The sequence below is a fragment of the Candidatus Marivariicella framensis genome, from assembly GCF_982709265.1.
Genome location: NZ_CEXPNT010000009.1, coordinates 1 through 57,671, shown reverse-complemented (window position 1 = coordinate 57,671; position 57,671 = coordinate 1). Strand labels below are relative to the sequence as shown.

General features: G+C 30.1%; 60 protein-coding genes (1 of these 60 running past the window's edge). 31 read left to right on the top strand and 29 right to left on the bottom strand.

Features of this window, described 5'->3' with window-relative positions:
• Positions 1-364: the final stretch of a site-specific tyrosine recombinase XerD gene (xerD, locus tag AC34EU_RS04765; RefSeq protein ID WP_487533919.1), read on the top strand. It extends 536 nt beyond the left edge of the window; the window shows 364 of its 900 coding nt (coding positions 537-900); the start codon falls outside the window, past its left edge; its stop codon occupies positions 362-364.
• On the opposite strand, the gene AC34EU_RS04760 is transcribed toward xerD, so the two are convergent.
• From AC34EU_RS04760 to AC34EU_RS04690, 15 genes are all read right to left on the bottom strand, one after another.
• On the bottom strand, positions 361-1,059 hold the full coding sequence (locus tag AC34EU_RS04760; protein WP_489696086.1) for a response regulator transcription factor: 699 nt from the start codon (positions 1,057-1,059) through the stop codon (positions 361-363). The genes xerD and AC34EU_RS04760 overlap by 4 nt on opposite strands.
• Before the next feature lie 15 nt (positions 1,060-1,074).
• Positions 1,075-2,655 (bottom strand): sensor histidine kinase, encoded by a 1,581-nt coding sequence (locus AC34EU_RS04755; protein ID WP_487533921.1) that lies wholly within the window; start codon positions 2,653-2,655, stop codon positions 1,075-1,077.
• 62 nt (positions 2,656-2,717) lie between these two features.
• Positions 2,718-3,314, bottom strand: coding sequence for a dephospho-CoA kinase (gene coaE, locus AC34EU_RS04750; protein WP_487533922.1), 597 nt, complete (start codon positions 3,312-3,314; stop codon positions 2,718-2,720).
• On the bottom strand, positions 3,311-4,267 hold the full coding sequence (locus AC34EU_RS04745; RefSeq protein WP_487533923.1) for a CdaR family protein: 957 nt from the start codon (positions 4,265-4,267) through the stop codon (positions 3,311-3,313). The genes coaE and AC34EU_RS04745 overlap by 4 nt, the downstream gene beginning before the upstream one ends.
• 15 nt (positions 4,268-4,282) lie before the next feature.
• A complete protein-coding gene (locus AC34EU_RS04740) occupies positions 4,283-5,092 on the bottom strand; it encodes an enoyl-ACP reductase FabI (RefSeq protein ID WP_487533924.1) in 810 nt (269 codons plus the stop codon).
• 26 nt (positions 5,093-5,118) lie between these two features.
• A complete protein-coding gene (locus tag AC34EU_RS04735; protein WP_487533925.1) occupies positions 5,119-6,771 on the bottom strand; it encodes a DNA repair protein RecN in 1,653 nt (550 codons plus the stop codon).
• Between the two features lie 50 nt (positions 6,772-6,821).
• The gene (porD, locus tag AC34EU_RS04730; RefSeq protein ID WP_487533926.1) at positions 6,822-7,712 is read right to left on the bottom strand and encodes a type IX secretion system protein PorD; all 891 of its coding nucleotides are present in this window, start codon (positions 7,710-7,712) and stop codon (positions 6,822-6,824) included.
• Positions 7,705-8,913, bottom strand: coding sequence for a bifunctional phosphopantothenoylcysteine decarboxylase/phosphopantothenate--cysteine ligase CoaBC (gene coaBC / locus AC34EU_RS04725; protein ID WP_487533927.1), 1,209 nt, complete (start codon positions 8,911-8,913; stop codon positions 7,705-7,707). The genes porD and coaBC overlap by 8 nt, the downstream gene beginning before the upstream one ends.
• 1 nt (position 8,914) lies before the next feature.
• Entirely contained in the window at positions 8,915-9,244 is a 330-nt protein-coding gene (locus AC34EU_RS04720; protein ID WP_487533928.1) for a DNA-directed RNA polymerase subunit omega, read from the bottom strand.
• 4 nt (positions 9,245-9,248) lie between these two features.
• Positions 9,249-10,070 (bottom strand): outer membrane protein assembly factor BamD, encoded by an 822-nt coding sequence (locus AC34EU_RS04715; protein ID WP_487533929.1) that lies wholly within the window; start codon positions 10,068-10,070, stop codon positions 9,249-9,251.
• Between the two features lie 64 nt (positions 10,071-10,134).
• On the bottom strand, positions 10,135-11,010 hold the full coding sequence (gene dapA / locus AC34EU_RS04710) for a 4-hydroxy-tetrahydrodipicolinate synthase (RefSeq protein WP_487533930.1): 876 nt from the start codon (positions 11,008-11,010) through the stop codon (positions 10,135-10,137).
• A complete protein-coding gene (locus AC34EU_RS04705; protein WP_487533931.1) occupies positions 11,010-11,537 on the bottom strand; it encodes a DUF6913 domain-containing protein in 528 nt (175 codons plus the stop codon). The genes dapA and AC34EU_RS04705 overlap by 1 nt, the downstream gene beginning before the upstream one ends.
• The gene (gene ligA, locus AC34EU_RS04700) at positions 11,530-13,539 is read right to left on the bottom strand and encodes an NAD-dependent DNA ligase LigA (RefSeq protein WP_487533932.1); all 2,010 of its coding nucleotides are present in this window, start codon (positions 13,537-13,539) and stop codon (positions 11,530-11,532) included. The genes AC34EU_RS04705 and ligA overlap by 8 nt, the downstream gene beginning before the upstream one ends.
• Entirely contained in the window at positions 13,536-14,378 is an 843-nt protein-coding gene (prmC, locus tag AC34EU_RS04695) for a peptide chain release factor N(5)-glutamine methyltransferase (protein WP_487533933.1), read from the bottom strand. Before prmC ends, ligA begins: the two co-directional genes overlap by 4 nt.
• A complete protein-coding gene (locus tag AC34EU_RS04690; protein ID WP_489696085.1) occupies positions 14,375-14,854 on the bottom strand; it encodes a GNAT family N-acetyltransferase in 480 nt (159 codons plus the stop codon). Before AC34EU_RS04690 ends, prmC begins: the two co-directional genes overlap by 4 nt.
• A 55-nt stretch (positions 14,855-14,909) precedes the next feature.
• Here AC34EU_RS04690 and ribD point away from each other — a divergent pair, with 55 nt between their 5' ends.
• Complete coding sequence (gene ribD, locus AC34EU_RS04685) at positions 14,910-15,959, top strand: bifunctional diaminohydroxyphosphoribosylaminopyrimidine deaminase/5-amino-6-(5-phosphoribosylamino)uracil reductase RibD (RefSeq protein ID WP_487533935.1); 1,050 nt, start codon at positions 14,910-14,912, stop codon at positions 15,957-15,959.
• Here ribD and AC34EU_RS04680 read toward each other — a convergent pair.
• On the bottom strand, positions 15,938-16,336 hold the full coding sequence (locus AC34EU_RS04680) for an acyl-CoA thioesterase (RefSeq protein WP_487533936.1): 399 nt from the start codon (positions 16,334-16,336) through the stop codon (positions 15,938-15,940). The genes ribD and AC34EU_RS04680 overlap by 22 nt on opposite strands.
• A 190-nt stretch (positions 16,337-16,526) precedes the next feature.
• Between AC34EU_RS04680 and dnaA the strand changes: the two genes are divergently transcribed.
• From dnaA to AC34EU_RS04665, 3 genes are all read left to right on the top strand, one after another.
• Positions 16,527-17,954 (top strand): chromosomal replication initiator protein DnaA, encoded by a 1,428-nt coding sequence (dnaA, locus tag AC34EU_RS04675; RefSeq protein WP_487533937.1) that lies wholly within the window; start codon positions 16,527-16,529, stop codon positions 17,952-17,954.
• The gene (locus AC34EU_RS04670; protein WP_489696090.1) at positions 17,951-18,157 is read left to right on the top strand and encodes an arsenate reductase/protein-tyrosine-phosphatase family protein; all 207 of its coding nucleotides are present in this window, start codon (positions 17,951-17,953) and stop codon (positions 18,155-18,157) included. The genes dnaA and AC34EU_RS04670 overlap by 4 nt, the downstream gene beginning before the upstream one ends.
• 240 nt (positions 18,158-18,397) lie before the next feature.
• Positions 18,398-19,117: an SAM-dependent methyltransferase gene (locus AC34EU_RS04665; RefSeq protein ID WP_487533938.1), complete on the top strand. Its 720-nt coding sequence runs from the start codon at positions 18,398-18,400 to the stop codon at positions 19,115-19,117.
• Here the strand turns inward: AC34EU_RS04665 and mltG are convergent.
• Genes mltG through dapF form a run of 3 tightly spaced genes read right to left on the bottom strand, consistent with a single transcriptional unit; the run spans position 19,114 to position 21,403 of the window.
• Complete coding sequence (mltG, locus tag AC34EU_RS04660) at positions 19,114-20,163, bottom strand: endolytic transglycosylase MltG (RefSeq protein WP_489696084.1); 1,050 nt, start codon at positions 20,161-20,163, stop codon at positions 19,114-19,116. The genes AC34EU_RS04665 and mltG overlap by 4 nt on opposite strands.
• Positions 20,160-20,624: a GNAT family N-acetyltransferase gene (locus AC34EU_RS04655; protein ID WP_487533940.1), complete on the bottom strand. Its 465-nt coding sequence runs from the start codon at positions 20,622-20,624 to the stop codon at positions 20,160-20,162. Before AC34EU_RS04655 ends, mltG begins: the two co-directional genes overlap by 4 nt.
• Positions 20,625-20,626: 2 nt before the next feature.
• Positions 20,627-21,403, bottom strand: coding sequence for a diaminopimelate epimerase (gene dapF, locus AC34EU_RS04650; RefSeq protein WP_487533941.1), 777 nt, complete (start codon positions 21,401-21,403; stop codon positions 20,627-20,629).
• A gap of 88 nt (positions 21,404-21,491) precedes the next feature.
• Between dapF and AC34EU_RS04645 the strand changes: the two genes are divergently transcribed.
• From AC34EU_RS04645 to AC34EU_RS04590, 12 genes are all read left to right on the top strand, one after another.
• Positions 21,492-22,862 (top strand): trypsin-like peptidase domain-containing protein, encoded by a 1,371-nt coding sequence (locus tag AC34EU_RS04645; RefSeq protein ID WP_487533942.1) that lies wholly within the window; start codon positions 21,492-21,494, stop codon positions 22,860-22,862.
• Between the two features lie 64 nt (positions 22,863-22,926).
• On the top strand, positions 22,927-23,604 hold the full coding sequence (gene trmD, locus AC34EU_RS04640; protein ID WP_487533943.1) for a tRNA (guanosine(37)-N1)-methyltransferase TrmD: 678 nt from the start codon (positions 22,927-22,929) through the stop codon (positions 23,602-23,604).
• Positions 23,605-23,714: 110 nt separating this feature from the next.
• Positions 23,715-24,065, top strand: a complete 351-nt coding sequence (rplS, locus tag AC34EU_RS04635) for a 50S ribosomal protein L19 (RefSeq protein ID WP_487533944.1) — start codon at positions 23,715-23,717, stop codon at positions 24,063-24,065.
• Positions 24,066-24,178: 113 nt separating this feature from the next.
• Entirely contained in the window at positions 24,179-25,405 is a 1,227-nt protein-coding gene (locus tag AC34EU_RS04630) for an NADP-dependent isocitrate dehydrogenase (RefSeq protein WP_489696083.1), read from the top strand.
• 72 nt (positions 25,406-25,477) lie between these two features.
• On the top strand, positions 25,478-26,296 hold the full coding sequence (gene murQ / locus AC34EU_RS04625) for an N-acetylmuramic acid 6-phosphate etherase (protein WP_487533946.1): 819 nt from the start codon (positions 25,478-25,480) through the stop codon (positions 26,294-26,296).
• Positions 26,289-26,525 (top strand): DUF6095 family protein, encoded by a 237-nt coding sequence (locus AC34EU_RS04620; protein ID WP_487533947.1) that lies wholly within the window; start codon positions 26,289-26,291, stop codon positions 26,523-26,525. The genes murQ and AC34EU_RS04620 overlap by 8 nt, the downstream gene beginning before the upstream one ends.
• 58 nt (positions 26,526-26,583) lie before the next feature.
• On the top strand, positions 26,584-28,530 hold the full coding sequence (gene thrS / locus AC34EU_RS04615) for a threonine--tRNA ligase (protein WP_487533948.1): 1,947 nt from the start codon (positions 26,584-26,586) through the stop codon (positions 28,528-28,530).
• A gap of 59 nt (positions 28,531-28,589) precedes the next feature.
• Positions 28,590-29,102, top strand: a complete 513-nt coding sequence (infC, locus tag AC34EU_RS04610) for a translation initiation factor IF-3 (RefSeq protein ID WP_489666839.1) — start codon at positions 28,590-28,592, stop codon at positions 29,100-29,102.
• 24 nt (positions 29,103-29,126) lie between these two features.
• On the top strand, positions 29,127-29,324 hold the full coding sequence (rpmI, locus tag AC34EU_RS04605; protein ID WP_487533949.1) for a 50S ribosomal protein L35: 198 nt from the start codon (positions 29,127-29,129) through the stop codon (positions 29,322-29,324).
• Positions 29,325-29,411: 87 nt separating this feature from the next.
• Positions 29,412-29,756, top strand: a complete 345-nt coding sequence (gene rplT / locus AC34EU_RS04600; protein ID WP_487533950.1) for a 50S ribosomal protein L20 — start codon at positions 29,412-29,414, stop codon at positions 29,754-29,756.
• A gap of 62 nt (positions 29,757-29,818) precedes the next feature.
• The gene (gene arsC / locus AC34EU_RS04595; RefSeq protein WP_489696082.1) at positions 29,819-30,169 is read left to right on the top strand and encodes an arsenate reductase (glutaredoxin); all 351 of its coding nucleotides are present in this window, start codon (positions 29,819-29,821) and stop codon (positions 30,167-30,169) included.
• A 66-nt stretch (positions 30,170-30,235) separates the two neighbouring features.
• Positions 30,236-32,737 (top strand): TonB-dependent receptor, encoded by a 2,502-nt coding sequence (locus tag AC34EU_RS04590; protein WP_489696081.1) that lies wholly within the window; start codon positions 30,236-30,238, stop codon positions 32,735-32,737.
• Positions 32,738-32,742: 5 nt separating this feature from the next.
• Here AC34EU_RS04590 and AC34EU_RS04585 read toward each other — a convergent pair whose 3' ends face one another.
• Positions 32,743-32,922 (bottom strand): hypothetical protein, encoded by a 180-nt coding sequence (locus AC34EU_RS04585; protein ID WP_487533953.1) that lies wholly within the window; start codon positions 32,920-32,922, stop codon positions 32,743-32,745.
• Positions 32,923-33,019: 97 nt separating this feature from the next.
• On the opposite strand from AC34EU_RS04585, the gene fumC reads away from it, so the two are divergent.
• Positions 33,020-34,414 (top strand): class II fumarate hydratase, encoded by a 1,395-nt coding sequence (gene fumC / locus AC34EU_RS04580; protein WP_487533954.1) that lies wholly within the window; start codon positions 33,020-33,022, stop codon positions 34,412-34,414.
• The gene (locus tag AC34EU_RS04575; protein ID WP_487533955.1) at positions 34,407-34,877 is read left to right on the top strand and encodes a GNAT family N-acetyltransferase; all 471 of its coding nucleotides are present in this window, start codon (positions 34,407-34,409) and stop codon (positions 34,875-34,877) included. Before fumC ends, AC34EU_RS04575 begins: the two co-directional genes overlap by 8 nt.
• Here the strand turns inward: AC34EU_RS04575 and ettA are convergent.
• The 5 genes from ettA to dnaK form a co-directional block, all read right to left on the bottom strand.
• Positions 34,874-36,568 (bottom strand): energy-dependent translational throttle protein EttA, encoded by a 1,695-nt coding sequence (ettA, locus tag AC34EU_RS04570; protein WP_489696080.1) that lies wholly within the window; start codon positions 36,566-36,568, stop codon positions 34,874-34,876. The genes AC34EU_RS04575 and ettA overlap by 4 nt on opposite strands.
• A gap of 2 nt (positions 36,569-36,570) precedes the next feature.
• Positions 36,571-36,750 (bottom strand): CAL67264 family membrane protein, encoded by a 180-nt coding sequence (locus AC34EU_RS04565; RefSeq protein WP_487533957.1) that lies wholly within the window; start codon positions 36,748-36,750, stop codon positions 36,571-36,573.
• 28 nt (positions 36,751-36,778) lie between these two features.
• Positions 36,779-37,696, bottom strand: coding sequence for a CPBP family intramembrane glutamic endopeptidase (locus tag AC34EU_RS04560; protein ID WP_487533958.1), 918 nt, complete (start codon positions 37,694-37,696; stop codon positions 36,779-36,781).
• Positions 37,697-37,808: 112 nt separating this feature from the next.
• A complete protein-coding gene (locus AC34EU_RS04555; RefSeq protein ID WP_487533959.1) occupies positions 37,809-38,222 on the bottom strand; it encodes a hotdog fold thioesterase in 414 nt (137 codons plus the stop codon).
• 48 nt (positions 38,223-38,270) lie between these two features.
• Positions 38,271-40,193: a molecular chaperone DnaK gene (dnaK, locus tag AC34EU_RS04550; RefSeq protein WP_487533960.1), complete on the bottom strand. Its 1,923-nt coding sequence runs from the start codon at positions 40,191-40,193 to the stop codon at positions 38,271-38,273.
• A 142-nt stretch (positions 40,194-40,335) separates the two neighbouring features.
• On the opposite strand from dnaK, the gene panB reads away from it, so the two are divergent.
• Both panB and AC34EU_RS04540 read left to right on the top strand, forming a co-directional pair.
• Complete coding sequence (gene panB, locus AC34EU_RS04545; RefSeq protein WP_487533961.1) at positions 40,336-41,154, top strand: 3-methyl-2-oxobutanoate hydroxymethyltransferase; 819 nt, start codon at positions 40,336-40,338, stop codon at positions 41,152-41,154.
• Positions 41,155-41,157: 3 nt separating this feature from the next.
• Positions 41,158-41,844, top strand: a complete 687-nt coding sequence (locus AC34EU_RS04540; protein ID WP_487533962.1) for an RluA family pseudouridine synthase — start codon at positions 41,158-41,160, stop codon at positions 41,842-41,844.
• Here AC34EU_RS04540 and AC34EU_RS04535 read toward each other — a convergent pair.
• Entirely contained in the window at positions 41,807-43,378 is a 1,572-nt protein-coding gene (locus AC34EU_RS04535; RefSeq protein WP_487533963.1) for a hypothetical protein, read from the bottom strand. The genes AC34EU_RS04540 and AC34EU_RS04535 overlap by 38 nt on opposite strands.
• A gap of 143 nt (positions 43,379-43,521) precedes the next feature.
• Here AC34EU_RS04535 and AC34EU_RS04530 point away from each other — a divergent pair, with 143 nt between their 5' ends.
• Genes AC34EU_RS04530 through leuB form a run of 5 tightly spaced genes read left to right on the top strand, consistent with a single transcriptional unit; the run spans position 43,522 to position 49,287 of the window.
• Entirely contained in the window at positions 43,522-44,676 is a 1,155-nt protein-coding gene (locus AC34EU_RS04530; protein WP_487533964.1) for a 2-isopropylmalate synthase, read from the top strand.
• A 3-nt stretch (positions 44,677-44,679) separates the two neighbouring features.
• On the top strand, positions 44,680-46,074 hold the full coding sequence (gene leuC, locus AC34EU_RS04525) for a 3-isopropylmalate dehydratase large subunit (RefSeq protein WP_487533965.1): 1,395 nt from the start codon (positions 44,680-44,682) through the stop codon (positions 46,072-46,074).
• Positions 46,075-46,076: 2 nt separating this feature from the next.
• Positions 46,077-46,673 (top strand): 3-isopropylmalate dehydratase small subunit, encoded by a 597-nt coding sequence (gene leuD, locus AC34EU_RS04520; protein ID WP_487533966.1) that lies wholly within the window; start codon positions 46,077-46,079, stop codon positions 46,671-46,673.
• Between the two features lie 42 nt (positions 46,674-46,715).
• Positions 46,716-48,215, top strand: a complete 1,500-nt coding sequence (locus AC34EU_RS04515; protein WP_487533978.1) for an alpha-isopropylmalate synthase regulatory domain-containing protein — start codon at positions 46,716-46,718, stop codon at positions 48,213-48,215.
• 4 nt (positions 48,216-48,219) lie between these two features.
• On the top strand, positions 48,220-49,287 hold the full coding sequence (gene leuB, locus AC34EU_RS04510) for a 3-isopropylmalate dehydrogenase (protein WP_487533967.1): 1,068 nt from the start codon (positions 48,220-48,222) through the stop codon (positions 49,285-49,287).
• A gap of 5 nt (positions 49,288-49,292) precedes the next feature.
• Here the strand turns inward: leuB and AC34EU_RS04505 are convergent, their stop codons facing one another.
• The 3 genes from AC34EU_RS04505 to AC34EU_RS04495 all read right to left on the bottom strand — a co-directional run bounded on the left by AC34EU_RS04505 (position 49,293) and on the right by AC34EU_RS04495 (position 52,821).
• The gene (locus AC34EU_RS04505; RefSeq protein WP_487533968.1) at positions 49,293-49,640 is read right to left on the bottom strand and encodes a tRNA-binding protein; all 348 of its coding nucleotides are present in this window, start codon (positions 49,638-49,640) and stop codon (positions 49,293-49,295) included.
• A gap of 8 nt (positions 49,641-49,648) precedes the next feature.
• Positions 49,649-50,581, bottom strand: coding sequence for a peptidylprolyl isomerase (locus AC34EU_RS04500; RefSeq protein WP_487533969.1), 933 nt, complete (start codon positions 50,579-50,581; stop codon positions 49,649-49,651).
• 65 nt (positions 50,582-50,646) lie between these two features.
• The gene (locus AC34EU_RS04495) at positions 50,647-52,821 is read right to left on the bottom strand and encodes a RecQ family ATP-dependent DNA helicase (RefSeq protein ID WP_487533970.1); all 2,175 of its coding nucleotides are present in this window, start codon (positions 52,819-52,821) and stop codon (positions 50,647-50,649) included.
• 87 nt (positions 52,822-52,908) lie between these two features.
• Between AC34EU_RS04495 and AC34EU_RS04490 the strand changes: the two genes are divergently transcribed.
• The 5 genes from AC34EU_RS04490 to glmS all read left to right on the top strand — a co-directional run.
• Positions 52,909-53,874, top strand: coding sequence for a KpsF/GutQ family sugar-phosphate isomerase (locus tag AC34EU_RS04490; RefSeq protein WP_487533971.1), 966 nt, complete (start codon positions 52,909-52,911; stop codon positions 53,872-53,874).
• A complete protein-coding gene (gene tatC, locus AC34EU_RS04485) occupies positions 53,874-54,683 on the top strand; it encodes a twin-arginine translocase subunit TatC (protein ID WP_487533972.1) in 810 nt (269 codons plus the stop codon). Before AC34EU_RS04490 ends, tatC begins: the two co-directional genes overlap by 1 nt.
• A gap of 4 nt (positions 54,684-54,687) precedes the next feature.
• Positions 54,688-55,428 (top strand): LPS export ABC transporter ATP-binding protein, encoded by a 741-nt coding sequence (gene lptB / locus AC34EU_RS04480; protein WP_487533973.1) that lies wholly within the window; start codon positions 54,688-54,690, stop codon positions 55,426-55,428.
• Complete coding sequence (locus AC34EU_RS04475; protein WP_487533974.1) at positions 55,428-55,832, top strand: GNAT family N-acetyltransferase; 405 nt, start codon at positions 55,428-55,430, stop codon at positions 55,830-55,832. Before lptB ends, AC34EU_RS04475 begins: the two co-directional genes overlap by 1 nt.
• A gap of 1 nt (position 55,833) precedes the next feature.
• Positions 55,834-57,671 (top strand): glutamine--fructose-6-phosphate transaminase (isomerizing) (gene glmS / locus AC34EU_RS04470; protein ID WP_489666824.1); only part of this gene is annotated, 1,838 nt, incomplete at its 3' end.

The following is a 57,671-nucleotide window of genomic DNA, read 5'->3' as shown; positions in this document are numbered from 1 at the left end:
GCCCCTGGGAGAATATGCGAAAAGATGTATTGAGGTTTATTTAAAAAAACACAGGTCTATTGGGAAAATTCACCCATTACATTCTGATGTTTTGTTCTTGAATAGGAATGGAAAACAACTAACAAGAGCCATGATTTTTACTTTAATTAAAAAATACGGTAAGCAAGCTCAAATTAATAAAACTATTAGCCCTCACACTTTAAGACACTCTTTTGCAACTCACTTGCTTGAAAATGGAGCAGATTTAAGAACTATACAAGTTATGATGGGACATGAAAGTATAACAACAACTGAAATTTATACACATATGGATACTAAATATTTAAAATCAGTGATGAAAAATTTCCATCCTAGAAAAAATTAATCTTTAACTAACAAACGAAAACCTTCACCATGAATATTAACAATTTCAATTTTAGAGTCACTTCTTAAATATTTTCTAAGTTTTGCTATATAAACATCCATACTTCTTGAAGTAAAATAGTTGTCATCTCTCCAAATTTTATTTAAAGCAACTTCTCTGGGCATTAAATCATTTAAGTATAGAACTAAGAGTCTTAGTAATTGATTTTCTTTAGGCGATAATTTAATATTATTATGATCTTTGAAAGATAATAATCTAAGTTTTGAATTAAAATGAAAATCGCTTATTGTAAATTGAAATTCTTCCGAATTAGGGGTGTCTACAACTTTTTGTCTATTTAAAATTGCTTTGATTTTTGCTAAGAGGACATCAGAATCAAAAGGTTTTGACAAATAATCGTCTCCGCCTACTTTAAAGCCTTTTAAAACATCCTCTTTAAGAGTTTTAGCCGTTAAGAATATTATAGGGACCTGGCTACTTTTCTCTCTTATCTCTTTAGCTAAAGTAAACCCATCTTTATATGGCATCATAACGTCAAGAATACATAAGTCAAAATTATCTTTTTTAAATTTCTCAAAACCTTCAATTCCGTTTTTAGCAAGTGAAATTTTATAGCTATTCAAAGAAAGGTAATCTCTTAAAACACTTCCAAAGTTTGGGTCATCCTCAACAATTAAAATTTTTTTGTTTTCCATTTTTTGTTTTTTATTTTAAATCAAGGGAATAGATATTTCAAATGTTGTACCAATCCCTTTTTTACTTTTAAGATTTATTTGCCCTTGATGAACCTGAATGATTTTTTTGACATAAGTTAAACCAAGTCCATGACCTTTGATGTCATGAATGTTTCCCGTTTGGACTCTATAAAACTTTTGAAAAATTAATTTTTGTGAATTTAAATCCATCCCTATTCCGTTATCCTTAATAGTTATCATTATTATTTTTTTATCAATAAAGCTATTTATTTTAATCAATGGAGAATTTGTTGAATATTTAATGGCATTATCTAGAATATTAACAAATACATTAGTTAAATGATTAATGTTTCCATAAATAATGTTCAAATCAGAATTTAAATTAATATCAATTTTACCATTTCTACTTTTTATTATAAGAGAAACATGACTAATAGCATTTCTTATAACTTCATTAATGTTAATTTCTTTTTTTTCAATTTGAAGGGTTCCTCTTTCTAATTGAGAAATTCTTAAAACATCTTCGACTTGTTTTAACATTCTATTATTTTCTTCTTTAATCATTTTTGTGTATTCCTGAATTTTTTTTGGCTTATTTATTGTTTTTACATTTAATATTGAATCAATTGCTAAACCTATTGTTGCTATTGGAGTTTTGAATTCATGAGACATATTATTAATGAAATCAGTTTTCATTACAGCAATTTTCTTTTGTTGTATTATTTGATACAATGCACTAAATGAAACTAAAACAATAAATAAAGTTAGTATTATAGACAGTCCTGCTACTCCAATTAAAGATGAAAGAACAAAATTTTCTTTTTTGGGGAAAAATACAACTAACTCATAAGGACTTTTACCTATGTCATCAACTAATATTGGAGTTGCATAACGAGGACCTTTATCTTCTTCCGAATAGCTATTTAATTTAACTCTAGTAGCCAATTTATTATTATAAACGCCAAACTCAAAAGGAGTTTTTATATTTTTATCATTGAGACCTTTATTTAACAAAAGTAAAATCTCTTGAGTGCTAACTCTTTTATGTATAGGTAAGTTTGCCATGTATTGCATAAATATAGATCTGTATTTTGCAACTTCAAAAGGGTTTCTTCTTTCAACTGATTTTAATTTTGAAACCGAAGTTATCATGTTATTTTCGCGACCAAAGACGTCGTTACTTATTATAGCTGTTGTATTTACATTTTTGTAATCAGATAAATTAGCTAGTTGCGCAAATCTAGGATCAAGACTCGAACCATCAATATTATAATCTTCTTGTAAGATTCCATATGCAAAAAAAGTTGACAAGCTAGTTGTGTTTTCTTCAGGAAGGAACAAAAAAACATCTGTAAAATTTGAATCATCTGGTTTACCAACAGAATCAATTAAGCGTTCATAAGCCAAAATATAATCATTAAGCTCTCTATTTTGAACTTCAAGAGATACAGACTCAAGCACTTGATTGACGGCTAAAGAGAATGCCTCCTCCTTGTTGTTCCAGGATGTTTTAATCCAATAAGCTTGAACTGCAATTACTCCAATTATTGAGAGCAACATCAGTGAAACTAAAACTATAAAGTAATCTTTCTTCAAATTAATTCAGATATTATTTACAAAAGTCACTAAAAAAATAGAAATTATATCCTAATGTATTGTTAATCTAAAATATTAAATTGATTTTTTATTTCAATTAACAACTTTTCAAGTAATAAAACTGTTTTACTCCATTCTATATTTGGAATTATTTTATTTGCTAATAAAGATTTTTTTTCATCAGACCATTGATTAGAAATTCTTAATTTAACTTGATCTATATTAATTAAATCTCTTTTAACAACTCTTTCAATCCTTATTTTAACTGGTGCTGTTATTAAAATAGTATAATCACATGAAAGATGGCTCTCTGATTCAAATAAAATAGCAGACTCTTTAAATATTATTGAAGATTTATTATTATTTGTGTATTTAATAAAATCATTAGCAACAACTGGATGAATAATTGAATTTAATAATTTGAGATTCTCTGGATTATTAAAAACTTTATTTGATAAAGCTTTGGAGTCTAATTTGTCAAAACAATATATTTCATCACCAAAACATTTTTTTATTTCACTTTTAAGCTTTAAATCTGTATTAACTAAAACTTTAGCTTGTTTATCTGAATTATAACAAGGAATGCCTTTGTTATGAAAAAAAGTTAAAACCTTAGATTTTCCACTTCCTATCCCACCCGTTAAGCCAATAATTTTCATTTTTTAATGAGGTAAGAGATTGTCTTGGGAATCCAGCGAACATTTCTAGAAAACTCAGGAGTATTAATTAGATCAATCGGAACGCTTTCAAACTTTCCGCTCTCAGTTGATAAATAATCAAAAACTAGTTCAAAATTTTCTTTTTTAACTTTTTCAATTAAATCAATTGGAAAAGAAGCTGTAAGTTTTACTTTTTCAGGAAATAATTTAATTTCTATACTATCAGGTACATTAATTAAATTTATAAAAATTTCAAAATCTTTTTCTGTAAATCTTTTGATTGATTCTTGAAAAAGAACTTTATTAGGTCTTATTTTAACAAGTGAATCTTTGTTTTCAAGAGATACAATCGTTTTTATGTTATTTGATATGTTTTCTTTTTTAATAAGGATAGTGCTTATGAAATTTAGATTATTAATAATTGATTCTGGACCTGAAACATAAACAGAATCTGGCTCGACTCTAGCATCATTCATATTATTATATCCTAAAGAATAAATGAAATCTGTATTAACACTAACCTTTACTTTTTTGTTTGTAAGTTTAGAATAATTGAAAAATAATCGATCATTTTCAAAACTAAGAAAGCTTCCTGATATTTGATCATCAAGTGATCTTCTTTGAGATGTTAAATCTAGTATTCCTTTTGATTCTTTAAAATTTGCAAGTGAAATGTCAACTTTTATTTTTTTTGGAATTAATCTGTAAAGAAGTAATTGAAACCCCGAAGTGTTTATATAACCTTCGATGATCTTATAACTTGACTCAACAACTATTAAATCTGGAGTATTAACATATTTAACATCAAAAAAAACAAGTGCAGAATAATTTTTAGAAAACTTCGTGATACCCCAAAACAAAAAAGAGATTAAAATAAAAATTAAGAACACCTTGGTTTTTTGTTTTCTAGCTAAAGGGTTTGATAAACTATTTTTAAAAATATTAAGGTCCATTAAATAACATTTTAATCAATCAAGAGAGTCTATAATGTCTTGACTTACTCCCACATTTGAAAAACCTCCATCATGAAATAAATTTTGTAATGTGACTTTCTTAGAGTAATCAGAAAACATCATTACAGTGTATTTAGCACAATCCTCAGCAGATGCATTACCTAATGGTGACATCTTCTCAGCATATTTCAAAAACCCTTCTAACCCCTTCACGCCTTCTCCTGCTTTAGTTAATGTTGGTGATTGAGAAATAGTATTTACTCTAACTTTTTTTTCCTTTCCAAAAAAATATCCAAAACTACGGGCTATAGATTCTAAATATGCTTTATTATCAGCCATATCATTATAATTCGGAAAAGTTCTCTGAGCAGCTATATAAGTCAATGCTATAATACTTCCCCATTCATTCATTGCATTCATTTTAAATAAGGTTTGCATAAGTTTATGAAAGGATACTGCTGATATATCCCAACCTTTAGTCATCCAGTCGTGATTTAAATCAGTGTAATGTTTGCCTTTTCTTACATTAACAGACATTCCAATTGAGTGAAGAACAAAGTCTATTTTTCCCCCAAAATGACTAATTGATTTTTTAATTAAATTTTCAAGATCCGATATAGAAGTTGCGTCAGCTGATATTAAGGGAGCATTTATTTTTTCAGCAAGCTCATTTACAGTTCCCATTCTAAGAGCAACAGGAGCGTTTGTTAGCACAATTTCACCACCTGCCTCTATAATAGCTTCAGCAGTCTTCCATGCAATTGAATTTTGATCTAAAGCACCAAAAACAATTCCTTTCTTTCCTTCTAAAATTTTATAAGACATATTAAAATTATTTATCTAAAGATAGATTAATCTAGTAACTCCCGGGCATGTTCTTGCGCACTGATTGTCATTTTCTTTCCGGAAAGCATTAAAGCAATTTCATCTTCCCTTTCCATTCTGTTTAACTCTTTTAGATTAGTAATAGTCTCAGATTTAATAGTTTGTTTAAAAACTTTAATATGATTCTTACCTCTAGCCGCTACTTGAGGTATATGAGTAATTGTAAAAACTTGAGTTGATTTAGACATATCCTTCATTAACATTCCAATTTCATTAGCAACAGAGCCTGATACGCCAGCATCTATCTCGTCAAAAATTATTGTAGGAAGATTGTGAAACTTAGAAGTCAAGTATTTAATTGAAAGCATAATTCTTGACAGTTCTCCTCCTGATGCAGTTTTTTTTAATGGCTTGTGATTTGACCCCATATTAGAAGAAAATAAAAGTTCTAATTTTTCTTTTCCAAATTCATTGAATTCATTAACCTCGATTAAATTCAATTTAAAACTAGCATTTTTCATTCCTAGCTTTAAAACAAGGGATTTTAATTCATTCTCAATCTTAGGAATTGCCTTAATCCTATTACTATGAATTTTTTTGGAAAAAATTAACAACGATTCTTTTTTAAGATCAATTAGTTTTTTTATTTCATTGATTTTTTTTGATAATGAATTTGAATCAAAAAATACTGTGGCTAAACTGTTTTTTATCACGATTAAGTCCTCTATTGTTGAAACATTATGTTTTTTTAAAATTAAATATAAGTTGTCTAGTTCTAAGTTCTTTTCATTTAATAATTCCGGGTTAGGCTCTAAAGAAGTCAAGTGACTTTCAAAGTCATTTAAAATATCTCTTAACTCTGTATACAAAGAGTCAATCCTATAATTATAATCTTTGAATTTTAGCGAAAACTTTTCAATTGATTTAATGTTATGTAAAATATCAGATAACCTACTTAGTATACCATCTTCATCTGAATTAATTGATTCAACAGATGAAGAGAGTTTGTTCTCTATTAAATTAATATTACTTAATTCAGCTACTTCTGCTTCTATTCTACTTAAAGTATTAGTTTCTAAATTTAAAGTTTCTAACTCGTTAAACAAAAACTTTTGATAATCTAATTCTTTTGAACCAACTTCTTTACTATTCAAGAGCTTTTTGAATAATGTAATTAATGAATTGTATTCTAGAAACTGAATTCTAAAATTCTTCATATTATGAATATTATTAGATAATGAGTCTAGAAATTTAAACTGAAAATAATTTGAAAAAAGTGTCTGGGTTTCATTTTGAGAATGAATATCAATTAAACTAGTGCTAATTTTATTTAATACATCAAGGTTAACTGGAGTATCATTTATAAAAGCTCTTGATTTTCCAGATGGAATTAATTCTCTTCTTAAAATAGTTTCTTTATCATAGTCTATATTTTCAGAATCAAAAAAATCTTTCAAATTATAAAGGGAAATATCAAATGAAGCTTCAATAATACATTTTTTTGCAGAGTTTTTTAAACAACTTAGATCTGCACGCTTCCCTAAAACTAAAGACAAAGCACCTAGGATTATAGATTTACCTGCACCTGTTTCGCCTGTAACTGAGGTCATTCCACTTGAAAATGAAACCTTCAAAGTGTCGATTATTGCAAAGTTTGATATAAAAAGTTTTTTTAACAAAACAAAAAATTATACTTTAAATATATGTTAGATAATGAGTAAATTAAAATTTAGCTCTTTATTTCCTTCCATTTATTATTAAAAAAAGGTGCAACCCTTCTCAATAATTGCTTTGTAGCATCTAACTCAATCTTAATGCCATCAGAAAAAATATTAACTATTTCTTGAGATTTAGCATCGAAAAACAATTGAATTAAAAAGGAATTAGGACGACGTTTATTTAATTCACTTAAATTTGATAGGCTATTAGCAATATTAGTTTTAGCTGTAAATTGATCTGAAGTCATTAAGTCAAGTCCTTTTCTATGATATTGATAATTGGTAGTCCTAAATTCTTTAAAAGCATTGGAAAGAATTGAATCAACTAACCAGTATCTGTTTTTTCTATTACCTGTAGAAATCCAACCATCATTTTTACTTTGTTGAGCCAAATTTGATATTTTTTGAGCATATGAATAAAACAGTTGACCTCCCTGGAGCTTAAAAGTGTCTGAATCTAAACCAATAATCATGTACGCATAAAAACTTAAAATAGAAATTAAATTTGAATCATATTTATTTGAATTATAAAATAGAGGTTGAAACTCTTGATATGAAAAACTTATATCAATGTCTTGAAAATTTAAAATCGGACTATTGTAATTAGAAGCATAAATTGGTCTTTGAGATTGAACCTGAAGGGTGCCTTCAAAATTATTGTCGCTATACCTTGTAAGGTTTAAAATTAAACTACAATTAATTCTCTCTTCTGAATTCCATTTCTGAGACGTCCATACTTGGGAATTCATAAACTCCTGAATTGATTTTTGGAGAGTGGAAAATACTTGTTGGTTAGTTTGGTTAACTAAATCAGAATTAACAACTACTTCACATCTAAGCTCTTGAGTAAAAACACTAACTGAAAAAATAGATAAAACACAAAAAGAAAAAAATCTATTCATTTATATTAATAATTTCATTAAATATGTCAGCTGCCACATCTGATTTGCTTTTTAATTTGAAGGGTTTTGAAGTACCATTTTTTTTAATAAAGGTTATTTTATTTGTATCAAACCCAAAACCTGTTGCTTTATCATTTAAAGAATTTAAAATAATTGCATCAAGATTTTTAGTTTTTAACTTCTCACGAGCATTATTTATTTCATCATTAGACTCTAACGCAAATCCAACTAAGAGTTGATCTTTCTTTATTCTGCCCATTTCAAACAATATGTCTTTTGTTGGAATTAAATTAATCTTACTTAATTTGTCTTCTTTTTTAATTTTTGATGATAATTTGTTTTTTGGAGTAAAATCAGCTACTGCAGCAGCAGCTATTACAATTGTGGATTCTTCAAAATTAGAAATAGCTTGTTCAAACATTTCAGAGGCAGTAACAACCTTGATTAAGTCACCTTCAAAACTTTCTAGATCAAGGCTATTTGGGCCCATTATTAATTTAACCTTTCCTCCTAACCTAATAGCTTCTTTGGCTAACTCGTAACCCATTTTTCCAGATGAGTAATTTCCAATATAACGAACTGGGTCAATAGGTTCAAAAGTTGGACCGGCTGTAATAAGAATTTTTTTTCCTGATAATGGTTTTGATCCATTGAAATAAGAAATCACATTCTTTAATAGCTGTTCAGGTTCTATCATTCTCCCCTTACCGTGCAAGCCACTTGCTAAAAACCCTTCACCAACAGGAAGAATGATATTTCCGTATGAAGATAATTTTTTAATATTTTTTTTTGTTGCTGGATGGTTATACATGTCTAAATCCATAGCCGGCGCAATTAAAACAGGACAAGATGCAGATAAATATGTGGCAATAAGTAAATTGTTACATTTAGCATTTGCCATAGAAGACAAACTGTTTGAGGTTGCGGGTGCAATAAGAAAAATGTCTGCCCAATTACCTAGTTCGACATGATTATTCCATTGAGGATTATCATGTTCTTCATTAGTGAAATTTGATAAAACAGGGTTTTGAGAGAGAACTTGAAGTGTTAAAGGTGAAACAAAGTCTTTTGCTGAACTCGTTAAAATTACACGAATATCTGCACCAGCTTTTTTTAAAAGTCTAACTAAAATAGGTATTTTATATGCTGCTATACCTCCCGTAACCCCTAAAAGGATTTTTTTGGATTCTAGCGACAACATACTAAACTGACGGTTCGTCTGTATTACGATAATAAATATTATCATTTAACCATTCCTCAACAGCAATAGCATGAGGCTTAGGCAGTCTTTCGTAAAAACGAGAAACTTCAATCTGCTCTTTATTTTCAAAAATCTCCTCTAAACTATCATTATGGGTAGCAAACTCCTCTAATTTTTCATGTAATTCTTTTTTAATATCAAGGTTTATTTGAGATGATCTTTTTGCAATAATTGATAAAGCTTCGTAGATGTTTTCAGTAACTGATTCAATTGATTCTCTATTATAGGTCTTTGAAGTTAATGCTGCTTTAGAATTTCTATATTTAGTCATAATTTTATTTAGTTGTTTTATTTTGAATTGACTTCAAAATATCATTTATATTATTGTGTTTTTGATTTAAATCTTCTTCATAAATTGTCTCAGGGTAGTAACGAAAGATATTGTCATAAAGAACTATCAAATCATTTAAACGCTCTTCTTGTTTGTTTATAACGCTGTTAATTGCTATTTCATATGTAGCTAAAAACTCATAATACATAGCACCTTCTCTATATGATGTTCCAGGATATTCCGCAATGAAATTGTCTAGTGATCTAATTGCAGACTTGTAGTCTCTAATTGTATAATATTGTTTTGAAACTTCAAAGTCTTTTTTCTCTAATTTAGTTTGAAGTTCTACTACTAAAACATTCGCCTCACTTAAGTACTCTGATTTAGGAAACTTATTAATAAATATTTGGAATTTCTCAAGTGCTGTTTTAGTATCATCTTGATCTAAACTATATTCAGGAGACAAATGATAATAGGATTTTGCTTCTAAAAAAAGTGCCTGTTGTATTCTCCCACTTTTTGGATATGATTTTGTAAAGTCTTCAAACTTGTATGCAGACAGCAAATAACTCTTAGTTTGAAAATAAGAATCTGCAAGAAAGAAAATTACTCTTTCTGCTTGAGGCTTACCTCTGTATTTCGGTTCAATTTGATCAAGAAGTCGATTAGCTCTTCTATACTCACCCTCATTATAATATTTTTCGGCAGCACGGTACTTTTCAGTAATATCTTCACTATTTAATATTTTCTGATAATCATTACAACCAAAAAAAGTAAATACTGAAATTAGAAAACTATATTTTATATGTTTTTTTAGACTAATCATTATGCGAAATTAACAAAACTCTAGTTATAAAAGAATAAAAAGAAAATCTAATATATGTTTAATTTTAGGTTAAAGAATTTAATTGAAACTTAATTGCTTCAAGTAAGTTAAATGATACTGGCACGAGAGGAAGCCTTAAATTATTCTCACAAACACCTAATTCACTCATTAAAGCCTTAATTCCAGATGGACTTCCCTCCTCAAAAATTAAACTCATAAGCATTCTTAATTCATTATGCTTTTGTAAGGCATATCTTGTTTCGTTATTGAGGGCATGCTTAACCACTTCATTTATTTTAGATGGGAAAGCATTGCCTATAACCGAAACAACTCCTACGGCGCCTTTTAAGATAGAATCAACAGCTGTAATATCATCTCCAGAAACAATTTGAAAATTATTTGGAGAAAAATGCAATAATTCATCAATTTGATTATTGCTACTGTTAGCTTCTTTAATTCCAATAATATTATTATGCTTTTTTAATAATTGAAATACAGTGCTTGGTTTTATGTTTGAACCTGTTCTTGAAGGAACATTATAAATTACTACTGGAATTGAACATTTGGTTGATATTTGACTAAAATGCTCAAATAACCCAATTTGACTTGGTGAATTATAGTAGGGACATACAGATAAAACCGATTGAAAGCTTGAAAGTTTGAATTTGTTTAATTTATGAGATATGGACAACGTATCATTTCCTCCAACTCCAATTACCAGAGGAAGTCTATTATTATTTATTCTAACTGTAAATTCAGAGATTTCAATTTGTTCTAAAATAGATAAAGTAGAAATCTCAGATGTCGTCCCGAGAATAACTAAATAATCAACATTAGATGAAATAAGTTTATTTAGATGTTTTTCAAGAGCAAAAAAATCAATACATCCCTTTTTATCAAAAGGTGTAATAACAGCAACACCATGACCTTGTAAATTCATTATTTAGATATTATTTTTAAATATTTAGACAGCTCAACACTAAATACTTTAACATTTTGTGGGCTAAAATCAAAAACTATGTCATTTAATTCATTATCAACAGGAGTAAAGCCAATTGAAAAATCATGTTTTACCTTAAGACTTAATAATTTCATAATAACATTATCTTTTTGATAAACATTAATTAACACGTCATATTTTCGATCAAAAAACAAATTATAATCTTTGTTAATTTTACCTATAAAATTAATATCATTATCATCAATTCTTATATGGCTTGAACAATCATGAAGAATGAATGATTTATACCATAAAAAACTTATGTTTTGATCAGAAGTTGAAAAAACATCAGTTAAAAAATTGAAATCATTTATCTTCATGTTCAAACTTGAATCAATAATAACAGCAATTGAAAATGGTTTATTGAAAAGTTTAATAAACTTTTTTTTAGGTTTACTTTTTAATACTCTTTTGTAAACTAAATTAAGAATAAAATTTTTTGTATAATTTTTAACTAAATTAATCATTAATCATTTGGATAAATTGTGTTTCATTTATAATTGGAATATTGAGAATTTGAGCTTTTTGTAATTTGGAAGGCCCCATGTTTTTTCCAGCAATAATATAACTTGTTTTATTAGAAATACTAGAAACAATTTGTCCGTCATTTTCAATTACAAACTGCTTTAGTTGATCACGAGTAAAATCTTTAAAAACTCCAGAAACTATAAACTTATATCCGTTAAGTTTTTTTGAATTAAGTTTTTGTTTTTTAGAACTTGAATTAAACTGAAGCCCAGAATTTCTTAACCTCTTGATAAGATTTAATTTTTTATCACTTTTAAAATAATTAATTATGCTTTCTGCAATTCTCTCACCTATTTCATCAATTAAAATCAACTCATCAAAAGAGGAGTTCTTTAATTCATCAATACTATTTATTGAGGTTGTTATTTTTTTCGCAACAGTGTTTCCGACAAAACGAATGCCTAGACCAAACAAAACTTTATTAAATGGTTGTTTTTTTGATTTTTCTAACCCTTTCAAAATATTAGAGGTAGCTTTCTCAGCCATCCTATCAAGAGGAAGAAGATCTCGCTCAGTCAAATCATACAAATCTGCAATTGATTTAATTAACCCTGACTCAAACAATAACAGAATTGTTTCTCCCCCAAGCCCCTCAACATCCATTGCATTTCTAGAAATAAAATGCTGAATAGAACCAATGATTTGTTGTTTACAACTATCTGAGTTTAAACAATAATGATTTGCCTCTCCGTCTTCTCTAACTAGAGGCGTTTTACAATCTGGACAATTTTTAATAAAGGAAATTTTTGAAGATTCTTTAACTCTTCGACCCTTATCAACTCCAATAATTTTTGGAATAATTTCTCCACCTTTTTCAACTTTCACAAAATCACCTATCCTAATGTTTAACTTTTCAATTTGATCGGCATTATGCAAAGAAGCACGTTTAACAATTGTTCCGGATATTAGAATTGGCTCTAGCTCTGCAACTGGTGTAACTGATCCTGTCCTTCCAACTTGATAACTAACTCCATTAAGTCTAGTTGTAATTTGTTCAGCTTTAAACTTGTAAGCTATAGCCCATCTTGGATATTTAGAAGTATAACCCAACTGATTTTGAAGATCAATATCATTAACTTTTATAACTACACCGTCTATTTCGTAAGGTAATTCATGACGGACTTTATTCCATTTTTCTAGAAAAACAAAAATAGAATCTAAATCATCAGCGAGTGTTGCTTCTTCTGAAACATTAAAACCCCATAATCTAGCTTTTGAAAGAGATTGAAACTGTGAAGAAAATTCATTTTGTTTTGATATTACACTATATAAAAAGCAAATTAATTTTCTTTTTGCAACAACTCTACTGTCCTGAATTTTTAATGATCCTGAAGCAGTATTTCTTGGATTCATAAAAGAAGGTAAACCTTGTAATTCTCGAAGTTTATTCAATTCTTTAAATACTTTTTTAGGCATTAGTATTTCGCCTCTAATTTCAAAAAATTTAGGATAATCTCCATTTAAAACTAGTGGTATTGTGTTGATGGTTCTTACATTATTAATTATGTCATCTCCTTGAACTCCATCTCCTCTTGTCAAGGCTTGAATTAAAATTCCATTTTGATATGTTAAACTAATAGAAGCGCCATCATATTTTAATTCACAGGCATAATTTAACGGAATATCATCTCCTAATATTTTTTTAACCTTAGTTATCCAACTTTTCACTTCTTCTCTGGAGTAAGTGTTGTCGAGTGAATACATAGGATAACTATGTTTTTTTGTGTCGAAACTTTTTGAAACACTTCCACCTACTCTTTTGGTTGGCGAATTTGGATCATCAAGTTCCGGGTAGAGATTTTCAAGAAATTCTAGTCTTTTTAATTTTTGATCAAAATCAAAATCAGATATAACTGGACTGTCTTTTATATAATAAAGATAATTATCATGATGAATTTCTTCTCTAAGGGTAAATATTTGGTTTTTAATCTCTTTGTTCATTTTTTTTCTGAACTTAACATTCTTTTTTTTTTGAAAAAATCGTTTCTAACTTCAATGTTTGAGAAATTTGAATTTGACAATAAACTTTCAATATCATTAATATAGTTTGGATTTATTTCAAAAAAAAGTTTTCCACCCTTTCTTAGGCTTTTTTTTGCAAAATCAATACAATACCTATAATAACAAACCGGGTCATTAATTGGAGTGAAAAGAGCAAGATGCGGCTCGTGACTTAGAACTCTGGGTTGCATATTTTTTTTTTCATCAGGGTAAATATAAGGAGGGTTAGATACAATAATATCAATAGATGAATTTTCTGATTTAATTTTTTTTAAATCCTCAACTATCCAATTAATATCTAAATTTAATTTTTTAGCATTTTTTACAGCAATTAAAATTGCTTTCTTTGATATATCTAATCCTGTAATATTTAAAGTTGGATTGTGTTTTTTTAAACCCAAAGCAATGCATCCACTTCCAGTACATAAATCAAAAATGTTTTGTCCATTTTTACAAGATTTCAAAATCCAATTAACCAACTCCTCAGTTTCGGGTCTTGGTATTAAAACATTTGGATCAACATAAACTTCAAAATCTAAAAATGGCGAGTTTCCAATAACATATTGTAAAGGACAGTCATCCTGAATCAATAATAAGGCATTGTTTAATTTCATCTCTTGTTTAGAAGATAAATCCATTTGTGGATTCAGTCCAACCACGGTTGATTCTAATTTAAAAAAAGAGTTTAAAAGCTTTTTGTAAATGAAATCAATTTCATTTAATTCTAACTTAGAGCTAAGAGCTTCTCTATAAAGGTTTCGAAATTGAATTATATTCATTTAAAGTGTTTTATCATCCATGTATCACAGTTTACATGACCTGTTTTACCTATTGGCTTAGCAATGTATTTAAATCCTTTTTTAAGATAAAGTTTTTGTGCAGCTTTCATAAAACTCATGGTTTCAATATAACATGAATTAAAATCATTTTCCTTAGCATGATATAAACACTTATCAATTATCATTTCACCCCAACCTTTACCTCTTGCATTATTTAAAAAATACATTTTCTGTAATTCACATACTGAATAATTAAAGTGACTCAAAGGGTTTATTCCAGCACCTCCAAGTATTTTTCCATTATCTTCAATAATAAAATATTTTGATCTAGACCCACTAAAGGAATCACTCAGGAAATTTAATTCTGGATCACTGAATGCAGTTCCAGTTTTAGGAGCTTTCATTTCAGTAATTACATCTCTTATTATCAGGGCTATTTGAATATTATCTTGATGATTAATTTCTCGAATTGTCATTCAATCAAATTTTAATTTAATTTTATGACGTCAAAATTACACAAACAACAACAAAATGCTATCGAACGAAGAGTTATTAATGAAAAGATGCATATATCTAGCAAAAAAAGGCTTGGGGAGCACGTCTCCCAATCCAATGGTTGGAGCAGTTATTGTTTGTGATAATAAAATCATAGGAGAAGGATTTCATAAAAATTTTGGTGAAAATCATGCTGAAGTTGAGGCTATTAATAGTGTAAAAAATAAAAAACTACTAGAAAAATCTACATTATATGTAAATCTTGAGCCATGCAACCACTATGGAAAAACTCCGCCTTGTAGTGAACTAATAATTAAAAAAAAGATTCCAAGTGTAATCATTGGAACCAGCGATCCAAATCCAAAAGTTTCTGGCTTGGGAATTCAAAAATTAAAAAACAATAATATAAATGTCAAAGTAGGAGTATTAGAAGATGAATGCGACAAACTAAATAAAAGATTTTTTTGTTATCATAAAAATAAAAGGCCATATATAATTTTAAAATGGGCACAGTCAGAAGATGGCTTCATTTCTCCAGTTAATCAAAAAAAAGGTGAAATATTTTGGATTACATCAACTGAATCAAGACAAATCACTCATAAGTGGCGATCTGAAGAAGATACAATAGCGGTAGGGATAAATACAATTTATAAAGACAATCCAGAATTAACTACTCGATATTGGAATGGTAAATCTCCAACTCCAATAATAATAGATCCAAATAACAGAATTAAACCTAATTCAAAAGTCCTAAAAAAACATAATAAAATATATCACTTTATTGATAAAAAAATCAAAATAAATAATAAACACAGCATACATATAAACTTTAAAAAAAGTATTCATGAACTTTTAAATAATCTTCACGAAAACAAAGTCAACTCAATATTAGTTGAAGGAGGGAGAAAAACAATTCAAAAATTTATTGATTATAATTTCTGGGATGAAGCAAGATGTTTTGTCGGGAAAAAGAAAATTTTTGACGGAATCAAAGCTCCTGAAATAAAAAATAAAGAGTGGATCAAAAAAACTATTTCTACTGACTTACTATATAGTGTAATAAATTATTCTCCAAACAAATTATAAAGAAAACTTGGACATCTAACTGGCTTTTGAGTTTTTGAATTTAAGAAGGCTAGTCTTGTTGTGCCTTTACATATCAATTCTTTATTTTGATTATAAACAATATAGTTAAAATCTAATGAAGCTTTAGGGATTTGGCTTAGTTGTATTTGAATAACTAATAGGTCATCAAAAAAAGAAGGTTTAATATGTATTAGCGAAGATGAAACAACGGGCATTACGATACCATCAGCTTCCATCTTTTTATAAGAAATTCCCAAATCCCTTAGCCAAGAAATTCTTGCCTTTTCAAAAAATCTTAAATAATTGGAATGATGCATAAATCCCATTTGATCAGTATCAGAATAATCAACACGAAAAGGTTTGGACAAATATTTCATTTATTTAACAAAAATCATATATTATGTTTGTTTTTAAGGTTAAATTATAAAAGCTATAATGTCTATAAAAAAATTTTAATAGTCAATAGTAAATTGTGTTTTTTTTTAAAAAAATTTAAACAATATTTGTCTTAGCTGATTTGTTAGTTAAAAAAATAATAATTATAATATTTATATATTAATTCAATAGATGGATTCTATTAAAAATGAAGTTTGGAGTAAATGTTTGTCTTTCATAAAAGATAACATCCAGCCTCAAGCATTCAAAACATGGTTTGAGCCAATTGAAGCGGTTAAGCTAGCTAATAATGTATTAAGTATTCAAGTTCCAAGTAAGTTTTTTTATGAGTGGCTAGAAGAACATTATGTAAGTCTTTTGAAGTCGGTACTTGTTCAACAACTAGGTCCAGATGCTCGTTTAGTTTATGTCATTAAAATGGAAAACACTTTTGGAAACAAACAACCTTTCACTGAGAGCATTCCAAGTAATCATAGAGACTCAATAAAGCCACAAGACGTTTCAGCACCTATGACATCAAGAAGTCATGAATTGAAGAATCCTTTTATAATTCCAGGTATTCGAAACTTACAAATTGAATCACAGCTAAATCCAAATTATAATTTTGATAATTTTTTAGAAGGAGATGCTAATAGACTGGCTAGATCTGCCGGATTAGCAGTGTCAAATAAACCCGGAGGAACCTCTTTCAATCCTTTATTAATATTTGGAGGTGTTGGTCTAGGTAAGACTCATTTAGTTCATGCTATTGGAGTTGAAATTAAAGATAAATACCCTGAGAAAACTGTTTTATATATTTCTGCTGAAAAATTCACTCAACAGTATATTGAGTCAGTTAAGAAAAATTCAAGGAATGATTTTATTCATTTTTATCAAGTAATTGATATTTTAATTATTGATGATGTCCAATTTTTGAGTGGAAAGTCAGGAACACAAGATGTTTTCTTTCATATATTTAATCATCTTCATCAGAATGGAAAACAAGTTATTCTAACATCAGACAAAGCTCCGGTTGACATGCAAGATATCGAGCAAAGGTTACTTTCTAGATTCAAGTGGGGCTTATCAGCTGAATTACAATCTCCAGATTTTGAAACACGAGTATCCATAATTAAAAATAAATTATTCAGAGATGGTGTTAATATTGAAGATAATATAATAGAATATGTTGCTAAAAATATTAAAACAAATATTCGTGAATTAGAAGGAGCTATAATTTCTTTGATTGCTCAATCATCCTTTAATAAAATGGAAATTACTATTCAATTAGCCCAAGAAATCGTAAATAAATTTGTTAAAAACACAAAACGTGAGGTTTCTATTGATTATATTCAAAAGGTAGTGTCAGAATATTTCCAAATGGACGTTTCAACTCTTCAGTCAAAAACAAGAAAGCGTCACATTGTCCAAGCTAGACAATTAGCAATGTATTTTGCAAAAAAATTCACAAAAGCATCATTAGCCAGTATAGGTTCTCAGATAGGAAAACGTGATCATGCCACCGTACTCCATGCATGTAAAACAGTAGATAATCTAAGCTTTACAGACAAGCAATTCAGAAAGTATGTTGAAGACCTAAATCAAAAACTCACAATATAACTTTCAAGACTAATCCGACTCTTATTTTAATCGTTTGTCTGGGGAATATTTATAGACCTCCCTTAGCTGAGGGAATACTTAAAAAATATCTTCACAAAAAAAACTTTATTATTGATTCTGCTGGAACATCCTCTTATCATGCTGGAGATATACCTGATCAAAGAAGTATTGATATTGCAAAAAAAAATAATATAAATATATAAGTTAAGGCAGTTTACAAAAAATTATTTTAAAAGTGTATGACCATATTTATGTAATGGATAAGAAAAACCTTAAGGATGTTTTGTTTATTTCAGACATTACTGGATCCTAATCGAGGATTAAACTTCTTATGAAGAAAAGTGATACACCTGACACATACTACGGAGGAGTGAAAGATTTTAATGATTGTTTTAAATTAATTAATTTTGCTTATGAAAAATAGCTTCTAAATTTATTATAAAATGAGAAAAAATGGATACTTATATTTAATTCCAAACACCATTGGCAATTATGAAGTCGATAGGAATATTCCTGTCGAGGTAAAAAATATTATTGAGAAATTAAATTATTTTATTGTTGAAAATGAAAAAGTTGCAAGAAAATACATTAAGCTAGTATCACCTTATAGATCTCAAGAAAAAATCACCATGTATCCATTAAATAAGCACACTTCATTAAATGAATCAGATTCTTATTTGAATATCTGCTTGAAAGGCCAATCGATTGGATTAATTTCAGATGCGGGATGTCCAGGAATTGCAGATCCAGGAGCATTAATAGTTTCCAAAGCTCATAATCTCAACATAAAGGTTAAACCTTTAGTTGGACCCTCATCTATACTTTTAGCTTTAATGGCATCGGGCATGAATGGTCAGAACTTTGCATTTAACGGGTATCTTCCAATAGAAAAAAAAGAAAGATTTAAAAAAATTAAATTTTTTGAAAAAAGGTCGTTAAATGAAAATCAATCTCAAATATTTATTGAAACCCCCTACCGAAACAACTCATTATTTAATGATCTAATTAATATCTTGTCAAATTCAACTGAACTTTGCATAGCAACTGATATAAGTCTTAATTCTGAGAGAATAAAAAGTGAATCAGTAGATAATTGGAAGAAAATTAATAAGGAAGATTTAAATAAGCGACCTTCAATTTTTATTTTAAATAGTGGGTTTTAGCGATAGACTTTCTTCTTATTTATCCAACGAATATATTTTTTTTTATTAGAATTATGTTCTCTTAAGTTTTTCCCGAAAAGATGATACCCTCTGTTTTCAGGATCAGCGACAAAATATAAAAATTTATGGTTTTCGGCATTTAACACTGCATCAACTGCGTCGAGATCTGGCATACAAATTGGACCTGGAGGAAGACCTCTATTCCGATATGTATTGTAAGGAGATTTAATTTTTAAATCTTTATATAACACTCTTTTTATTTTTTTATTAAAATTTCCTATTTTTTTTTTGAGAGCAAAAATAACTGTTGGATCAGCTTGAAGTCGCATACGTTTTTTTAATCTATTTAAATAAACACCTGCAATTCTTGGTCTTTCATCTTTCATTACTGATTCTCTTTGAACTATAGAAGCTAAAACAGAAACTTCCTGTTGGGACAGACCTATCTGTTTTGCTTTTAATATTCGTTTATTATTCCAAAAACTATTGTAAGACTCTAACATTTTGTTTCTAAAATTATTAGCGCTAGTATCCCAAAAAAGCTCGTAAGTATTTGGCAGGTACATTGAAATAGCGTTTAAGGAGTTGAACCCATTGAGGAGCATAAAATTCTTATCATAAAATGCTTTTAACAAGGAAACACTGTCAAGGGCAATTTGTCTTGAAACTCTTCCAGCAAGATTCTCTATCCTTTCGTGATTATTAAAAACAACCTTAACAGTTTTACTCTTACTTCTTAAAATATTAATTATTTCATTATTATTACTTTGCTTAGGAATGACATACAATCCGGATTTAACTCTTGATGAATATCCTTTTTTTTCTGCAGCTAAATTAAAGTAAAATGAAGATTTGAGAAAAGAGTTGAGTTGACTATTTATTTCATTAAAATCAGAATTTGGCTTAATGTATAGTTTGATGTCTTCTGATTCGAATTTTGTATTTGATGCAAAAAAAGTATTATAAAACCTTAAACCAAAAAAGACTATAGCTGCTAATAAAAAAGGAATGAGACTTAAAAAAAATCTACGAATAACTTTATTCATTCAATATTTTTTTCATATAAATCATTATGTTTTTTAACAAAACCTGATTTATTAAACAATTTAATACTTTTTATATTATTTATTTCAATAGAAGCACATAACTTGTCAATTTCAACATGATTTACACAATATAATTCTAAGAGTTGAATTGAATCATATCCTACTCCTAAGTTTCTATATTTATCTAAAACCACTATCCCTATAAATGCCTCACGTTTTACTAAATTATATTCAAATAAATCTATAAAACCTAGTATGTCAATTTTATTAGATGAAATAACAAATCTTTTTTGCTTTGCCTCAATAATATCTTGAACTGATGCGTTTTTAATATAATTTTTAATTGTTGATTTTGAGAAAGGTTTGTCTTGTAATGAATAATTCCACAAGCTTTCATCATTTTCTGTTTCTAAAAGAATATTTATATCTGAATCTTTGAGATTACGTAGGAATATTTTCATATTTAAAAAACAATTTCACCTTTAAAAACTTGCTTTACTGGTCCTTCTAAAGTAACTCCTGAGTATGTTTTATTGAACTTGAAAGAAACAACTAGATCACCGCCCAAAGTTTTAATTTTAATTTTATTTTGACTTGTTCTCCCTTTGCTATGCATAGCAATAGCTGATGCTACTGCGCCAGAGCCACATGATAAAGTTTCATCTTCAACTCCTCTCTCATATGTTCTAACCATAAACTCTTTAGAAGATGTTTTTTTTATAAAATTTACATTAACTCCGTTTGGACTATAAATTTTTGAATATCTTATTTTTGAACCAATTTGCTTTACATCAATTAAATCTATTTTAGATTTTTCAATAATATGATGAGGAGATCCTGAATCAATAAATGTATAATTTTTAAATTTTAATATTTCATCAATATTATTCATTTTTAAAATGACTTTTGAATCACTTATTATTTGTGCTTCATGAGGTCCATCTATTGCTAAAAAAACAGTACTAGATTTTATTATTTTTAAAAAATAAGCAAAATGCACTATACACCTTCCTCCGTTTCCACACATAGAACTGATTTTACCATCAGAATTAAAATATATCATTTCAAAGTCATATTTTTTATGATTTCTTAATAAGATAAAACCATCTGAACCAATACCATTTTTTCTATCACAAATCTCCTTTATCTTTTTAATTGAAAATGAATAATTAAATTCACGATCATCTAGTATAATAAAATCATTTCCAGCTCCGTGATATTTATAAAATTTGATTATCATGACTTATCAAAAATAGTTAAAAACTAGTTAAAGGTTGACAAACATTCATTCATCTTGTTAATTTAGCATTATTAAAAATTAATATTCAATGAAATTATATTTTAAATTGTTAATTACCGGATGCCTAAGCAGCCTAATCACTTTGTTTATTTACGATAAATTAAACTCCGAACAAATCCAGGTTATTAGTGATTACCAATTAGACGCTCCAATAAAACAGGTTAATTATATTAGCAATATTGAAGAAACTGATTTCACCACAGCTGCTAATAAAACCATAAATGCGGTAGTACATATTAAAAATACAAGCAACTATATTGAAGATTCAAAAAACTGGCTCTATAATTTTTATGGAGAATCAGCGCCTAAAAAAATTGGAAGTGGCTCAGGTGTGATTATTTCTCCTGATGGATACATTATAACAAATGAACATGTAATTGAGGGTGCATCTGAAATTGAGGTTACAATAAATAATAATAAAGCCTATAAAGCTATACTTGTAGGGTCAGATCCATATACCGACATTGCTGTTTTAAAAATTAAGTCAAAATCACCCTTAAGCTACATTCCATTTGGAGACTCTGAATTAATAAAAATTGGAGAGTGGGTTTTGGCTGTTGGGAATCCATTTAATTTAAATTCTACAGTAACTGCAGGAATAGTAAGTGCCAAGTCAAGAGATTTAAATAAGTTAGATCGTAAAAATCAGTCCTTTATTCAAACTGATGCTGCTGTAAATCAAGGAAATAGTGGAGGTGCTTTAATTAATACAAGGGGAGAGTTAATAGGCATTAACACTGCAATAACTTCAATGACTGGTGGATTTGTAGGCTACTCTTTTGCTGTTCCAAGCAACCTTGCAAGAAAAGTTTTTGAAGATCTATTAGAGTATGGAAATGTTCAAAAGGGTCTACTTGGTGTAACTGGAAATGCTTTAAATCAAAAACTTGCTGAAAGACTAAAAACAGATCAAACAGAAGGTTTTTATGTTAATAGTGTTGAGCCTAATCTTGGTGCCGAGGAAGCTGGTATAATTAAGAATGATATAATTATTGAAATAGATAACGTAAAAATTAATAAGTTCTCTGACATGTCAGGTTATTTATCGACCAAACGTCCAGGTAATAGTGTAAGGGTCAAATATATTAGGGACGGTAAAACTTTTACAATTAATATTATTTTAAAAAAAATAACTAGAATAATTTTTTTAGGAATGGAACTGAAAAATATTTCTGAAAATGATAAAAAAATAATTAAAGATAATGTAGGGGTTAAAATTACAAACATTCAAAACTCTAGACTGTATAGTTTTGGTATTGACAATGACTATTTCTTGCTTGAAATTAACGATATAGAAATAAATGATATTAGTGAAATTGACAGAATAAATATTGAATCGATCAAATCTATACTCTTTATGAGTGCCTCTGGAGAAAAAGAACGCATTATATTTGAATAAAATGCTTAATTAATAAATCAAAATATTAAAATGATTTTTTTTATAGTATTTTTTAACGATAATTATGCGATTAGATATAATAACACTTTTTCCTGAACTGATTGAGAGCCCTTTTAATGCATCAATAATAAAAAGAGCAAAAGAATTCGGACTTGTCAAAATATTTTTTCACAACCCTAGAGATTTTAGTTCTAATAAATTCAAACAAGTAGATGATTATCAATACGGAGGTGGAGCCGGAATGGTTATGATGATAGAGCCAATTGTTAAGTGCATTAAAAGTCTTCAATCTAAACGCAATTATGATCAGATAATTTATTTAACACCAGATGGCGAAACTCTTAATCAGTCTACTGCAAATAGGTTGTCAAATACAACTAATTTAATTTTACTTTGTGGACATTATAAAGGAGTTGATCAAAGAATACGAGATAATTTTATCACGCAAGAAATTTCAATAGGAGATTTTGTGTTGTCAGGTGGAGAACTGGCTGCTGCTGTTTTATGTGATTCAATTGTAAGACTTTTACCTGGAGTTATAAGTGATGGATCTTCTGCCTTGTCAGACAGCTTCCAAGATGGTATTTTAGCCCCACCTATATACACTAGACCAGCTGAATATGAAGGCATGAGTGTTCCTGCGATACTTCTTTCTGGAAATACACCTAAAATCGAGGAATGGAGAGAGAAAAAATCAATTGAGTTAACTAAAAAGCTCAGACCAGATTTACTTGATGATTAAATATTAATAGTGTTTTTCTATTAAATAAAAAAAAAGTACTTTTGCCCGGTAAATTAACCACTGGCGAAAATCGTGAATGTTGCTTTACTTATAATTATAATGCAATAAACATGGAAGCATTAATTGACTTCATTGAAAAAGAGTTCATTCCTCAAAACAAATTTCCCAAATTCTCTTCTGGAGACACTATAACTGTTTATTATCAAATTCGTGAAGGCGAAAAAATAAGAACTCAGTTTTTTAAAGGTGTTGTTATTCAAATAAAAGGAAAAGGAGAGTCAAAAACTTTTACCATTAGAAAAATGTCAGGAACAATTGGTGTTGAAAGAATATTTCCACTGAACCTTCCGACAATTGAAAAAATAGAAATTAACAAACAAGGTAAAGTAAGACGTTCACGTATTTACTATTTTAAAAACCTTACCGGTAAGAAAGCACGTATAAAAGAAGTTGTAACATAATAAGTTAAAAAAAACCGCCAAAAAGCGGTTTTTTTTATTTACATATCTTAAATATTATAAATCTACAAATACAAGTTATTGTATATTTATCCACGCAATTAATAAATTATAAAATGTCCAAAATACAAGTTAAAAACCCTGTGGTAGAAATAGATGGAGACGAAATGACCAGAATAATTTGGAAGTTCATAAAAGAAAAGCTGATCTTACCTTACATTGAGGTTGATTTAAAATATTTTGATTTAGGTATTAAAAACAGAGACTTTACTGATGATCAAATTACAATAGACGCAGCCAACGCAATCAAAGAGTTTAATGTAGGTGTAAAATGTGCTACTATAACCCCAGACGAACAGAGGGTTCAAGAATATTTATTAAAAAAAATGTGGAGATCTCCAAATGGAACAATAAGAAATATTGTTGGAGGTACTGTTTTCAGAGAGCCAATTATAATGAAAAATGTTCCTAGATATGTTCAAGGCTGGACAAAACCAATATGTATTGGAAGACATGCTTTCGGAGATCAGTATAAAGCAACTGATATTGTAACACATGGAAAAGGTAAGCTTACAATGACTTTTACTCCAGAGGACGGTAGTGATGTGAAATCATGGGAAGTATATAACTTTCAGGAAAATGGCATAGCTATGAGTATGTATAATATAGACTCATCAATTTATGGGTTTGCTAGATCTTGTATGAATAGGGCTTTAGATAAAAAATGGCCCCTGTATTTATCGACAAAAAATACTATTCTAAAGGCATATGATGGTCGATTTAAGGATATTTTTCAAGATGTTTTTGACAAAGAATTTAAAAATTTGTTTAATTCAGCAGGCATATCATATGAACATAGACTAATAGACGACATGGTAGCAGCTGCAATGAAATGGAATGGAGGGTTTGTGTGGGCTTGTAAGAATTATGATGGAGATGTTCAATCTGACACAGTAGCTCAAGGCTTTGGGTCTCTTGGTTTAATGTCGTCTACTTTAGTTACCCCAGATGGAAAAACAATGGAAGCAGAAGCGGCACATGGAACTGTTACTAGACACTACAGGAAACACCAAAAAGGGGAGGCTACATCTACTAATCCAATTGCTTCAATTTTTGCATGGACAAAAGGTCTATCCTTTAGGGGTAAGTTAGATCAAAACCATGATTTAATAAATTTTTGTGAATTACTTGAAAGCGTCTGTATTGGAACAGTAGAAAGTGGGAAAATGACAAAAGATCTAGCGTTGTTAATTCACAAGGAAAATCTAACCAGTTCAGACTACTTAACTACTCAAGGATTTCTCAATGAAATTAAACTAAATCTTGATGCTAAATTGGCATAATTTAATTAAGAAAAACTTATAGATATTTTAAATAATTTTGAATTTAGATTAACTTACGAGTAATTTAAGATTATGGATTATCGAAAAATAACTGAAGAAGATTCTAACCATGACGACTTAGAATGTAAGTCTGTTAATGAAATCATCAAAGGAATACATTCTGAAGACTTCAATGCCTTAAAAGCAATTGAAGAAGTAATTCCCGTAATAGAAAAAGTTATTGAAAAGATAATTATTCAACTTAATAAAAATGGTCGTTTATTTTATATTGGAGCTGGAACCAGTGGCCGACTGGGGGTTTTAGACGCTTCCGAATGCCCCCCTACTTTTGGGACTGATCCAGGTCTTGTTATTGGTATAATTGCAGGAGGAGATCCTGCGTTAAGAAATTCTATTGAAAATGCAGAAGATGATTTTTTAGAAGGATGGAAAGAATTAAAAAACCATAATGTTAATTCGAATGATTTTGTAATTGGAATAGCAGCTTCAGGATCAACACCTTTTGTAGTTGGTTCTCTAAAAAATTGTCAACAAAACAAAATACCTACAGCATGCATCTGCTCCAATCCAAAAAGTCCAATAACAAAATATTCTGATTATGCTATTGAGGTTGTCGTTGGTCCAGAATACATTACTGGAAGTTCAAGAATGAAAGCCGGAACCTCTCAAAAACTTATACTTAATATGATTTCTTCAGCTACAATGATTAAATTAGGACGTATAAAAGGAAATAAAATGATTGATATTCAAATAACTAACGAAAAGCTTGAAAACCGAGCGTGTAGAATGATTCAAGAAAGTCTAAATATTAATTATTCTAAAGCTTTTGATTTGTTAAAAAAACATAAAAGTGTTAGAAAGGCTATTGAATTCAAAAAACATAATGAATAAAATTATATTTATACAGGGTATAAAGAAGTTAACTTTTGCAATTATATTTGCATTTCTTGGCCCTTTTACAATTCAGCAAGCTTTTCAAAATAAAGACCATCAATTTTACTTGTATGTTCTAGTATTAGGAGTTATTATAGCTGGACTTTCTATAACTTTAGGTTTTTTAGGAATCTTAAATTTGGTTGGCTCTTTGTTTAATGATTTTAAAAATAAAACAGATTCTTAACTCTACCCTTTGTTAACATCCATAGTCAGCTTATCTTTACAAAGATTATAATATTGATATGATTAAAATAACATTTCCAGATGGAGCAAATAAAAACTATAAAAGTGGCGTGTCTGTTTTAGAGGTTGCAAATAGTATTAGCGAGGGACTCGCTAGAAATGTACTTTCTGCGAAATACAACAATCAAGTTGTTGAAACCACAACAACACTTGATAGAGATGGAAATATAATTTTCTTCACATGGAACAACGATGAAGGAAAATCAGCTTTTTGGCATTCTTCAGCCCATGTATTGGCTGAGGCTATTTTAGACATATATCCTTCTACAAAGTTAACTATAGGACCTTCCATTGAAAATGGGTTTTATTATGATGCTGACTTTGGAAACATTAGCTTTTCTGAAAAAGATCTTCCTGAACTTGAAAAAAAATTCATAGAACTTGCAAGAAATAAGTCAGTATTTAAAATGAGGAGTTGTTCAAAACACGAAGCTTTGAGTTTTTATAAAAATATTGATAATCAATTTAAAGTTGAATTGATTGATGGACTTGAAGATGGAACTATAACTTTTTGTGACCATTCTAATTTCACAGACCTATGTAGAGGTGGACACATTCCTAATACAGGACTAATTAAAGCCGTTAAACTAACTTCCGTTGCAGGCGCGTATTGGCGTGGAGATGAAACTAAACAACAACTAACTCGTATTTATGGTATTTCTTTTCCAAAGAACAAAGAACTTACTGAATATCTCGAATTAATTGAGGAGGCAAAAAAAAGAGATCATCGTAAGCTAGGTAAAGAATTAGAATTATTTACTTTTTCTAAGAAAGTTGGAATTGGATTACCTCTATGGTTACCCAAAGGAGCTGCACTTCGAGAAAGACTTGAAGGTTTTTTGAAAAAGGCTCAAAAAATAGCAGGATACGAACAAGTGATTTCTCCACACATAGGGAGTAAGGAGCTTTATATGACATCAGGTCATTTTCAAAAATATGGATCAGATAGCTTTCAGCCAATTGAAACTCCAACAGAGGGTGAAAGTTTTTTATTAAAACCTATGAATTGTCCTCATCATTGCGAGATATACAATGCAAGACCCTGGAGCTATAAAGAGCTTCCAAAAAGATATGCAGAGTTTGGAACTGTATATAGGTATGAACAAAGTGGAGAGCTTCATGGTTTAACAAGAGTGAGATGTTTTACTCAAGATGATGCTCATATTTTTTGCATGCCTAGTCAATTAAATCAAGAGTTTAAAAATGTTATTGATCTAGTGTTACATGTTTTTAATTCTTTAGGTTTTGATAATTTTGTTGCACAAGTTTCTTTAAGAGATAAAAATAATCCTGAAAAGTATATAGGAAGTGATGAAAATTGGGAATTAGCAGAAAAAGCAATTATAAATGCTACAAAGGAAAAAGGTCTTAAATATGTGATTGAATATGGTGAAGCAGCTTTTTATGGACCAAAGCTAGATTTTATAGTTAAAGATGCATTGGGCAGAAAATGGCAGCTTGGCACAATACAAGTAGATTATAATTTACCTGAAAGGTTTGAATTAACTTACAAAGGTGATGATAATGAATTACATCAACCTGTAATGATTCATAGAGCTCCTTTTGGTAGTTTAGAAAGATTTGTTGCTATATTATTAGAACATACTGGAGGAAATTTCCCTATTTGGCTTGCTCCAGAACAAGTAATAATTTTATGTGTTAGCGAAAAACATGAAAAATACGCTGAAAAAGTTTTAAATTACTTAGAAAATAACGAAATTCGCGCCTCGCTAGATTCTCGAAATGAGACCATTGGTAAAAAAATACGTCAAGCAGAAATGAATAAAATTCCATTTATGTTGATAGTGGGTGAAAAAGAACATTCAAATCAGTCTGTATCTGTAAGGAAACATAGAGAAGGAGATTTGGGGAGTAAATCAACTAAAGAGTTAGTTGATTTAATTAAAAAAGAGGTAGACAATAGTATGTCAAACTTTAAAATATAATTTAAAAAGTAGAAGTCATAGCAATTCGAAGAAGAAGAACGAATAGACCAGGTAGAATAATTAAGGAAAACCCACACTTAATTAATGAGAAAATTACAGCTCAAGAATTGCGACTAGTTGGTGACAATGTTGAAGTAGGTGTTTACAAGCTACCTCAAGCTTTAATTCTAGCCAAAGAGCTAGAGTTAGACTTAGTAGAAATATCACCTAAGGCAGTTCCTCCTGTTTGTAAAATACTAGAATACAAGAAATTCTTATACGAACAAAAGAAACGTGATAAATCAATTAAGTCAAAAGCTACTAAGGTAATTATCAAAGAAATACGTTTTGGTCCCCAAACAGACGATCATGATTATGAGTTTAAGAAAAAACATGCAGAAAAATTTCTTAAGGACGGAGCAAAACTAAAAGCTTTTGTTTTTTTCAAAGGAAGGTCTATAATTTTCAAAGAACAAGGTCACATCTTGTTGCTAAAGTTAGCCCAAGACCTTGAAGAATGGGGTAAAGTTGAGCAATTACCTGTATTAGAAGGAAAGAGAATGATAATGTTTATTGCGCCAAAGAAAAAATAATTAATACTAAAAGGATTGTAGGTTATGCCAAAAATGAAAACAAAATCAAGTGCAAAAAAAAGGTTTAAAATTACCGGTTCCGGAAAAATAAAACGAAAACATGCATTCAAAAGTCATATTTTAACAAAAAAATCTAAAAAGAGAAAACTTGCTTTGACTCATTTTGGATTGGTTCATAAAAGTGATGAAAACAATATTAAAGTTCAGCTACGATTAAAGTAACTGCACGTTAATGGTTAAAACGATTAATAAACCCTGAATATAGGCTTTAAGTACAAAATGTCGCCTAATTCAAAAAACAAATAAATTATGCCTAGATCAGTAAACTCAGTTGCTTCAAGAGCACGTAGAAAAAAAATATTAAAACAAGCCAAAGGATATTTTGGTCGTAGAAAAAATGTTTGGACAGTTGCAAAAAATGCTGTTGAAAAAGCAATGTCTTATGCATATAGAGATAGAAAAAATAACAAAAGAAATTTTAGATCTTTATGGATAACTAGAATCAATGCAGGAGCAAGATTAAACGGAATGTCTTATAGTCAATTTATGGGTAAAATTAAATCAAATAATATTGATTTAAACCGAAAAGTGCTTGCTGATTTAGCTATGAATAACCCCTCTGCTTTTGAAGCTATTCTAAATAAAATAAAATAAAATTTAATTAATTTATTAAAGACCTGCTTAGAAGTAGGTCTTTTTTTTTGTTAAAACAATTTATGTACAAAATATATCATAACCCAAGATGCAGAAAATCTAGAGAAGCTCTTGATTTTTTAAAAACTCAAGATGTTGATCATGAAGTAGTGTTATATTTAGAGAATAATTTTTCAAAAGAAGACCTTAAAATCCTATTGAATCAACTTAAAATTGATCCTAAAAAAATAATTCGTAGACAAGAACAAGTTTGGAAAGAGAATTTTAAAAATAAAGATTTAAATGAAGATCAATACCTTGAAATTATAATTACCTATCCAATACTTATTGAAAGACCAATCATAACCTACAAGAATAAAGGAGTAATAGGTAGACCTATAGATAATTTAGTGAAGTTTGTTGAAAATAATTAAACCTTTTAAATTAATAAATGTCTAACCTGGACATATTAAAATCAACAAATAATTATATTAAGATCAATGAGCAAAGTAATTAGTTTTCTATTACTATTTGGAGTAATTCACTTTTCAAAGGCACAAAGACCATCAAATACTGGTTTTCAAAAACAAAACTTAAAGGGATTGATAGTTGATAAAGAAACTGGACAACCTCTAGAGTATGCTACAATTTCTTTATCAAATTTAAAATTTCCGGAAAGAATTCAAGGAGGGATTACGGACGTTGAAGGTAATTTTAATATAGAAGTTTTTCCAGGAAAATACAATATTGAAATAGAATACATATCATTTATCAAATATGTTCAAAAGGGTTTATTAGTCAAAGGTCCGTTAGACCTGGGCTTAATTGAACTCGAAATTGAAGTTAATGCTTTGAATGAAGTTGAGGTTAGGGGAGAGAGAACGGAAGTAGAGATTCGGCTTGATAAAAAGATTTATAATGTTGGAAAAGACATAACAGTAAGAGGAGGTTCAGTCGCTGACGTTCTTGATAACATCCCTTCTGTTTCAGTTGATGTAGACGGAGCAGTTGCCTTGAGGGGGAACAGCAATGTAAGAATTTTAATTAACGGGAAACCATCTGGATTAGTTGGTATTTCAGGACCTCAAGGACTTAGACAACTCCCGGCAGAGTCTATAGAAAAGGTTGAAGTGGTAACGTCACCATCAGCTAGATATGACGCTGAAGGAACTGCTGGAATTCTAAATATAATATTGAAGAAAGAAGAGTTGATTGGTCTTAATGGAAACTTTTCCTTAAATGCTGGATCTCCTAAAAACAATAGAGGATCTGCTTCATTAAATTGGAGAACCAAAAAATGGAATATTTTTAGCACTACAACGATTGGAGATACTCAGACAAGAGGAAACTCCTTAAATAATAATGAATATTTTAACCAAGAAAGGCCAAGCACTTATTTAAATGAAAAAAGAAATAGTGAACGTGATAGAAAAAATATATTTAACAATCTTGGAGTTGAATACTATATTAATGAAAAAAGTTCACTAATCCTCAGTGGTTTTTATAGAACCAGTGATAATTTAAATAACACTACAAATGACATAAGAGAACTTAATATATCAAGAGATATAACTGGTTATGTTCAAAGAACTGAAAATGAAGACGAAAAAGATGATTCATTTCAATATTCTCTTGATTATGACAATAAAATTGATGAAAATGGTCAAAAAATAACTGCAAGAATTCAATATGAAGAAAGCTCTGAGGATGAAATTGGTAATATAAAATCTAGTACTAAATTACCTAGTCTACTCCCCTCCTTATATGAAAAAGTTTCTACTCTTGAGGGTCAAAAAAGATTTTTAATCCAAACAGACTATGTTTGGCCAATTGATGAAAATACTCAATTTGAACTTGGTTACAGAGGTAGGTTTAATAGCCAAACTACTGATTATGAGGTTGGATATCTAAATCAAACTCAAGACGCAATATCACCTGATAGTTACAATATAGATACTAACTTATCAAATATATTAACATATAAAGAGTATGTCAATGCATTCTATAGTCAGTATGGGCAAAAGATAAATAAATTTTCGTATTTATTAGGTCTTCGAATTGAAAACTCAAATATTCAAGTTGACCAAATAACTACATCTGATTATTCACAAAAAAAATATACAGACGCCTTTCCTACAGTTAATTTATCTTATGAACTGAATGAAATGGAAAATTTTACTTTGGGCTATAGCAGAAGAATTAGAAGGCCTAGATCTTATTTAATTAATCCATTTCCTTCAAGAAGTAGTGTGACTAATATTTTTCAAGGAAATCCAAATATAAATCCAAGTTATTCGAATACTTTTGATTTAGGTTATCTAAAAAGATGGAGTAAGTTTACTTTTAATAGCTCCATCTACTTACAAAAAGCAACTAGTGTTTTTACTTTTATCACCCAAGACACAGGACTAACGGTGATAGTCTCTGGAGATCCAAATGATCCAACAAGTGAAATACTAGAAGTTCCTGTTTTAAAACTTAGTCCTGTAAATTTATCAGAAAATAATCGAATTGGCACAGAGTTCAATTTAACTTATACTCCATCTAGAAAAGTAAGATTAAATGGTAATTTTAATTTATTTAATTCTGAAACTATTGGATCATATAATGGAACTAGTTTTGATGCTGAAAATTTGAGTTGGCGAGCTAGAATTAATGCAACCATAAAACTCCCTTTTGATATTGATTGGCAAACAAGAATGTTTTATAGAGGCCCTACAGAAACTGCCCAAAGTAAAAGAAAAGGCATCTTCTCTATGAGTGGTGCTTTAAATAAAGATATTTTAAAAGACAAAGGAACAATTTCATTTAGAGCCAGTGATATTTTTAATTCATCAAAAAGGATATCTGAAACTAACACACCCAGTTTTTATAGCTACGGTGAACGCCAATGGAGACAACCAACTTTTATTTTTACTTTCACATATAGAGTTAAGCAAAAGAAAAATCAAGGAAGAAGACAAATGAATCAAGATGGTGGTGGTGGAGAATTTGATTTTTAAAAAATCTATTTTACTTTTAACTTATTCTTTTTTCTAGCTTCTTTCCATTCATTGAAAGACTCCATAGCTGATCCGAAAACCCAATAAGGAATAACAAATGTTATAAGAAAAATCATAAGCCAAAAACCTATTGTAAGTATCGTTAAGAAAGCAAGAAATCCAAGATACTGATCAAATTCAAACATATTTTATATTGTTTCTACAAAAATACAATAATTATCTTTTTTTTAATGTAAAATGTAAGTTTTTGATTTGTGTACTTTTGTATAATAAAATAATGATATGAATTACAGAATCGAAAAAGACACATTAGGAGAAGTTAAAGTTCCTATAGACGCTTATTGGGGTGCTCAAACTGAACGTTCAAGGAATAATTTTAAAATTGGACCTCCTTCCTCAATGCCTATGGAAATAATATATGGATTTGCATACCTGAAAAAATCAGCTGCATATACAAATCATGAACTTGGAATACTTTCTATCAAAAAAAGAGATTTAATTTCTAAAGTTTGTGATGAAATTATTAAAGGTCAGCATGATTCTCAATTTCCGTTAGTAATATGGCAAACAGGATCAGGAACACAATCTAATATGAATATCAATGAAGTCATAGCTAATCGAGCTCATGTAATTTCCGGAAAAAAACTAGGAGTTGGTGAAAAAACATTAAACCCTAATGATGATGTCAATAAATCTCAATCTTCAAATGACACTTATCCAACAGCTATGCATATTGCAGCTTATAAGAAAATCACTGAAGTAACAGTTCCTGGTGTAGAAAAATTACATAAAGCACTAGAAAGTAAAAGAATAGAATTCAATTCAATTGTGAAAATTGGTCGAACACATTTAATGGACGCAACTCCTCTTACTTTAGGTCAAGAATTTTCAGGCTATTGTTCACAACTTAAGCATAGTATTAAAGCAATTAAAAACACCTTCTCTCATCTATCAGAACTTGCTATTGGTGGAACTGCAGTTGGAACAGGAATAAACACTCCCAAAGGGTATTCTCAAAAAGTTGCTCAATATATTGCAAAATTTACTGGTCATCCTTTTATTACTGCAGAAAACAAGTTTGAATCTCTAGCTGCTCACGATGCAATAGTTGAAACTCATGGTGCTTTGAAGCAACTGGCAGTTGCCCTTAATAAAATTGCTAATGATATTAGAATGCTATCGTCTGGTCCTAGATCAGGAATAGGAGAAATATTAATTCCAGCTAATGAGCCTGGAAGCTCAATAATGCCTGGAAAAGTTAATCCTACTCAATCAGAGGCTTTAACTATGGTTTGTGCACAGGTAATGGGTAATGACGTTGCAATTACAATAGGAGGAACTCAAGGACACTATGAATTAAACGTTTTTAAGCCTCTAATGGCAGCAAACATAATTCAATCTGCCTCACTTATTGGAGAAGCATGTGTGAGTTTTTCTGAAAATTGTGCAGAAGGCATTTTAGCTAATCATAAACGAATTGATGAGTTATTAAATAATTCTCTAATGTTAGTAACTGCTTTAAACACTAAAATTGGATATTACAAAGCTGCTGAAATCGCAAATAAAGCTCATAAGGATGGGACTTCACTTAAAGAAGCATCGCTAAGTCTGGGATATTTAACTGAAAAAGAATTTGATACCTGGGTTCGTCCTGAATTAATGACTGGAAATGAGTGATTTTGAAATAATTCCATTCAATAATAAATTTGTTCAATTTTTTATAAATTTAAATATTGAATGGCTTGAATTTTTTTTTGAAGTAGAACCGTACGATTATGAAATTTTAAAAAACTGTGAGGCATTAATTATAAATAAAGGAGGGTATATCTTTTTTGCCAAACATGAAAATGAAATCATAGGAACATTTGCTTTTATCAATAGAGTAGAAAAAATATATGAAATTGTGAAAATGGCAATTAAACCAGATCAAAGAGGTAAAGGCTATGGTAATAAAATGATTGAATTTGCAATTTCATTTGGGAAAAAAAATAATTGGAAGAAAATTTATTTGTATTCAAGTACTAAACTAAAAAACTCTATTTACCTCTACAAAAAACATAATTTTAAAGAAGTACGCATAGGAGATGAAAATCCTTACAAAAGAGGTGATATTAAAATGGAACTTTATTATAATAATTAATCTCTAGAAAGTTTTTTATACTGAATTCTTTTAGGGAGTAAGTCAGACCCTAATCTAGTCTTTTTATTCTCTTCATAATCAGAGTATGAACCTTCAAAAAAATAAACTTCAGAGTTTCCTTCGAAAGCCAAAATATGAGTACATACTCTATCTAAAAACCATCTATCATGAGATATTACAACTGCACAGCCAGCAAAATTATCTAACCCTTCTTCTAGTGCCCGTAATGTGTTTACGTCTAAATCATTTGTAGGTTCATCTAATAATAAAACATTCCCTTCCTCTCTGAGAGTCATTGCTAAATGAAGTCGATTTCTTTCACCCCCCGACAAAGAGGATACCTTTTTATTTTGTTCACTTCCACTAAAGTTAAAACGACTCAAATAAGCTCTTGAATTAACTTGTTTTCCTCCCATAACAATTAAGTCTTGTTCATTACAAAAATTAGCCCATATTGATTTATCAGATTCAATATTACTATGAGATTGATCTACATAAGCAACTTTTACTGTTTCACCTGTCTTGAAAGATCCTTTGTCGGGTGATAGTTCTTTCATTATCATTTTAAATAAGGTGGTTTTACCTGCACCATTAGGTCCAATTACTCCAACAATTCCAGCTGGAGGCAGTCTAAAGTTTAAGTCTTCATATAGAAGTTTGTCCCCAAAAGACTTGCTAACACCCTTTGCTTCAATAACCTCGTTACCTAGCCTTGGTCCTGAAGGTATATAAATTTCTAGTTTTTCATCTATTGTTTTTTGATCCTGACTAAGTAATTTATCATAATTTGATAATCTTGCTTTTTGCTTGGTCTGTCTTCCTTTTGGAGACATTCTAACCCACTCTAATTCTCGCTCTAGAGTTTTTTGTCTTTTACTAGATTGTTTTTGCTCACTCGATAGACGTTTGGATTTTTGATCTAACCAAGACGAATAATTTCCTTTCCATGGAATACCTTCTCCCCTATCTAGTTCTAATATCCACCCAGCAACATTATCTAAAAAATATCTATCATGTGTTACCGCTATAACAGTTCCTTTATACTGAGCTAAATGATGCTCAAGCCAATGAACAGATTCAGCATCTAAGTGGTTGGTTGGTTCATCTAATAATAAAATATCAGGTTTTTTAAGTAATAATCTGCATAAAGCAACTCTTCTTAACTCACCTCCAGAAAGAACAGATATTTTTTCGTTAGCATCAGGAGTTCTCAAAGCATCCATTGCTATTTCTAATTGGGTGTCTAATTCCCAAGCATTTCTAGAATCAATTTTATCCTGTAAATCAGCTTGTCTACCCATTAATTTTTCCATTTTTTCAGGGTTCTCATATACCTCTGGCAATGTAAATTGATCATTAATGGTGTTGAATTCGTCAAGAATATTAACTGTCTCAGATACACCCTCTTTAATTACATCAATAACTGTTTTACTTTGATCAACTATTGGCTCTTGCTCTAGATAACCTAAGCTATAATCCTGATTAAAAGTAACATCTCCTCTATAGTTTTTATCTACTCCAGCAATTATTTTTAAAAGAGATGATTTACCAGATCCATTTAGGCCTAAAACACCAATCTTAGCTCCATAGTAAAAGCTAAGGTGAATGTTTCTTAATACATCTTTTTGAGCTCCAGGATAGGCTTTAGAAACTCCCGTCATAGAAAAAATTATCTTTTTATCCTCTGACATACTTATATTCTTCCTCTTAATGCATTAAATGTCCATGCAATAGCATTAAAACCTAAACCCATAACTGTGAAGCCAATCGTATACTCTTTATACATAAATACTCCTAAAAGAATTAAAGCACTTCCTAATACCATTAGTATTAATGCTGCATATCCAAATATTTTATTTTTATTCAAGCTCATTTATAATAAGTTTTAAGAAATAATTGAATTAAAATTTTGATGTTAATTGAAGAAGTGAGTTTTTCCAACCATACTTTTTTGAAAAAATAAATAAAATAACTGGATAGATAATACAGATACTAATAAGCATTTCACCGTATAAATTAGGTTCAGAAATATCCTTAAGAACAGAATTAGTTTGAAATGCAGTCCAGTCTGCAGTCACAAGTAATGCTCCTGTAAGATTATTAGCTGCGTGCCAACCTATAGCTAACTCCACACCTTCATCCATTAGTGTCATAATGCCAAGAAATAAACCTGTACCTATGTAATATATCATAATACCGTAACCTAATTTACTAACTTCTGGATTTGCCAAATGTAAACTACCAAAAATTAAAGATGTTAATAATAATGGCGCCAATCGGTTTCTAAATAAATTTCCAAAACCTTGCATTAAATAACCTCTAAAAAGGAACTCTTCAAGACTTGTCTGGAGAGGAATAAAAACAATTGCTATTAAAAACATAAATAAGAAAGGAATAGGTTTAAAATTCCAAACATAATTTTCAGGTGATGTCATATAATCAAATAAAATCATACTTGCCATTATAAAAGACCAAAGTCCAAAAGCAAATAGTATTCGTTTAAAGTCAATTCTTTTTCTAGCTGTAACAACACTTGTCAATGATTGTTCGTGGATTTTACGAACAACAAGCCAAACACCAATAAATGCAAAAGCAAAAGGAAAAAGCATTAGAAATAGCCTCATATTTGGTGGGATTATATTAAGTATTTCCATTGGATTTGCTGAAGGATCAATTTCATCTGCATTACTTAACATTGAGCTAGCTAAAGCTATTAAAATTGGAATTTGCCCAATAAAATTGAAGACAATAATTATAAAGGACCCCAATAAATAGTAACCAAATCTATATATTCGACCTTCTTTATATTTTAAAAACATGTTTTTATTTTTAATTAGCGTAAGTTCACAATATAGTTATTTTTTTTTGGCAGTCTAGACTATATTGTAATCAAAGAGCAGATTTAATCAACCTAGTAATACTCAGTAGTTTTTATAAACTTTTTCTAGAGTATGTAGTTAATTTACAAATTGATATCAATTCATTTTCTTCATTTGTCACTCTGATCTCCCATAATTGAATTGTTTTACCCTTATTTACCGGTCTTGCGGTAGCATAAACATACCCACTCGAAATAGACTTTAAATGATTTGCAGAAATCTCAATACCACGAATAGTGCGTTTTGAATCTTTATTTAATATATAAGCGGCTGAACTACCAACTGTTTCTGCTAGCGCAACAGTAGCTCCACCGTGTAAAATTCCATCAGGCTGGTAAACCTTTGGGGTTACAGGCATTTTAGCAGTAACATAATCATCACCAAAATCCACAAATTCAATATCTAAGGTTTGCATTAGCGTGTTTGAGTTAGAATTAAAAACCTTTAATAAATTTGCTTTATCCATGATTATAAAAAAAACAATCTTGCGGTTACAAGGTTGTTGAATTAAGTATTACTTAACCTCTTCGAAATCAACATCCTGAACGTCATCTCCTCCAGAACTTGAATCAGGTTTAGAATTAGATTTAGGATTAGATTCAGAAGAAGCCCCTCCATCTTTTTGAGCTGATTCAGCTTGAGCTTTATACATTTCTTCTGATGCATTTTTCCAAGCATCATTTAGTTTATCAAGCTCTGGTTCAATTAATTTTAAATCTTTAGTTTCATATGCTTTTTTAAGATCTGAAAGGGCACTTTCAACTGGTTTCTTTTTATCATCTGATATTTTATCACCAAACTCTGAAAGTTGTTTTTCTGTTTGAAAAATTAGTTGATCCGCACTATTCATTTTATCAACTTGCTCTTTTGCTTTTTTATCAGATTCAGCATTAACCTCGGCTTCTTGCTTCATTTTTTCAATTTCTTCTTCAGTCAGACCTGAAGATGCCTCAATTCTAATATCCTGACTTTTACCAGAAGCTTTGTCTTGAGCGCTAACCTTTATGATTCCATTAGCATCTATATCAAATGTTACTTCAATTTGAGGAGTTCCACGAGGTGCTGGTGGAATTCCATCTAAATGAAAACGACCAATAGTTTTGTTATCTGAAGCCATAGATCTTTCACCTTGAAGTACATGAATTTCAACTGAAGGCTGATTGTCAGCAGCTGTTGAAAAGACTTGAGATTTTTTACTTGGAATAGTTGTGTTAGATTCTATTAATTTGGTCATAACGCTTCCCATAGTTTCTATACCAAGGGAAAGAGGCGTTACATCTAATAAAAGTACATCTTTAACATCACCTGTCAGAACCCCTCCTTGAATTGCAGCACCGACAGCTACTACTTCATCTGCATTCACTCCTTTAGATGGCTTTTTGCCAAAGAACCTTTCTACTTCTTCTTGAATTATAGGAATTCGAGTTGAACCACCAACTAATATAATTTCATCTATATCCGATTTAGATAAACCGGCATCGTCTAATGCTTTTTTTACTGGACTCATTGAACGTTTAACTAATTTATCAGATAATTGCTGAAATTTAGCCCTTGTTAAACTTGTCACTAAGTGCTTTGGCCCACTATCAGTAGCAGTTACGTATGGTAAATTGATTTCTGTTTGAGTTGAAGATGACAGCTCTATTTTTGCTTTTTCAGCTGCTTCCTTTAAGCGTTGAAGTGCCATAGGATCTTTGCGGAGATCTATTTTCTCTGCGGACATAAAATCATCTGCCAAAAAATTAATAATCACCTGATCAAAATCGTCCCCACCTAAGTGAGTGTCTCCGTTAGTAGATAACACTTCAAAAACTCCATCTCCAAGCTCCAAAATTGAAATATCAAAAGTACCACCTCCTAGATCATATACTGCGATTTTTCTGTCAGAACCTTTTTTATCTAAACCATATGCTAGGGCGGCGGCAGTTGGTTCATTAATAATACGCTGAACTTTCAGGCCAGCTATCTCTCCTGCTTCTTTTGTTGCTTGTCTTTGTGCATCATTAAAATATGCAGGAACTGTAATAACAGCCTCCGAAACACTTTGCCCTAAGTAATCTTCAGCTGTTTTTTTCATTTTTTGTAGAGTCATTGCTGAAAGTTCTTGTGGGGTATACAACCTTCCATCAATATCAACTCTTGGCGTATCATTATCACCCTTAACAACTTTGTATGCAGTAGTACTTAAATCATTTTTAGATTCAGAGAATTTATTACCCATGAAACGTTTGATAGATGAGATAGTTTTTGTTGGGTTTGTAACTGCTTGTCTTTTTGCAGGGTCACCTACTTTGATTTCACCACCTTCAACAAAAGCAATGACAGAGGGTGTAGTTCGTTTTCCTTCAGCATTTGGAATTACTACAGGCTCGTTTCCTTCCATTACAGATACACAAGAGTTAGTTGTTCCCAAATCAATTCCTATAATTTTACTCATTTAAATATTTTTTATTATTTACATTATCTATTCAAGCTCTATGCCAATAAAAATTATGTGACATCTTGTCATTTATAAAGGTTTACGTTTAGAAAACAATATTTTATAAAAAAGATCTTAATTTTACTTGTAAATAATAAAAATGTCAATATCAAAAAAACAATATTCACGTGTAACAACAAATAGCCTTTCAGAAATGAAACGAAATGGTGAAAAAATTGCTATGTTAACAGCTTATGATTTTACATTAGCGGGTATTATTGACAGAGCTGGAATAGATATTATTTTAGTAGGTGATTCTGCATCTAATGTTATGGCTGGCCATGAAACAACACTACCAATAACTCTAGATCAAATGATTTATCATGCAGCATCTGTAGTTAGAGGTTGTAAAAGAGCACTTGTTATTGTTGACCTGCCTTTCGGAACTTATCAAGCAGATTCAAAAGAAGCTCTTCGCTCGGCTATAAAAATAATGAAAGAATCAGGTGCGCATGCAGTTAAACTTGAAGGAGGTAAATTGGCAAAAGATTCTATTGAAAGGATACTTCAAGCCGGCATACCTGTTATGGGTCATCTGGGATTAACACCCCAATCAATATATAAGTTTGGTACATATTCAGTTAGAGCAAAAGAAGAAAAAGAAGCCAAAGAGTTAATGGAAGACGCTAAGCTTTTAGAAGATCTTGGCTGCTTTGGTATTGTTTTAGAAAAAATTCCATCAGGGTTGGCTGAAAAAGTTGCTAAAAATATTTTAACTCCAATTATTGGAATTGGTGCGGGAAATAAAGTTGACGGACAAGTATTAGTCTTGCATGATATGTTGGGAATGACTAAAGAATTTAGTCCAAGGTTTCTTAGAAGATATTTGGATCTAGATAACAAAATATCATCTGCAATAAAATCTTATTCAACCGACGTTAAATCAGGTCATTTCCCAAGTAAAGATGAGCAATATTAAAAGGTGAGTTTTAATCCAATAGATGTTTTATTTGAAGATAATCATTTGATTATTGTTAACAAAAATCCTGGGGCTCTTGTTCAGGGAGATAAAACTGGTGACAAAACTCTTGTTGATCATATAAAAGAGTTTTTAAAAAATAAATACAATAAACCAGGAGATGCATACTTAGGTGTAATCCATCGACTTGACAGACCAACAAGTGGAGTTGTTATTTTTGCAAAAACTTCAAAAGCTCTAACAAGACTTAATCAACAATTCAAAGAAAGAAAGATTGATAAGAAGTATTGGGCTATCACACAAAAGAATACTGAGATTAAATCTGGGAAACTAGAGAATTGGATAATTAAAAATTCTAAACAAAATAAGTCATATATTCACTCTAATAAAGTGCCAGGAAGCAAAGTTGCAAAACTTGAATATCAGTTAATTAAAGAATTAAAAAACTATTTACTATTAGAAGTTATTTTAGAGACAGGAAGGCATCATCAAATTAGAGCTCAGCTTTCAGAAATAGGTTTCATTATTAAAGGAGATTTAAAATATGGAAGCAAAAGAAGTAACAAAGATGGAAGCATAGATCTTCATGCTTATCAAGTTATTTTTAATCATCCTGTGACAAAAAAAAATATAAACATTAAAGCTCCGTTACCTAGAAGAGAGCCCTGGAACTCTTTTCTTTGCGATTAAACTGTTTGGCTTTTTCTCTAATAATTTCTCCAATTGGTCTGTTATCAATATTGCTTTCTAGCCATGACAGAATGTCTAAATATAAAAATGATCTTCTCTCATATCGATCTTCTTCATGTTGTTTTAACTCTTTGTGTAAATCTATGAAAGCTTGTTTAAGATCTTGAGGATAAATATCTCCTAGTTTTTTAACAAACCGAATCATTGCTTTTTGAACTTCATGCAAGTCATTCATTTTAATAAGAAACTTATAAGTTTCTCTTAAATGTACATCTAAATGATAGTCAAACCCTGCTTCATAGTGAGCTACTAAATTAAGCACCCTAGTGAAGCATAATAAATCTTCGCGCATTTTTAAGTGCTTGTTTGATATAATACGATTTAAATACAAAATACAGTTCTCATAATCATTTAAACCAAAATATGAACATGCAATTTTATAATAAAACACCATTATGTGGTGAGAATCAATTTGAGTTTTAAAGTCTTTAATTCCCAATAAAACCTCAGGAACTATATTTTTTGCACTATCAAAATCTCCTTGAAAATTATAATGATTAAATAAATTATTGTATTTGTAAAGAAAAATCAAAGTGTGAAGGTTTTCATTTTCAGGAAACTCAACACCTTTTGTTTGATTAATCATTTTATTGAGAGTTAGTTTGAACTTTTCAGGATATTTTATTAGAGTCAACGACTCTAATAAATAATTATTTCCTTTTAAATAAAAAACAGGATGTATTGATATCATCTTTGTTTCTTTTTCAAACATATCAACCCATTTAAGGGAGTATTTATAACTTGATAAAAAATCCTGAATTAAAAAACTATACCAAACATGGGCTTTATAATACCAAAGTTTTTCTCTAAACCCTAAATTATCTGAATCAATTTTTGGGAGTCTTTCATAAAAAAATTTTGTAATATTTCTGAATTCGTCATCACTTTTTGCATAACCAGTTTTAATTAATTTTTCATATAATTGAAGAGAAAGATTTGACAACTTACTAGCTAAATCATTTTGAGATATTAAACTATCTGCTTGAGAAACTAATTCCTGAGTCCTATTGGAAAGACTTCTTGTTATGTATTGAGATTCTATTACTTTTTCAAGCTCCACTATTTCATATGCTGTATACTTTTCTTCATTTAACAACGCTATATTTTTGGATTTTTCCAATAGTTTAAGGCTCTGCTTATATAGGCCTTTTTGATACAAAATAGTTGCAAAATCTAATTGCTCTCTAATTTGTAACCTAATGTTTTTATTAGCAGGATTAAGCCTTAGGCTTATCAAAATTTGTTTGTATAAATGTGCTTTTAAATTTGAGAGCTGTTGCTTGGTAACAATTTCTTTTTTTAAAATCAATCTCTCATCATAACTATCAGATTTTTCCAATAAATTAAATAAGTTTAAAAACTTTGAATCAAGGTTAGACCCCATTCTGTTAACAAAAAGCTTAAACTGTCTCTTTTCAGATTTTGTTAAAGATTTAATTAAAATAAATAGGTGTTCTTTGTGATCCTTCATCATTGTATTAAAAAAAAAATTAAATTACTGAAAATCATATATTTATGTATTAAATAAATGACTCGAGCATTGTAAATATTTTACTGAATTCTTATAATATAAACTTACAAAATTTATTTTCGTAAACGATAAATCATTTTTAAATAATGCCTAAAGACATCGTCCATATTTTTGATACTACACTTCGTGATGGAGAACAGGTGCCGGGATGTAAACTTGACACAAAAAACAAGTTGATTATAGCTGAGCAACTTGAAGCTTTAGGTGTTGATGTAATAGAAGCTGGTTTTCCAATATCAAGTCCAGGAGATTTTAAATCTGTAGTAGAAATAAGTAAGCTTATTAAAAACACTACTGTTTGTGGACTAACCAGGGCAGTTAAAAAAGATATTGATATTGCTGCAGATGCTTTAAAATATGCAAAACGTCCCAGAATTCACACTGGAATAGGAACTTCACCCATGCACATTAAGTATAAGTTTAATTCTGATAAGGATAAAATTATCCTTAGAGCCACTGAAGCGGTATCTTATGCAAAATCTAAAGTAGAAGACATAGAGTTTTATGCTGAGGATGCAGGCAGAACAGATAACGAGTTTTTAGCTAAAATTTGTGAAGCTGTTATAAAAGCTGGAGCAACAGTTCTTAATATTCCTGACACAACAGGTTATTGCTTGCCTGAAGAATACGGTAGTAAAATTAAATTTTTAAAAGAAAATGTATCTGGAGTTGATAAAGTAACTCTTTCTTGTCATTGTCATAACGATCTGGGGTTAGCGACTGCTAACTCAATATCCGGAGCATTAAACGGAGCAAGACAAATTGAATGTACAATTAATGGGATTGGTGAAAGAGCTGGAAACACATCCTTGGAGGAGGTTGTTATGATTATGCGACAACATCCAAATTTAAATATTGATACTGCTATTAACAGTCAATTACTAAATAGCATTAGCCAATTAGTCTCCGAAAGCATGGCAATGCCTGTTCAACCAAACAAGGCAATAGTTGGAGCCAACGCCTTTTCTCATAGCTCTGGAATTCATCAAGATGGTGTGATTAAACACAGGGAAACTTATGAAATAATTGATCCTAAAGATGTTGGAGTAAACGAATCAACCATATTACTCACAGCAAGATCTGGAAGAGCAGCTTTAGCTTATAGAGCAAAAATAATTGGTATAAATCTTGACAAACGTCAACTTGATAAAGTTTATAAAACGTTTCTTACTTTTGCAGATAAAAACAAAGAAGTTAGCGATAAAGATATACCTGAAATCGTTAAAAAATCTAATTTGTAATTAATGTCTAAAACTCTTTTTGATAAAGTATGGGACTCTCATGTAGTCAAACATGTTAGTAATGGTCCTGATGTTCTATTTATAGACAGACATATGATTCATGAAGTTACAAGCCCTGTAGCCTTCTTAGGACTTGAAAAAAGAGGTGTATCCGTTTTATGTCCTAATAAAACTTTTGCTACAGCAGACCACAACACACCGACAGTTAATCAACATCTTCCCGTTCAAGATCCCCTTTCAGCTAATCAATTAAAAGCTTTAGAAGAAAATTCGATTAAACATAAAATTTCATTTTGGGGATTAGGGCACAAAAAAAATGGTATTGTTCATGTGATAGGTCCAGAATATGGAATTACCCTTCCAGGAGCGACAATAGTTTGTGGAGATTCACACACATCAACTCATGGAGCTTTTGGAGCTGTTGCTTTTGGAATTGGAACATCAGAAGTTGAAATGGTTCTTTCAACTCAATGTATAATGCAGCTGAAGCCAAAAAAAATGAGAATTAATATAAATGGAGATCTTGGTAAAGCTGTAACGCCTAAAGATGTAGCTCTTTTTATTATTTCAAAATTAACTACTTCAGGTGCAACAGGTTATTTTGTTGAGTATTTTGGAAATGTTTTCACTTCAATGTCTATGGAAGGAAGAATGACTGTTTGTAATTTGAGTATTGAAATGGGAGCTAGAGGTGGTATGATTGCTCCAGACGAAAAAACCTTTCACTACATCAAAAATAGAGAGTTTACTCCAAAAAATAAATCATGGGATAAAGCAATGGACTATTGGCAAACGCTTTATACAGAAAAAGACTCAGTTTTTGACAAAGAATATCACTTTAATGCAGTTGATATTGAACCAATGATAACATATGGAACAAATCCAGGAATGGGAATACCAATAACAGAGGAAATACCTAAAGCGAGTTTTATTAAGGGTGGTGAAATTACTTATCAAAAGTCTTTAGATTATATGGGTTACAATGAAGGAGAAGGGATGATTGGAAAGCCAGTTGATTTTGTTTTTCTTGGAAGTTGTACAAACGGAAGGATTGAAGACTTTAGAGCATTTGCTGAGGTTATTAAAGGTAGAAAAAAAGCTCCTAACGTAACGGCCTGGCTTGTCCCTGGGTCTCACAAAGTGTTAAATTCAATTAAAGAAGAAGGAATTTTAGATATTCTTAATAAATCAGGATTTAAACTTCGTGAACCAGGATGTTCTGCCTGTTTGGCTATGAATGACGACAAGGTTCCTGCTGGGAAATATGCTGTCAGTACATCGAATAGAAATTTTGAAGGACGTCAAGGACCAGGGTCTCGAACACTTTTAGCTAGTCCGATTGTAGCTGCTGCTGCTGCAATAACTGGAAAAGTTACCGATCCAAGAACATTATTTTAATTATGGGACACGAAAAATTTAAAATACTTACCAGTAAAGCGGTTCCACTTCAAATAGAAAACGTAGATACTGATCAAATTATTCCTGCTCGATTTCTAAAGGCAACAGAAAGAGTTGGCTTTGGAGATAATCTTTTTAGAGACTGGAAATATAACCAAGACAACACACCAAAAAAGGATTTTATTTTAAACAACCCTATATATGGTGGTGAAATATTGGTGGGAGGAAAAAATTTTGGATCTGGATCATCTAGAGAACATGCTGCTTGGGCAATTTACGACTATGGTTTTCGTTGTGTGATTTCAAGTTTTTTTGCTGATATTTTTAGAAATAACTGCTTAAATATCGGTATTCTCCCCGTCCAAGTATCAGATGATTTCTTGTCTATTATTTTTAAAGAGATAGAAAATGATCCAAAAACATTATTAGAGATTAATCTTTTAGAACAAAAAATATCAATTATTAAATCTAGAGTCTCTGAGTTTTTTGAAATCAATCCCTACAAAAAAAACAACATGTTGAATGGCTTCGATGATATAGATTACTTAATTAACATAAAAGAGCAAATTAGTATTTTTGCCAAAAATACTCCACTTTAAAAATTTATTTTGAAATTAAATAAGATTCGAAATATTGAAATTATGGACACCACACTTCGTGATGGGGAACAAACATCAGGGATTTCTTTTTCTCCTTCAGAAAAACTTGCTTTATCAAAGTTACTTTTAAATGAATTAAAGGTAGATAGAATCGAGGTTGCATCAGCTCGAGTTTCAAAAGGAGAGCTTGATGCTGTTAAACAAATAAATGACTGGTCTAAGGAAAACGGATATCAAGATAAAATTGAAATACTTACTTTTATTGATAACGGTATTTCCTTAGAATGGCTAGTGAGTTCTGGCGCTAAAGTTCAAAACCTATTAGCTAAAGGTTCATTAAATCACTTAAAACACCAATTAAAATCATCACCAGAAGAGCATTTTAAAAATATAGAAAAAAATTTAATTGATGCAAAAAAAAATAGTATTGTAACAAATGTATATTTGGAAGACTGGAGCAACGGTATGAGAAACTCCTTTGAATATGTTTTTGATTTTCTAGATTTTTTAGCCACTCAACCTATAAAAAGAATTTTACTTCCAGACACACTCGGCATCTTAACTCCAACAGAAACTAAAAAATATATATCCAAAATAATAAAACGATATCCAAAACAACACTTTGACTTTCATGGTCATAATGATTATGATTTAAGCGTAGCAAACACTATGGAGGCGGTTAAGTCAGGAGTTCACGGGCTACACTTAACAGTCAACGGAATGGGTGAAAGAGCGGGAAATGCACCATTAGCAAGTGTTATTTCAGTTCTTAATGATTTTATACCTGAGGTAAAATCAAATATTAGAGAGAAGTCTTTATATAAAGTTAGTCAGATAGTATCAACTTTTACAGGATTCAGAATACCTGTAAACAAACCTATTGTTGGAGCTAATGTTTTTACTCAAACTGCTGGAATTCATGCTGACGGTGACAGTAAAAATAATTTATATTATAATGATTTACTCCCTGAACGTTTTGGAAGAAAGCGATCGTATGCATTAGGTAAAACATCTGGAAAAGCCAATATTCTTAAAAACCTTCAGGAACTTGGACTTACACTAAATGATAGTGATATAAAAAAAGTTACAAAACGAATTATAGAACTTGGAGATAAAAAACAAAAAGTAACTGCAGATGATCTTCCCTATATAATATCAGATGTTTTGGACAGTAAGAATATACAAAAAAAAGTTTTCGTAAAATCATATGCACTCACTCATACTAAGGACTTAAACCCAAGCACTTCTGTTTCTCTAGAAATTGATGGGAAAATATTTGAAGAAAATGCTTCTGGCGATGGACAGTTTGATGCTTTTATGAAAGCAATTCAAAGAATTTACAAACGAAAAAAACTTATTTTACCGAAACTAATTGATTATGCTGTTCACATCCCACCTGGAAGTAATTCAGATGCTCTTTGCGAAACAAGTATAACATGGAAAAATGATGATAAAAAAGAATTTATTACTCGTGGGCTTGATTCAGATCAGACAGTTTCGGCAATAATTGCTACTGAAAAAATGTTAAACACCTTAAATTAATTAAATGAAGTTAGAAATTGCTCTTTTAGCTGGTGATGGAATTGGACCAGAAGTAATTAATGAAGCAGTAAAAGTATCAAATGCTATAGCTCAAAAGTTTTTTCATGAAATAACCTGGAAACCTGCATTAACAGGAGCTGCTGCAATTGATTCAGTAGGAGATCCTTATCCCGAAAGCACTCATAATATATGCTTAACCTCAGATGCGGTACTTTTTGGAGCTATAGGACTTCCTAGATTTGACAATGATCCTTCTGCAAAAATTAGACCTGAAGAAGGGCTTTTAAGAATGAGAAAAAAATTAGGTTTATATGCAAATGTCAGACCTACATTTACTTTTCCTTCATTAATTGACAAATCACCCTTAAAAAGAGAAAGGATTGAAGGTACTGATTTAGTTTTTTTACGTGAATTAACAGGAGGTATTTATTTTGGGAAAAAAGGTCGAAGTAATGATGGGAATATTGCCTATGATACTTGCACTTATAGTAGAGATGAAATCACACGTCTAGCTAGAAAGGGTTTTGAGTTAGCTATGACAAGATCAAAACGTTTATGTTGTGTAGATAAAGCAAACGTGATGGAAAGCTCGAGGCTATGGAGAGAGACTGTTCAAAATCTAGAAAAAGAATATCCTGAGATAGAAGTTTCTTATGAATTGGTAGATGCTGTTGCTATGAGGTTAGTTCAATGGCCTAATACTTATGATGTTTTGATTACAGAAAATTTGTTTGGTGATATTTTAACTGATGAAGCTTCAGTTATATCTGGATCCATGGGGTTAATGCCTTCAGCTTCTATTGGGAACGGTAACGCATTATACGAGCCAATCCATGGTTCATATCCACAAGCAACTGGAAAAAATATAGCAAACCCAATTGCAACTATTCTTTCAGCAGCTATGATGTTTGAAATGAGTTTTAATTTGTTCGACGAAGGCAAGTTGATTAGAAGTGCTGTGAATACCTCTTTAAATAAAGAAATAGTAACTGAGGATTTATCAAATGGTAAAAAGTCATTTAAGACATCTGAAGTTGGAGATTTTCTAGTTAGAGAAATTTTAAATAGCTAACCAAACTAAACAACTAAACTTCCATTTTGAATTTTTAGATTGGGCTCTAAAAGTGATACTCCTTTACTACTAGACACACCCAACACCAGGCATTGACTTATAAAATTTGAAATTTTTATTTGACCTATATTAATAGCAGCGACAATTTGTTTACCTATCAATTTTTCAGGTAAATAAAGTTCTGTGATTTGGGCTGAAGATTTTAATTCTCCTAATGAACCAAAATCAATTAATAGTTGATACGCTGGTTTTATTGCATTTTTAAAATGAACAGCACTTATTATAGTTCCGATTCTAATATCTATCGAATCAAAATCTTCATAATTTATTATATTTTTTACTTTGGAAATCACAATAGTTTTTATTTGATTTTTATTAATTCAACCTCAAAGATTAAGGTAGCATCAGGTGGAATTACTCCTCCTGCTCCTTGACTTCCATAAGCCAGACTACTAGGTATAACAAATTTTGCAGAAGCTCCTTCGCTAATAAGGCTGATGCCCTCATCCCACCCTGGAATAACTTGTCCAAGACCTAAGGGGAATTCAATAGGCTGATCTCTCTCATAAGAAGAATCAAAAACAGTTCCATCTAATAACATTCCTTTGTAATGAACTGACACTGTGTCTCCTTTGTTAGGCCTTTTATTGCTGCCCTCTTTATCTATTATATAATATAAACCTGAAGAAGTTTTCTCCATACCTGTAATGTGACTTCCAAGCTGTTCTTTTAAGTCTTCATTAAATATTTTTTTACTTTCATTTTTTTTATCTAAAAAGCTTTCAAAAGCTTTGAAAGCATTCCATTTATTTGCATTTTTCCCAACTCTTATAATTTCAATTTTATTTATAATATCATCTTGTTTAATTTGATTAACTACATCTTGCCCATCAGTAACTTTTCCAAAAACTGTATGTTTACCATCAAGCCAATTTGTAGCTATGTGAGTTATAAAAAATTGACTTCCATTGGTTCCAGGACCTGAATTTGCCATAGATAATATACCGGGAGTGTCATGTCTTAATTCATCTATGAATTCATCATCAAACTGATATCCAGGACCACCAACACCAGAACCCTGAGGGCAACCACCTTGAATCATAAAATCTGGTATCACCCTGTGAAACTTCAGTCCATCATAATATGGATTTCCAATTTCTTTTGTGTCATTTTTTATATCCCCCTCAGCCAATCCAACGAAATTACCAACAGTCCCTGGAGTCAATAAATATGTTAATTGAACTAAAATATCGCCTTTTGAAGTATCAAATTTTGCATATAAACCGTCTTTCATATTATTAATTTATTTTAAAAATGCAAATATAACTATAGGATTCTTAATAAGAAGTTATTAGTTGTTTAATTTGCTACTTCAGATAAAAACTTTATTCTATACAATCTAATTTCATCCTCCTCATAATCATCTTCAAAATTATTTAGAGCTTTTTCAATTTTATCTGATTCAGTTTCAATAAAATATTGATATAATTCTTCTTGAGAATCCTCATCTAAAATTTCATCGATCCAATAATTAATATTAAGCTTAGTACCTGATTTCACAATTGTTTCCATTTCAACAATCAATTGATCTAAATTCATTTTTTTACCTGAGGCTATGTCATCTAAAGGAAGTTTTTTATCAATGTTTTGAATTAAATAAAGTTTCAAAGATGATTTAGAGCCTGTACTTTTAAAGATCAAGTCATCTGGTCTTGTAATATCATTTACATTTACATAATCATTAATTAGTTTTAAAAAAGGATCCCCATAACGTTTTGCTTTACCCTCTCCTACCCCAGAAATACTAACTAGCTCATGTCTTTCTAGTGGATATTTTAAAGCCATTTCCTCTAAAGAATTTTCTTGAAAAACTACATAAGGAGGCACACTATTATCGTTTGCTATTTTTTTCCTTAATTGTTTTAAAAGATTAACTAAATTTTGATCAGTAGAATTATTAAATTTTATAGGTCTAACAGAGTTATAGATATGATCAGAGGTCATCATATAATTATATGGTGAGATTAAATATTTTTCTCCTTTGTCAGATACTTTAATTAGACCATATGTTTCAATTTCTTTTTTTAAAAAGCTTGAAATAATAGCCTGACGAATTAAAGACATCCAAAATCCTTCATCTTTATAAGTTCCGCTTCCAAAAAAAGTTTTCTGATGAGTTTTGTGTGAAACAATTAATGCATTTGACTTACCCATCAATACTTTCACTAACTCTTTTGGCTTGTATTTTTCTTTTGTTTCTTTAACAACATTAATCAATAAGGATAATTCTTTTTTAGCTTCCTTTTTAGGTTTAGGATTTCTAGAATTATCGTCATTTTCAGCTCCATCACCATTTAAAGGATCAAAATCTTCACCAAAATAATGAAGAATAAATTGTCTTCTTGAAATTGAAGTTTCAGCATAAGACGCCATTTCATTCAGCAAAGCAAAACCCATCTCCTGCTCTGCTAGTGGTTTTCCTGACATGAATTTTTCAAGCTTTTCAATGTCTTTATAAGCATAAAAAGCTAAACAGTGACCCTCTCCCCCGTCTCTTCCTGCTCTTCCAGTTTCTTGGTAATAGCTTTCCAAACTCTTAGGAATATCATTATGAATTACATAACGAACATCCGGTTTGTCGATTCCCATTCCAAAAGCAATTGTGGCTACAATCACGTCACAATCTTCATATATAAATCTATCTTGATTTGTTATTCTAGTTTTAGAATCTAACCCAGCATGGTATGGAAGTGCATTAACCTTGTTTACTTGTAGGATCTCAGCTAATTGTTCAACTCTTTTTCTTGATAAACAGTATATAATTCCTGATTTTCCTTCATTTTTTTTAATATACCTAATTATATCAAGATCAACCTGATCAGTTTTTGATCTAACTTCATAAAAAAGATTAGGCCTATTAAATGATGCTTTAAAAACTTTAGCATCTTGAATCTTAAGGTTCTTCATTATGTCCTCCTGAACTTTTGGTGTTGCAGTTGCTGTTAGAGCTATTATTGCAGAGTTTTCTTTAATTTTATTAATAATGCTACTTAAATTTCTATAATCTGGGCGAAAATCATGACCCCATTCTGAAATACAATGTGCTTCATCTATAGCAAAAAATGAGATTTGAATTTGTTTTAAGAAAGATATTGTATTTGTTTTAGTTAATGATTCTGGAGCTACATATAATAGTTTAGTAATCCCAGATTTGACATCCTTTTTAACTACTTCAACAGCTTGTTTACTTAATGAAGAATTTAAAACATGAGCTATACTATCATTTGATGAAATCCCTCTTATTGCATCAACTTGATTTTTCATTAATGCAATTAAAGGAGAGACAACAATTGCTGTTCCTGAATTTAGAAGGGCAGGTAATTGATAACATAAAGATTTACCTCCTCCAGTAGGCATTAAAACAAAAGAATTTTTCTGCTCTAAAAGGTTTTCAATTACTGACTTTTGTAAACCTTTAAACTGCGAAAATCCAAAATATTTTTTTAACTTTTTATCTAACTCTTCTCCTTTCATCTAGATCGTGCTTAATCATAAAATAGCTACATTTGCAATAATATTAAATATACAATTTTCTTTTCAAAAATTTAAAACATATTCAGTTTGACGTCAAAAGAAAAAATTATTCATAGAGGAAAGACAACTCTGCTAATTGAAGCTGAAGCAATTCAAAACCTAGTGATGCAGATAGATGAAAACTTCTATAAAGTTGTTGATTGTCTTAACAAGTCTAAAGGAAGAATAATAGTTACAGGAATCGGAAAAAGTGGTGTTATTGGAATGAAGATAGTTGCCACCATGAATTCTACTGGAACTCCATCTGTATTTATGCATGCTGCTGATGCAATTCATGGTGATTTAGGAATAATTCAAAAAAACGATTCCGTAATTTGCATATCAAAAAGCGGGAATTCTCCTGAAATAAAAGCATTAATACCATTTTTAAAAAAAGAAAAAAATCTTTTAATTGGTATGACTGCAGACACAAAATCCTTTTTAGCTACAAATTCAGATCTAAAGCTTATAACACCAATTAAAAAAGAAGCTTGCCCAAACAACCTGGCACCAACTACAAGCACAAGTGTACAATTAGCTATGGGAGATGCATTATCTATGTGTTTATTAGAATTGAATGAGTTTGAAGCAAAAGATTTTGCTAAATATCATCCTGGCGGAAGTTTAGGGAAAATGTTATTTCAAACTACTAAAGACTTGATCACATCACACCCCCCTCCAGTTGTTGATTTAATGGATTCAGTAAAGAAAGTAATTACTGAAATTACATCCAAAAGACTTGGAGCTACTGCTGTAGTAAACAAAAACAAGATCATAGGTATTATTACTGATGGTGATATTAGAAGAATGCTAGAAACTTACGAAAGCATTAATAAGTTAATAGCATCAGAAATTATGACTAAAAATCCAGTAAAAATAAAACATGATATATTAGCTACAGATGCAATTAAATTAATGAATAATAAAAATATAAATCATTTAATTGTTACTGAGAATTCTATTTTCATTGGCATAATTAATATTTTGGATTTTACAAAAGAAGGAATTAGTTAATGAAAGATCCTAATCAAATGTCATTTCTAGATCATCTTGAAGAATTAAGATGGCACCTTATAAGATCTGTTTTATCTATTCTTATCTTTGGAGTAATTGCTTTTATGTTCAAGGATTTTATATTTAACACTCTTTTATTTGGACCAAAAAGCACTGATTTTATTACCTACAAATGGTTTTGTGATATAAGCCAACTACTGGGCCAAGGAAATAGTTTTTGTGTTCAAGAAATGCCATTTAGAATACAGAGCAGAACAATGGCAGGTCAATTTTCCGCCCACTTATGGACTTCTATTTTGGCTGGGTTTATAGTAGCGTTTCCATATGTACTTTATGAGGTTTGGAAGTTTATAAGTCCAGGACTTAATCAAAATGAAAGAAATAATGCTAAAGGGTTTATTTTAGTTGCATCAGCTTTATTTTTTATTGGTGTTCTATTCGGATACTATATTATCACTCCGCTGTCAATAAATTTTCTTGGAAATTACACTGTAAGTACTGAAGTTTTTAATGATTTTGATTTGGCTAGCTATATTGGATTATTAAGGGCTTCTGTTTTATCATCTGGATTGATTTTTGAGCTACCAATAATTATATATTTCTTTACTAGGATTGGAATTGTTAGTCCTATGTTTTTAAAAAAAAACAGAAAGTTTGCATTAGTTATTTTACTAAGTTTATCAGCAATTATAACACCCCCAGACATCGCAAGTCAAATCATAGTTTGTATTCCATTATTTATATTATATGAAGTTAGCATCATAATCTCAAGAATGGTATACAAGAAGCAAGAACTTAACAAACTCTAATTAAATGGAATTAAAGGCTGAAAATATTGAAAAATCTTATAGAGGTAAAAAGGTAGTAAAAGGAATTTCTTTGAGTGTAAAGCAGGGAGAAATAGTTGGCCTACTTGGTCCTAATGGCGCAGGTAAAACTACTTCATTTTATATGATAGTGGGTCTTATTAAACCAAATACAGGGAATATATATTTAAATGATGAAAAAATCACTAGGTTTCCCATGTATAAAAGAGCCCAAAATGGCATTGGATACCTTGCTCAAGAGGCATCTGTTTTTAGAAAGTTAAGTGTAGAAAATAACATTTTAAGTGTATTGCAGATGACTAATCTCAGTAAAACAGAACAAATCCAAAAAACAGAATCTCTTTTGGAAGAATTTGGTTTAACTAAAATAAGAAAAAATAGAGGAGATCTTCTTTCAGGTGGTGAAAGAAGAAGAACTGAAATTGCTAGAGCCCTTGCAACAGATCCGAAATTTGTTCTGTTAGACGAACCATTTGCCGGAGTTGATCCAATAGCTGTTGAAGACATTCAAAGAATAATTGCTCATTTAAAAAACAAGAATATAGGAATATTAATTACTGATCATAATGTTCAAGAGACACTCGCTATAACCGATAAAACATACTTAATGTTTGAGGGGAATATAATGAAAGAGGGAACTCCTGAAGATTTGGCAAAAGATGAAATGGTAAGAAAAGTGTATTTAGGAAAAAACTTTGAATTAAGAAAAAAGAAAATAAACATCTAGTGGATATAAAAATTCGTCAAGCTTCAGAAAATGATGTTCCTGAAATAATATCTATTCTTAAATGTGCATTTGATTCTCCGTCAAACCCTCCTTCAAACAATAAATATCTAGAGGATTCCAATATTTTAACTTTTGTTAGTGAGATTGAAGGAAATGTTATTGGAACTGCAACTCTTCATATTATTAAAAAGATTAATCGAAAAATAGGATTAATTGAAGATGTTGCTGTTCTTCAATCATATAAAGGAAGAGGTGTTGGTAAATTATTATTAGAACATTTAGTTGAATTAGCTAAAAAAGAAGGAGTATACAAAACCATTTTAAATTCAGATAAAAAAAATGAACTCTTTTATCACAAAATTGGATTTAAAACAGAACAAATACAATTAGTAAAACGTTATTAAAATGTGTGGAATTGTTGCTTATATTGGAACAAAGGACCCTTTACCTATAATACTAGAAGGACTAAAAAGGTTAGAATATAGGGGTTATGATAGTGCTGGTATTTTTATTAGTAATTCAAAAATAAATGAAGTAACAAAAACAGCAGGTAAAGTTTCTAAACTCAAAAAAGTACTACAAAACAAACCTGACATAAGTCCTACCATTGGAATGGGGCACACAAGGTGGGCAACTCATGGTGAGCCAAATAACATTAATGCACATCCACATGAATCAAATTCAGGAGAATTAACTCTAATTCACAATGGAATAATTGAAAACTATGATGTTTTAAAGCAAGAATTAATTAAACGTGGATATAAATTCTATTCAGATACTGATTCTGAAGTTTTAGTTAATCTTATTGAGGATATTCAAAAAAAAGAACAGATAAAACTTGGTAAAGCTCTTAGGATTGCGCTCAACCAAGTTGTTGGTGCTTATGGAGTTGTTGTTTTTGATTCAAAAAAACCAAATGAAATTATTGCAGCCAGACTAGGAAGCCCCTTGGCTATTGGTCTTGGAAATAATGAGTTCTTTGTTGGATCTGATGCAACTCCTTTTTTGGAATTCACAAGGAAGGTAATCTATCTAGAAGATTATGAAATGGCTATTCTCAAAAAAGAGAGTCCTATTAAAATTTTTAATATTACTAATGATCAAGTTGTAGATCCATACATAGATCAATTAAAGTGGAATTTAGAAAATATTCAAAAGGGTGGATACAAACATTTTATGCTAAAAGAAATCAATGAGCAACCCGAAGCTATCAATAATGCGCTTAGAGGAAGATTATTAGCAAATGAAGGTAAGATTCAAGTTGGAAGTTTAAATGAGCATCAAGCTAAGTTCTCAAAAGCCCGAAGGATTACTATTGTAGCGTGTGGAACTTCATGGCATGCTGGGCTAGTAGGAGAATATTTACTTGAAACTATTGCACGTATTCCGGTAGAAGTTGAATATGCCTCTGAATTTAGATACCGTGAACCTATAATTTATTCAGATGATATTATAATTCCTATATCTCAATCTGGAGAAACTGCAGATACATTAGCTGCAATTAAAATTGCTAAAAAAAATGGGGCATTTATTTATGGGATTTGCAATGTAGTTGGAAGTAGTATTTCAAGAGAAACTCACAGCGGAATGTATACACATGCTGGACCAGAAATTGGTGTTGCATCTACAAAAGCATTTACAACTCAAATTACAGTTCTGAGCTTATTAGCCCTTAAAATGGCTGAGATTAGAGGCACAATGAGTAATCCAGAATTGAGAGCTTTATATTTTGAATTAAGCAGTGTACCTCAAAAAATAAAAGAATTTTTAATTGATGATTCATCTATAATTGAAATTGCAAAAACTTTCTTCAAATCTAATAACTGTCTATATTTAGGAAGAGGCTTAAACTTTCCAGTTGCTTTGGAGGGAGCTTTGAAACTTAAAGAGATTTCATATATACATGCAGAAGGTTATCCAGCAGCAGAAATGAAGCATGGTCCAATTGCTTTAATTGATAAAGATATGCCTGTAATTGTAATAGCAACTAAAAAAGGTCATTATGATAAAATCGTAAGTAATATTCAAGAAATAAAATCAAGAAAAGGAAAAATAATTGCGATAATTACAAAGGGAGATAAGGTGGTTAAAGGTTTAGCAAATTATTTTATAGAAATTCCTGAATCAACTGAATTTTTCTCTCCACTATTTAGCATAATCCCTCTTCAGTTGTTGTCCTATCACATTGCTGTATTAAGAAAATGCAATGTAGATCAACCAAGAAATTTAGCTAAATCTGTAAC

What these genes read in the sequence shown, in the direction of transcription:
- AC34EU_RS04760 (WP_489696086.1), bottom strand. Translation starts at nt 1,059, where the DNA reads ATGGAAAACAAAAAAATTTTAATTGTTGAGGATGACCCAAACTTTGGA.
- coaE (WP_487533922.1), bottom strand. Translation starts at nt 3,314, where the DNA reads ATGAAAATTATTGGCTTAACGGGTGGGATAGGAAGTGGAAAATCTAAG.
- AC34EU_RS04745 (WP_487533923.1), bottom strand. Translation starts at nt 4,267, where the DNA reads ATGGACCTTAATATTTTTAAAAATAGTTTATCAAACCCTTTAGCTAGA.
- AC34EU_RS04740 (WP_487533924.1), bottom strand. Translation starts at nt 5,092, where the DNA reads ATGTCTTATAAAATTTTAGAAGGAAAGAAAGGAATTGTTTTTGGTGCT.
- porD (WP_487533926.1), bottom strand. Translation starts at nt 7,712, where the DNA reads ATGAATAGATTTTTTTCTTTTTGTGTTTTATCTATTTTTTCAGTTAGT.
- coaBC (WP_487533927.1), bottom strand. Translation starts at nt 8,913, where the DNA reads ATGTTGTCGCTAGAATCCAAAAAAATCCTTTTAGGGGTTACGGGAGGT.
- AC34EU_RS04720 (WP_487533928.1), bottom strand. Translation starts at nt 9,244, where the DNA reads ATGACTAAATATAGAAATTCTAAAGCAGCATTAACTTCAAAGACCTAT.
- AC34EU_RS04715 (WP_487533929.1), bottom strand. Translation starts at nt 10,070, where the DNA reads ATGATTAGTCTAAAAAAACATATAAAATATAGTTTTCTAATTTCAGTA.
- dapA (WP_487533930.1), bottom strand. Translation starts at nt 11,010, where the DNA reads ATGAATTTACAAGGTCATGGTGTTGCTGTTATTACACCTTTTGATAAA.
- AC34EU_RS04705 (WP_487533931.1), bottom strand. Translation starts at nt 11,537, where the DNA reads ATGATTAATTTAGTTAAAAATTATACAAAAAATTTTATTCTTAATTTA.
- ligA (WP_487533932.1), bottom strand. Translation starts at nt 13,539, where the DNA reads ATGAACAAAGAGATTAAAAACCAAATATTTACCCTTAGAGAAGAAATT.
- prmC (WP_487533933.1), bottom strand. Translation starts at nt 14,378, where the DNA reads ATGAATATAATTCAATTTCGAAACCTTTATAGAGAAGCTCTTAGCTCT.
- AC34EU_RS04690 (WP_489696085.1), bottom strand. Translation starts at nt 14,854, where the DNA reads ATGACAATTCGAGAAATTAATCATCAAGATAATATTCAAATAGCCCTG.
- ribD (WP_487533935.1), top strand. Translation starts at nt 14,910, where the DNA reads ATGCTATCGAACGAAGAGTTATTAATGAAAAGATGCATATATCTAGCA.
- AC34EU_RS04680 (WP_487533936.1), bottom strand. Translation starts at nt 16,336, where the DNA reads ATGAAATATTTGTCCAAACCTTTTCGTGTTGATTATTCTGATACTGAT.
- dnaA (WP_487533937.1), top strand. Translation starts at nt 16,527, where the DNA reads ATGGATTCTATTAAAAATGAAGTTTGGAGTAAATGTTTGTCTTTCATA.
- AC34EU_RS04665 (WP_487533938.1), top strand. Translation starts at nt 18,398, where the DNA reads ATGAGAAAAAATGGATACTTATATTTAATTCCAAACACCATTGGCAAT.
- mltG (WP_489696084.1), bottom strand. Translation starts at nt 20,163, where the DNA reads ATGAATAAAGTTATTCGTAGATTTTTTTTAAGTCTCATTCCTTTTTTA.
- AC34EU_RS04655 (WP_487533940.1), bottom strand. Translation starts at nt 20,624, where the DNA reads ATGAAAATATTCCTACGTAATCTCAAAGATTCAGATATAAATATTCTT.
- dapF (WP_487533941.1), bottom strand. Translation starts at nt 21,403, where the DNA reads ATGATAATCAAATTTTATAAATATCACGGAGCTGGAAATGATTTTATT.
- AC34EU_RS04645 (WP_487533942.1), top strand. Translation starts at nt 21,492, where the DNA reads ATGAAATTATATTTTAAATTGTTAATTACCGGATGCCTAAGCAGCCTA.
- trmD (WP_487533943.1), top strand. Translation starts at nt 22,927, where the DNA reads ATGCGATTAGATATAATAACACTTTTTCCTGAACTGATTGAGAGCCCT.
- rplS (WP_487533944.1), top strand. Translation starts at nt 23,715, where the DNA reads ATGGAAGCATTAATTGACTTCATTGAAAAAGAGTTCATTCCTCAAAAC.
- AC34EU_RS04630 (WP_489696083.1), top strand. Translation starts at nt 24,179, where the DNA reads ATGTCCAAAATACAAGTTAAAAACCCTGTGGTAGAAATAGATGGAGAC.
- murQ (WP_487533946.1), top strand. Translation starts at nt 25,478, where the DNA reads ATGGATTATCGAAAAATAACTGAAGAAGATTCTAACCATGACGACTTA.
- AC34EU_RS04620 (WP_487533947.1), top strand. Translation starts at nt 26,289, where the DNA reads ATGAATAAAATTATATTTATACAGGGTATAAAGAAGTTAACTTTTGCA.
- thrS (WP_487533948.1), top strand. Translation starts at nt 26,584, where the DNA reads ATGATTAAAATAACATTTCCAGATGGAGCAAATAAAAACTATAAAAGT.
- rpmI (WP_487533949.1), top strand. Translation starts at nt 29,127, where the DNA reads ATGCCAAAAATGAAAACAAAATCAAGTGCAAAAAAAAGGTTTAAAATT.
- rplT (WP_487533950.1), top strand. Translation starts at nt 29,412, where the DNA reads ATGCCTAGATCAGTAAACTCAGTTGCTTCAAGAGCACGTAGAAAAAAA.
- arsC (WP_489696082.1), top strand. Translation starts at nt 29,819, where the DNA reads ATGTACAAAATATATCATAACCCAAGATGCAGAAAATCTAGAGAAGCT.
- AC34EU_RS04590 (WP_489696081.1), top strand. Translation starts at nt 30,236, where the DNA reads ATGAGCAAAGTAATTAGTTTTCTATTACTATTTGGAGTAATTCACTTT.
- AC34EU_RS04585 (WP_487533953.1), bottom strand. Translation starts at nt 32,922, where the DNA reads ATGTTTGAATTTGATCAGTATCTTGGATTTCTTGCTTTCTTAACGATA.
- fumC (WP_487533954.1), top strand. Translation starts at nt 33,020, where the DNA reads ATGAATTACAGAATCGAAAAAGACACATTAGGAGAAGTTAAAGTTCCT.
- AC34EU_RS04575 (WP_487533955.1), top strand. Translation starts at nt 34,407, where the DNA reads ATGAGTGATTTTGAAATAATTCCATTCAATAATAAATTTGTTCAATTT.
- ettA (WP_489696080.1), bottom strand. Translation starts at nt 36,568, where the DNA reads ATGTCAGAGGATAAAAAGATAATTTTTTCTATGACGGGAGTTTCTAAA.
- AC34EU_RS04565 (WP_487533957.1), bottom strand. Translation starts at nt 36,750, where the DNA reads ATGAGCTTGAATAAAAATAAAATATTTGGATATGCAGCATTAATACTA.
- AC34EU_RS04560 (WP_487533958.1), bottom strand. Translation starts at nt 37,696, where the DNA reads ATGTTTTTAAAATATAAAGAAGGTCGAATATATAGATTTGGTTACTAT.
- AC34EU_RS04555 (WP_487533959.1), bottom strand. Translation starts at nt 38,222, where the DNA reads ATGGATAAAGCAAATTTATTAAAGGTTTTTAATTCTAACTCAAACACG.
- dnaK (WP_487533960.1), bottom strand. Translation starts at nt 40,193, where the DNA reads ATGAGTAAAATTATAGGAATTGATTTGGGAACAACTAACTCTTGTGTA.
- panB (WP_487533961.1), top strand. Translation starts at nt 40,336, where the DNA reads ATGTCAATATCAAAAAAACAATATTCACGTGTAACAACAAATAGCCTT.
- AC34EU_RS04535 (WP_487533963.1), bottom strand. Translation starts at nt 43,378, where the DNA reads ATGATGAAGGATCACAAAGAACACCTATTTATTTTAATTAAATCTTTA.
- AC34EU_RS04530 (WP_487533964.1), top strand. Translation starts at nt 43,522, where the DNA reads ATGCCTAAAGACATCGTCCATATTTTTGATACTACACTTCGTGATGGA.
- leuC (WP_487533965.1), top strand. Translation starts at nt 44,680, where the DNA reads ATGTCTAAAACTCTTTTTGATAAAGTATGGGACTCTCATGTAGTCAAA.
- leuD (WP_487533966.1), top strand. Translation starts at nt 46,077, where the DNA reads ATGGGACACGAAAAATTTAAAATACTTACCAGTAAAGCGGTTCCACTT.
- AC34EU_RS04515 (WP_487533978.1), top strand. Translation starts at nt 46,716, where the DNA reads ATGGACACCACACTTCGTGATGGGGAACAAACATCAGGGATTTCTTTT.
- leuB (WP_487533967.1), top strand. Translation starts at nt 48,220, where the DNA reads ATGAAGTTAGAAATTGCTCTTTTAGCTGGTGATGGAATTGGACCAGAA.
- AC34EU_RS04500 (WP_487533969.1), bottom strand. Translation starts at nt 50,581, where the DNA reads ATGAAAGACGGTTTATATGCAAAATTTGATACTTCAAAAGGCGATATT.
- AC34EU_RS04495 (WP_487533970.1), bottom strand. Translation starts at nt 52,821, where the DNA reads ATGAAAGGAGAAGAGTTAGATAAAAAGTTAAAAAAATATTTTGGATTT.
- tatC (WP_487533972.1), top strand. Translation starts at nt 53,874, where the DNA reads ATGAAAGATCCTAATCAAATGTCATTTCTAGATCATCTTGAAGAATTA.
- lptB (WP_487533973.1), top strand. Translation starts at nt 54,688, where the DNA reads ATGGAATTAAAGGCTGAAAATATTGAAAAATCTTATAGAGGTAAAAAG.